Source organism: Syntrophotaleaceae bacterium (assembly GCA_041390365.1).
Classification (GTDB): domain Bacteria; phylum Desulfobacterota; class Desulfuromonadia; order Desulfuromonadales; family Syntrophotaleaceae; genus JAWKQB01.
This window is the reverse complement of record JAWKQB010000003.1, coordinates 1-57671: the sequence shown is the minus strand read 5'-3', so window position 1 is coordinate 57671 and position 57671 is coordinate 1. Positions and strand designations below refer to the sequence as shown.

Below are 57671 nucleotides of genomic sequence, written 5' to 3'. Positions count from 1 at the left end.
GCGCTCGGCAATTCCCTGGGACGGGAGCTGGCCGATATACTGGGTATTGTCGGGATTGGAGTCGTTGGGGTTGTTGGGGTAAAGCGGCATCGACCCGTCGAAGGGAATGGCATGTTCCATGATGTTGCCGTCGTTGGCGATCATATGGAAGGGGACCCGTTCATAGGAGACCCCGGAGCCCGCCGGGCCCGGCATGGAGCCGCTGTCACCCTGTATTTCCCGGACCAGCGCAATGGAAAAGAAGCGGGCCACCGCTCCGTTCAGGATGCGGAAGCGGTATTTGCGGGCCCGCACGTCGAAATAGGGGTGGTAGAGCCAGTTGGTCAGGATGTGGTCACCCAGGAAACCGTCACGCTGGATAATGTTGTACCAGAGCTGACCGTTGCTGTCCCAGGCCTTGTCGGCAATGACCAGGTTGACGTCATAGTCGCGGTTGCCCCAGTTGAGAGCCGTGCCGCTGGGGAAGCGCAGGTTGACGCCGTCCGCGATCGCTTCGTTGCCCCGGTCGATGGCGCTGTAGTAGTTCATCATGACGGCGTTGCCCTTGTAGACGTTCTGGGCGGTGAAATCGAGCATATGGTCGTGGAACCAGTGGGTACTCATGGTCTCCCGCCAGTCGCCGCGGATCTGGATGCGGCCGCTGGAGCAGAACTTCGGGGTCGGGATGCCGTCGTTGTTGTCGTCCACCATGATCGATTCCCCCGGTTCACAGGGGAAGGCCGCCCGCGGCTCTGAAGCGTTGATGTTGATGGTGTCGTGCCCGGCCAGCTGCAGGGGCCAGCGGTAGTCGTAATACTGACCGGGGAAGAAATAGGCGTTGGCAAAGCCGTCGCTCTCGGCCGGCTGGTGGCCGTTGTGTTCATGGGTGGAGATGGTATGCCTGCCGAAGCCGTTGTTGGCCGCCGGATCGATCGGCAGGGCATTGTAGTGGCGCATCAGGATCGTCTCGCCATAGCGGACTTGGAGCAGTTTCGGCGGAAGGGTTCCGTCGAAGGTCCAGAGGGATTTGGGGTCCTGAATCGGCATGTTGGGGTGCAGGCGTATGGCGATGCCGGCCGTCGTTCCTGCCGTGGCACTGACCCCGGCCGTGTTGTGATAGAGCCCGCTCGGGCCGAATTCCCCAAGGCGATAGTCGTGCCGCTGCCTTTCGTCCCGGAAGCCGTTGTTCACCCGGGCGCCGGCCTGGGCGGTCTTGAAATAGACCTGGGGATAGAACTGCTCCCACCGCTGATGGGAGTAACCTTCGCCGCCGGGGCGTCCTTCGGCCGGTCCGGCAACCCCCCCAACCTGGGGAGCAACAAGGGTGCGGCCGAGGAAAGCTTCGATGTCAGCTTTCCAGGGGTTGGTGACGGTGGTGTTGGACACCCGGGTCGGGAAAGGCGCAATACCGTCCTGAGCCAGGAAGTTTTCGAGGGCGGCGGGGTTGGGACCGCTCTGGAAATTGACCGGCCGGGGAAGCGGAGTGAAATTATTCGCTGGCGCTGCAGGGAACTCCTCGGTGCCGAACTCTTCGAAGCGGAGCATCTTCTGGGTAAAGGATTCGGCACTGTAAAGGGGGCTCGGCGGGATCGGAGGCCCTAACTCAGTGTTGGGGCTGGGGATCAGAAACACTCCGCGGTCGGGGGCCTGATCCGACAGATCCGGTATGCCATCACCGTCGCTGTCCTGGTCTCCCGGGAAGGTGGGGAAGGGGTCATCGGCGTCAGGAATACCGTCGTTATCGTCATCGGGGTCGGTGTTGTTGCCGATGCCGTCGCCGTCCGAATCCTGAGATTCATTGGGATTGGTGGGGAAGGCATCCTCGTTGTTGAAGACGCCGTCGCCGTCAATATCGGGATCGGCATTGTCGCCGACGCCGTCATCGTCGGTGTCGGTCGTCTCGTTAGGATCGGTGGGGAAAGCGTCGTCGCCGTCGACCGTCCCGTCATTATCGTCATCGGGGTCGGCGTTGTTGCCGATGCCGTCGCCGTCCGTATCCACCCACTCATCGGGATCGAAGGGGAAGGCATCGTCGCTGTCGACTACGCCGTCCAGATCCTCGTCATTGGAGTTGTCGCAGACGTCCGGAATGCCGTCCCCGTCGCCGTCGGCAAAATCGGAGGCCGCGAACGTGACCGTCACGGCGTTACGGGGGCGCACCTTGCCGGTTTTGTTGTCCAGATCGAGATCTCCAAAATTCAGGTTGATCGAACCGTTTGGCAGGGAGAGGGTGGTCCGGCCCGAAGCATCGGGGACCAGGATGCCCAAGGTCCTGCCGGTGACGCTTCCTTCGCGGAACACCATGACGTAATTATGTCCCAGGGGAACCTGCAGGGAGAATTGGCCGGCCGCAAGGGTGACGATCTGGCTGGCGGCTATGCCGCCGGTTTCGTCCACCATCAGAACCGCGATGTTGGCGTCCGGCGCTACCACGGCCTGGGTGACCTGGGCGGGGAGAGGGGCGGTCTGTCCTGCCAGGTTGCCTTGTACGGTTACCGAAGTCGGTGTGCTGCCCCCGCCTCCGGAAGAGCCATCGCTCCCACCGCCACCGCCTCCACAGGCGGATAAAGCCATGACTGTTCCTATGGCTAGAAAAATTTTGATACGGGTTGAGAATTTCATGACTGGACCTCCTTGGTTGACCGGTTGAAGCCTTTCCCCTGTCAGGAAAAAGACAGGGGGATAATTTGCGCCATTGCATATCAATTGAATTGGTTTTCAAGACACTGTTCAGGTTTTCTTGAAGGGGCGGACAAGGTCGCGGGGGGAAGGGACTTTGATCAAAACGAATCCGGTTGTTCTGTGGATCAGCCTGTTCCTCCTGAAACAAATTACCGTTTTCCTAATGATTCAAACGGCTTGTCCGTGCACCCTCCATCTTCCAATGCTCAATGAAAAAAGTAAAAATCCTCTTGTTTTTCAGTTAATTAGCCTTTTAATTAGTTTCTCAGATTTCCAATTCCCGTGCAATACTTAAAATCGAAAACGGCAACCTTTTACCATCCCATTGAGGGGGTTCAGTCTGGCTGCTGGGGATATTGATTACCGGTTTAATTAGATACTAGCATTAAATTTGCCAGTTTCAGGGGGAGCGGAGAAATTTTTTAATACTTAAAAGAAAATAATTTCTCCATGGCTGGGGAAGGGTTTTAAGAGGCTTGGGTGAATTTTTCGGTCAGTTGCGATGGGTTATTGATCTCTTTCTCTAATAGCAGTGCTTGGGGCTAATGCGCGGGAATTTTTTTTGGCCGATTGCCGACAGGGGTTTTTTCGGATATAATAAGAGCAACTCAAAAGAAAAAGAGAGTTACTCCAAAGGAGGAAGACGGTATGACAGTCTCTGATCCGCCGGGCTCAACGCGTGACATATCTCGAACCTTAAATAACGAGAGCAAATTTTTGGATCGGAGAAACAGCTGATCCGACATAGTCTTCCTCTCAGGGAAGATGCAAAGAATCGAATCATCGTCAAAACGCCCCGAGTTATCATTTGGGGCGTTTTGCTTTGTCCCGGTCATGTTCCACAAAAGGTCCGGTAGGGCATGGACGAAGGGGGCGGCGGCTGGCGGAAGGCGGCGTGCTCCGGCCGGTCCTCGAAGGGCCGGGACAGAACATCGAGCAGTATCCGCAGCGGAGCGTAGTCTCCCTGTCCCGCTGCGTCGAGGGCCTCCTCGACCCGGTGGTTGCGGGGGATGACCGCGGGGTTGTGGGCATTCATCAGCTCGCGGGCTGCTGCGGTTGATTCTTTCTGCCGGGCCCGACGGTTCTGCCACCGCTCCTGCCACTGCAGGAAGCCCGGGTCGTGGAATACAGGGGCTTCCGGCAAGGTTTCCAGGGCCAGATGGCGGAAGGTGTTGGTGTAGTCCGCCCCGGTCTTTTGCAGGATCTCCAGGAAGTCCCGGACCAGCGGTCCGTCTTCCTCTTCTTCGGTAAACAGGCCCAGCTTTTCCCTCATTCCCGACAGCCAGAATCTCCGGAACAGATCCGGGAAGGTGCTGAGGCAGCCGTTGGCCATTTCCACCGCCTTTTCTTCTTCCTCATGCAGGAACGGCAGCAGGGTCTCGGCGAAGCGAGTCAGGTTCCATTGGGCGATATAGGGCTGCCGCCCATAGGCGTAGCGGCCGCCGTGGTCGATGGAACTGAAGACCGTGGCGGGATCGTAGCGGTCCATGAAGGCACAGGGACCGTAATCGATGCTTTCCCCGCTCAAAGCGACATTGTCGGTGTTCATCACGCCGTGGATGAAGCCGACCAGCAGCCATCGGGCCACCAGTGATGTCTGCCGTTGCAGAACCTCCTGCAGCAGGGCGAAATAGGGATTGTCCGCCTGCATCAACTCGGGATAGTGGCGGCGGATGGTGTATTCCGCCAGGGTCCGGAGCCCCTCCAGATCCTGTTTCCACAACAGATACTCGAAAGTGCCGACACGGATGTGGCTGCTCGCCACCCGGGTGAGGATCGCACCCGGAAGAGTGGTTTCGCGGTAGACCGGCTCACCGGTGATCGCCACCGCCAGGCTGCGGGTGGTGGGGATGCCGAGGCCGTGCATCGCTTCGCTGATAAGGTACTCCCGCAGCATGGGCCCCAGGGCGGCTCGCCCGTCGCCGTTGCGGGAAAAAGGAGTTCTCCCCGATCCCTTGAGCTGGATGTCGAACCGCTCCCCGTCCGGTGTGACATGCTCTCCCAGCAGATGGGCCCGGCCGTCTCCGAGCATCGTGAAATGACCGAACTGGTGTCCGGCATAGGCCTGGGCAATCGGTTCGGCTCCTTCGGGAAGACGGTTCCCGGAAAAAATCCCCGCTCCTTCCTCCCCGGCCAGCACATTCGCATCCAGGCCCAGCGTTTCGGCCAGGGAGCGGTTGAAGATCGCCACCTTTGGAGAAGCCACTGGAACAGGTTTAAGGCGCACGTAGAGGGTATCGGGCAGACGAAGATAGCTGTTGTCGAACTTCCAGCCGGGGCGCTTGCCGTTGTCGGTCCGTGTCATATGCATCCACTTCTGTTAGTGATTGGATTAAGGGCAAGGTCGTAATCGAGGAGCATCAAAACCTTTTCGTTTCGATACCGACTTAAAGTTTATAGGAGAGGACAGGTCCAGGGCAAGGCCGGGAAGACTTGAAAACGCGGAACCGCTGCCAGGCAAAAGGCATGGTGGTTTCCTCCCCGAAATTACCGGCGCAGATCCATTCGCAGCCTCAGCTCTCTGCTGATTCGTACGGAAACGCACGCTGTTCCGCTCGGATCCTGCCGGAATCAGGATTTTCCCTTGCCCTCCGGAAGACCCATGCTATAAATTAATCCGATTCATTGAGCTGTTTTTTTGACAGTCAGCTTCAGAAAAATGACAGGTTCAAATCGATGGCCGATTCCAAAGACAAACAGAAAGCCGAACAGCTCGACCGCCTGGTCGCCGGGATGCGCAGGGAACAGCAGGATCGCCAGGCCGGATACCGGGAAAAGGCCTTGAAGCTTTTCTCTCCGGTCTGCGGCCGGTGCGGGCGGGAATTCGAGGGCAAGAAACTGCGGGAACTGACCGTTCACCATATCGATCACAACCACGACAACAATCCCCCGGACGGCAGCAATTGGGAACTGCTCTGCATCTACTGCCACGATCATGAGCATACGCGGGGCGTGCAGGAAGATCGTCGGGAGGAGTCTCCCGCAGCTGCCTCGACCCGGCCCTCCCTGGTTCATTCGCCTTTCGCGGCTCTTGAAGGTCGCCTCAAAGGCCCCAAGTAAGTCCGATTGGCCGGAGAATCGTTCTGCGAATCCTGATTTTGACACCGGAGCAACCCTTCGCAACAGGGAACTGGATTTCAGCCCGCCGTCAGGCAAAGGGCCTGGAAAACCTCGGGCACAGCGTCCTGATTGTCCCTGTCCTGCATGAGGAAAAAGGGCTGGCGGACAGGATCGGGGACTTCTCTCCGGATGTCGTCAATGTGCTGCACGCCTACCGCTGCGGCTACCCCTGGCTGGCCTGCCCCTATTCCCGCGCAAGACCCTGGACGGTGACCCTGACCGGCACCGACGTCAACCAGGGGCTCCACGATCCCGGGCAGAGTCCGGTCATTTTGCGAATCCTGGCCGAGGCTGGTGCCATTATCACCATCAACCCCCTGACCCGGGAGCAGTTGGCCCTTGATTTTCCCGAATGGCGGCCGAAGCTGCATCATGTACCGCCGGCAGTGGATTTCGGCCAGGGGCGTTGCGATCTGCGGAGGCGGCTGGACATCCCCTCGAGTACGGTTCTGTTTCTGCATCCCGCGGGTCTCCGTCCCGTGAAGGGGAACAGGGACCTTCTGGACATGTTCGACCGGGTCGCCCCCGGTCAGGATTGTCGCCTGGTTTTCTGTGGACCCGTTCTCGACAGGGACTACGCAGAAAGTTTTCTGCAGGCCGTGCGGGAGCGTCCCTGGGCGGTCTATGCCGGAGAGATTGAACCCGATAAGATGACCGATGTACTGCGGGCAGCCGATGTGGTTCTCGGCAATTCCAGCAGCGAAGGTTTTTCCAACAGCCTGCAGGAAGCCGCCTGTCTCGGAGTGCCGATCCTCGCCAGAAACATCCCCGGAAACCGCGTGGCTTTCCAAACGGGTCGGCAGGGTCTGTTGTACGATTCCGCCGAAGAGTTCACAAGGAAGGCGTTGGATCTTTTGCAGCAACCGGAACTGCGCCGGCGCTTGTCCCGGCCGATGGACCCGCCGCAGACCTTGATCCGGGAAGCCGTTATGCTGGATCGTATTTTTCGGCAGGTGAGCGGCGGAAAACGGCCCGATTTTATTGCGGGCGGCCATCATCTTTTGAGTTGAACAGCAGGTGAGGATGCAATGATTTCAAAAGACAGTCCGTACCATCCCCGTCAGATTCTGCGTAAAATCCGAGCGATTGTAACCCGCAGGTTCGGCTATCTTGCGAAAACTGAAATTCTGGCCGTGACCGGAAGCTGCGGCAAAACCAGCGCCACCCATTTTTTGGGAAAGATTCTCAGCGACTGCGGCTCCTGCTATGTGGGCGTCCATCGGAACGGGGCCAAGGCGATCCGCAAGAACATGCGCAAGATGCGGACTCCCTATCGATATTTGGTCCAGGAGGCCGGAATTGCCTCCCCCGGCGACATGAAGAAGATCGTATCGGTTCTCATGCCCCATGTCGGCATCGTGACCACCATCGGGCTGGATCATTACACCAGTTTCAGGACCCTGGAGGGGACGGCCGCTGAAAAAGGGTTGCTGATCGAGTCTTTGCCGAAAACCGGGGTTGCGGTCCTTAACGTCGACGATCCCCACGTCCTGGCCATGGGGCAGCGCACCCGGGCCAAAGTGATGACCTACGGGTTTTCCGAGCAGGCCGAGGTGCGGGGCAGCGACGTCCGGGCGATCTGGCCGGAGGGTCTTGCGATGACGGTAACTTATCAGGGCGAAAGTATTCGACTGGAAACCGCCCTGTTCGGCGATCTGTTGGCCACGTCCCTGCTGGCTGCCGTTGCGGGTGCCCTCGCCGTCGGCATACCCCTGGCCCAATGCGGGGTTTCCCTGAAGGGGGTTAAATCTTTCCCCAGCCGCCTGTCGATTCACCAGGGGCCCGGCGGGTCCTGGTTTCTCAAGGATACCGTCAAGGCGCCCTACTGGAGCGTTCCAAAGGTGGTTGCGCTGATGAAGGATGTCGCCGCTCCCCGCAAAACCATCGTCTTCGGCTCCTTTTCCGATACCGGGGGCGCGGACTCCAGAAGATATCGGGCCATGGCCCGGCAGGCGCTGGAGGTGGCGGACCGGGTTGTTTTCGTAGGAGACAAATCGGCATACGTCAGGAAGATGCTTACCCCCGAGCTGGAAAACCGGCTTTTCACCATCGACAGCATGGAATCCGCCTGCCGTTTTCTTGCGGAGAGTTGCGTTGAAAACGAGGTGGTGCTGCTCAAATCCAACTCGGATATTCATCTGGAGCGAACCTTTTGCGGTTTGAAGGACGGTTTTCGCTGCTGGAAGGAGACCTGTAAGCGAAAGATCGATTGTGAGACCTGTTCGGAGAGTGGACTGCTTGTCGCCGGGAATCTGTCCGATTCGCAAAGTGAAAAGCGGTAATCCAGCACATCATTCGACAGGAGCTTCCCTGAAGCTTTCTCCGGATTCCTTTTCAGCAAAGAGCGCACGGCACTTCAATCCTGAATTCGGCTCCTTTTTCGATCATCCGGACCTCCAGCTTTCCACCCATATTCTTTTCGATGATGTTCCTTGACATGTAGAGACCGACCCCTGTACCCCCGCTTTCTCCCTTGGTGGAAAAATAGGGGTCGAATATCCTCTCCATAATCCCTTCGGGGATTCCCCCGGCATTGTCGGCAATCAGCACGACTACCCGGTTATCCTCTGCAAACCCGCTGATTTTGATCCGGGGTTTTTCCGGATTTGTCTGTTTCAGCGCATCCCTGGCGTTGGAGAGGAGATTCAGGAGCACCTGGGTATATTCCTTGGGATATCCGGCGGCCATCAACCGGGGCTCCGCCTCCATTTCGACCTCGATCGAATCCAGCCTGAGGGCCGAAGCGATGAAGGAAAGTGCCAGGTCGATCGATTCCTTGATATTGAAGACGATTTTTCGCTTGTCCGGACTGTAAAAGTCCCTGAAGACCTCGATCGTCTGCGACATATGCTGCACCAGGTCCTCCATTTTCCCGGTGGCTTCCTCGACCAGTTCGTCCGTCAGTTCATGGTTGCGGTAACTGTCCTCCAGGAGCTGGGCTGTGATCGACAGTGAGGTCAGGGGCTGCTTCCATTGATGGGCGATGTGGTCCACCATCTCTCCCATGGCCGCCTGACGGTTCTGCTGGATCAGTACGTGGTCTTTTTCCCGGTTCTTGGCAACTTCATCCTGCACCCTCTGTTCGAGCGTGCTGTTCAAGGCCTCGAGCTGCTCCCCTTTTTCCCTGAGTATTTCCTCCACTCTCTTCCGCTCGGTGATATCGCGCAGGACCATGCACAAAACCTCTTTTTCCCCGGGAATGATGTTGGCTGATTGTTCGACCAGGACAAGCCCCCCATCCTTGCGACGAAAGGTCCTTTCGCCGAGAAACCGCTGTTTGCTGATTTTCACCCCCGCCACATCCTTATCCACGCCTGAAGAAGGCCCCGCAAAAATTTCATAGAGGGTCATGCCGCGAAGTTCGATTTTCGAATATCCAAGGATCTCGGCAAAGGCGGTATTGGCTTCAAGGATTCTTTTGTCTGCCGGATCGACCAGGACGATCCCTTCGGAGGCTTGCTGAACCACCGAACTGTACAGAGCCTGGGTTTCCAGCTCCTTTTGCCGGTATTTGATCATCCGGAAGTACAGGAGGGAGGCTGTGACCGCTGCCGCCAGGCCTATTCCCCCAACCCATGCGGTAAAGTAGCGAATGGCGATCACTCCCTGACGATAGGCGCTTCGTGGGATCTCGACTTCCAGAACCAGGGCCGGCTCTCCGAAAACATTCTCGATCATGGAATAACCGGCAATCCGATCCGGGCTTTTCCGGTAAACCTTGAGACTTTTGCCCGATGCTGGAGATTGCAGAAAGGCGCGGACATCGGCCGGCATTAAGCGATCTCCAACCGGGAAAATCCTGATGGGCAGAAGGGATATTTCGCGCAGATGGGCCAGTTCCGCGGCATCGAGAAACCGGGCCATGATCAGGGCACCCCGGACCGGCCCGGTGAACCGGCTGGTGAGGATCGGCCGGGAAGCGATGAGAAGTGGACCTTCGGGAAGCCGCAGAATCCCGGAAACCTCGCTTTTCGGCGTGTCGTGCTGAACCAGGGGGCTGTCTCGCGTGATGTAGGGGTGAAGACTCTCCAGAGAAATCGGCCTTGTGCTCAAGTGGTCGATCCCCTGCTCATAGACGATCCTGCCGCTGAGGTCGACATAAAGCAGCATGTCGATCCGCAGCATGGGAAAGATCTTGTCGTCCAGATTGGTCTTGATGAATTCCCTGTTGGCGTCCTGGATGAACCGATAGCTTTCATCCCAGCCCGAGTAGTCGCCGACCGATATGCTCAACTGGTCGACGGTATAGTCCAGTGTGGACAATGCCTGTTTTATATCCTGCTCAATTTCCCTGTCTTCCAGAGAAAGAAAACTTCCTATAAAAACCGGCCAGGACGTGATCAGAAGCACAACCAGGAAAATCGCGTAACAGGTTCCGATTATGATCAACGGCTTTTTCAGTTTCGACTCCCCTCATGAGCAGAAGTCAGGTCAGCCAAGCTTCTTTTTCTTACAAATATAACCTGGATGGAAGAAAAATAGCAGCCCCTTCGCTGACAAAAAACATCGCTAAATCGAGCCTTTCAGTCGCTATTCGAGGCCCTGTAACGATATGTAATCAATTAGATTTCGGCCGTTGAACGGCTCCCGCCTCTCTCAAGTTTTTATTTTTTCCCGCCGGTCTGCCCGTGCTATAAAGTAGCTGATGAAGTCGCGAGGCCAAGATGCCCGATGACATTTAATTTTTATTTATCTCGTTCGGAAGGCTGTCCCGATGAAATTCACTGCCCGTCACATTCTGTTGGCTTGCTGCTTCCTGCTTCCCGCCATGGGGATCACGGATCGGGCTCTTGCCCGGGATATAGCCGACCTGGAGTCCCGCATCGAGAGTTATGTACCCGACCCCCGGTATCATGACGATGCGGTCGGGCTGCTGGTGGTCAGGGAAGCACTTGTCAGTTTGAAGGAAGGTTCGGGGGGGATCGGTGCCTGTCTGGTGAACGGAGCCACGGGAGAAGTGGTGGAGCGGGGCCGCAACCGCCAGTATACCCCCTATTTCCGCAGCGACATGCACGCCGAAATGGATCTGCTGAACCGTTACGAGGACCGGGTGAAAAAAAAGGGTTTCGATAAAAGCGGCGTGAATCCTCGCGAATGCGGAAATCTGCTCCTGGTATCCTCCGTCGAGCCCTGCCCGATGTGCCTCACCCGGATCATTAATTCCGGCATTCGCCAGATGATCTACATTGCCCCGGATGACAGGGGCGGCATGGTGCAACATATGGACATGCTGCCCGAGTTCTGGAAAAAGTTCGCCGCCGGCCGGGATTTCCGGCAGGCTGACTGCTCTCCGGCCCTGCGCAAACTTGCCGAGGAACTGTTCAGTCATTCGATGCGGGATGTTCCGGGCAGAAGAACGGTGCAGAAGGAGCAGGAACACAACCACTGACAGTTTGTCGAAAAATGTCTCGTTGTCAGTGAAGCGGCAGCGGAGCGGTTTTCGTTATCGTAGTCGTTCTGTTGTGTTCGATTACGACAACGACAACGAAGACGGCAATCAGGAAAAGAAAAGCGGCTGCTCCATAAGGGGGCAGCCGCTTTTTTTCGAGCTTTTGTATGACAAGGGTCAGTTGCCTGCCGGCAGGGAGAGGGCATCCTGCCATTTGTCGGTGAAGTTGTTCTTGATCCAGTTCGGGTCCCACCATTCGATGGGGTCGACGGGCAGGCCGGAGAGAATGATGCCGAAGTGGAGGTGATCTCCTCCCGCCAGGCCGCTGGTGCCGGTGCGGCCGATGATCTGCCCCTTTTCGACCATGGTTCCGGCATCGACATCGATGCTGCTCAGATGGGCGTACAGGGATTGGAGGCCCAGACCGTGATCGATGATCACGACCTGACCGTAAATTCCGAGATAATCCGCAAAGACAACTTCGCCCGCATTGCCCGCAGGCACCGGTGATTGGGCCAGGGACGCCAGGTCATGGCCGAGGTGGGTCTGCTGGTCTATTTCGTTGCCGTTGTAAACATAGGTGCGTACCTCGTTGAACTGAGCCCGATTGGCGGCGTTGGGCAGACGCAGGAAGGTCCCCTGCCAGGTGGGGCTGCTTGCCGTCCGCGCTCCGATTTCCTTCAGCTTTGCCCGGTTCTGCGTGCGCAGTTCGCGGTTGACCCGCAGGAAGATATCGAGCATGTTTTCAGCATCGGGGAAAAGATCCTGAAATTCGGGCATCTTGCTGTCGAGAAAGCCGTCGGTGATGTTGATCCTGTCCTTGCGGGCAGGGCGGGCATTGGTGTGATAGTAGAAACCGGCCTTGCGCTCGTTGCCGGCACGGTCCACGGCGATGATCCGGGGCAAAAAAGTCTCCTTCCCCAGATCGAAGGGGTAGGCGAACAGGCAGGCGTAGTAGCCGCCCTCCTGCAGATAACCCGGAAAAAACCAGTTCCCGACCTGAACACCGTTACGCTCCACCTCTTCGGAGATTTTGTAAAGCACCAGAGCGGTCCCCCCCTCGTAGATATTGTGAGCGGTGGACAGAACCGATACGACAGGTGCGCGGGAATCGAAGTCGAACGTCACGTTCTGTTCCGCCGTGTTGGCGAAAAAGGCGTGGTCGGTCGCCTTGATCTGCAGGGACAGGGGGCCGTTGACCAGCTTGGCTTCGGCAAGGCTCAGGTTCACGGTTTCCGATGCCGTACCGCGATCGTAGGCGGTATTGAGCAGTTCGGTGGTCTGCCCGTTCTGGGTCACGCTGACTTGAACGCTTTTCAGACCCGCCCCCTCATCCTTCAGAGCGAGGGACAAGGGACGGGATGCGGAGACGGGACCGGCCGCGGGGGTCAACTCCAGGGTTGGGGCATCGGCGTCGCGGAACAGGAAAAAACCTCCGGCGGATGCCAGCAGTGCAAGAATCAGAATGATCAAAGCGTAATGTTTCACGAACCTTCTCCCTTGAGGTTTGATTTGACAGTATGTTGATTTGTTGAAGTGATGGCAGGAAACTGGTCAGCGGGATTGACGATACCAGCCGGCGGCGCAAATGCCCCACAGGGCGAATATGGAGCCGATCAGCACCGGGGTCAAGGCGCCATAGCCCAGCCCGGCACGGGAAAACAGCACCATCAGGGTGTAGGCGGCGGGCACCGCCGCCGCAACCAGCCCGCGCAGGATCACCCGGTTTTCCAGAATCGGCAGGGCCAGGGGGAGGCCGAAAATACCGCCCCAGAAGAGCCGGACCACCAGCCAGTCCCTGGACATGCGCGGATGCCAGGAAATACCCATCCAGGCCGTGACGCCTTCGCGCACGAGCAGCCAGAGAACCCCTGCGGCCACCAGAGCGCCGACCGTTCCGGCGGCGTATCCGCAACTGATTTTGCGCAGCATGAAACCCCTTCCTTTTTCACTGGATGAAAAATTAATTCAACCTGGATATGCACCAGGCCTCATCCAAAATAGTCCTGTTGAGGTAAAACTCGTTGTCGTTGTCGTTGTCGTTGTCGAAATCGCCGCCACAGGAATCGACTGCGATTACGACAACGACAACCGTTCCGCTACCGCTACACTGACAACGAAAAGAGTTCCCAACTCATTCCCAGCGACCGTTCCGCTTCCGCAGACTGATCACCTCCATGTGGCCCTTGTCATTGATCAGCGAGGTCAACAGCCAGCTGACCGCGCTGATGATCAGGGAACCGAGGACCGCCCACCAGAAACCGTGCACTTCCAAACCCTTGATGACGCCGGACGCCATCATCAGAATCAGGGCGTTGATGACGAAGGTGAACAATCCCAGGGTCAGAATGTTCAGCGGCAGGGTGATGAACAGCAGGATCGGCCGGAGCAGTGCGTTCAGGATGCCGAGTATGGCGGCCGCGAAAAAGGCCGAAAAGAAACCGGGCACCTCGATCCCCTTCAGGACATAGGCGGCGGCCATGATGGCCACCGTCAAGATCAACCAGCGAATGAGCAAACCTTTCATCGGCGATCCTCCCTCTCATTGGTCAATTCAGGCTGCGACAGGATAACGGATTTCGTGTTCCGAGGGAAGGGGAAGGAAAAAAAAAGCCGCGGCCTCAGCCGCGGCAAAAGGAGGAGGGTGGAGGCTTCCGGGAGTAATCAGCAGCAGGCGCAGTACCAGCCGGAAAACTGGGGAAGGAAAACATTGTCGATCACGTGAATGACGCCGTTGCTGCATTCGATGTCCGTGGTGATGAACTTGGCGTTGTCGATATGCAGCTCGCCCAATTCTGTCGCGACCGTGAGATGTTTGCCGAAAAAGGTGTAGACGTCTTCGGTCTTTTTCAAGTCGTCGCGGTGATAAATTCCCCGTGCGATATGGTAGGTGAGGACCGAATTCAACTTGTCCGGATCTCCCTGGATCGAATTCATATTGACCCGGGTACAGGCCTGGTCGTTCGGAGCAAAAAGGGTCATCGGCCCGGGCTCTTCGAGCTTTTTCTCAAGGCCGGCCTTTTTCAAGGCTCCCAGGAATGTCTGAAAGGAGCCATCCTTCTTCAAAGTGGTCAGAATGTCTTGCATGTCCTGTCCTCCTGCCGGTAAAACTCTGTCAAATAAGACCTCTTTTGTAATAATTCTAGCCGAAAAGTTTTTCGGGCACAAGGGCTATCCGTCATTTTTTCAGTTGCCTCACTCCCCCAGTATTTCACGAATGCCGGCAAAGAAATCAGCCGCCCGTTGTTCCTGCTCGGCTTCGCTTCTTTCGACCGGGGTGTCACTGGTGATTCTGTTCACCAGTTCAGCCGGAATTTCCTCGAGAAAACGGCTTGGGATGCGGGGCTGCATCTTGCCGAACTTTTTGCGCCGGGAGGCGCCGAGCAGAGTCAGGGTTCTGCGGGCCCGGGTGATGCCCACATAGCACAGGCGCCGTTCCTCCTCGATATCGAAGCCTTCTCCGACCGACTTTTTGTGCGGCAGCAGATCCTCCTCCATGCCCACCAGGAAAACGTGAGGAAACTCCAGACCCTTGCTGGAATGGAGACTCATCAGGACCACGGCATCCCGCTTCAGCTTGCTCTCCTTGTCGTTGCGATTCGGTTCATCCCGATCCAGCAGGGAGACCTTTTCCAGAAAGCCGGCCAGGGTCGGGTTCTGCTCCCGTTCCTGGTAGGAGGCCATGGCATTGAGCACCTCGGCCATGTTGTCCATCCGACGCCGCGCCTTGGCCGGATCTTCGGCCGTGCGGAAGAGCTCGTCCTCAAGCCCCAATTCGTCGATCAGTTCCCGGGCGGTATCGACCAGACGGTGCCCCTGACGAAACCTGCGCCGGTACTTTTCAAGGAGATGTACGAAACTCAGCACCGCCTCTCCGACCTTTTCCCCCAGTTCCTCGAGGTCGGCAATTCCGTGCAGCACGGCCCAGAGGGAACACTCCTGTTCGACGGACCGGCGGATCAGGCGGTCGGCACTGGTCGACCCGATGCCCCGCCGGGGAAAATTGAGAATGCGCAGCAAATTGACCTCGTCCAGAGGATTCTGCAGGACTTTGAAATAGGCGAGCAGGTCCTTGACCTCCTTGCGGTCGAAGAACTGCTGCCCCCCGATCAGCACGTAGGGGATGTTTTCGTAGCGCAGCTGTTCCTCGAAGGCCCGGGACTGGGCGTTGGTGCGGAACAGCACGGCGAAATCGCCGTACCGGCAGTCTCCGCGAAAACATTCCCCATGGATCCGCTCGACCACCATGCGCGCCTCATCCTCTCCGTCCTGACACTGGATGTAGTCGAGTATGGCGCCGGGGCCGTCAGCCGTCCAAAGCTGCTTGGCCTTGCGGTTCCGGTTCCTGTGGATGACGGCATTGGCCGCTCCCAGAATATTGCCTGTGGACCGGTAGTTCTGCTCCAGCTTGATGACCTGCGTTGCCGGGAAATCCTTTTCAAAGCCGAGGATATTGCCCAGGTCGGCGCCGCGCCAGCCGTAAATCGACTGGTCGTCGTCCCCGACTACGCAGAGGTTGCCGTGCACGGCCGCCAGCTGACGCAGGAGCAGGTATTGAGCCGCGTTGGTATCCTGATACTCGTCCACCATGATGTAGCGGAAGCGTTGCTGATATTTGGCAAGAATGTCGGGATGATCCCGGAACAGCCGTACGGTCAACATGATGAGGTCGTCGAAGTCGACAGCGTTGAACGCTTTGAGGGCTTTCTGGTAGCGGGGATAGATGTCGGCAGCGGCCCGGCCGTGGTCGTCCGGGAAACGGGGGGAAAAATCCTCCGGCGGGACCAGGCGGTTCTTGGCGTCTGAAATCAGCCACAGGATGCGGTCGGCATCGAGCTTCTGTCCCGAAGAGGAGTTGCTCTGCACCAAATCGCGAATCAGGCGGATCTGATCGGCGGCGCCGTAGATGGAAAAGTTGCCTTTGTAACCGAGCCTTTCGATGTCTTCCTTGAGAATGCGTACGCAGAGCGCGTGAAAGGTGCAGACCGTCATGCCCTGACTGTTTTTTCGTCCCGCCATCGCCTCGGCCCGCTGTTTCATTTCCCGGGCGGCTTTGTTGGTGAAGGTCACGGCCAGGATCTGACCGGGAGCCGCGCCCATCTCCCTGACCAGGTAGGCGATGCGGGAGGTGATGACCCGGGTCTTGCCGGAACCGGCACCGGCCAGGAGAAGCAGAGGGCCGTCGGTCTGGCGGACAGCGGCCTGCTGTTGGGGATTGAGACCGTCGAAAAGCATGCCGTTCAAGGAAGAGGCCTGGGCATATTCCACCCTTGTGTCCGAATGAATCTCACGGGCAGCTAAAAGGATTTAAACGAAACTTTCGCGTAATAGACGTTGTCGTAATTCTGTTGCGTGAGTCGGCGCGGGCAGGGAAGATAACATGTCGCGAGGACGAGGGCAAGAGGCCAAAGAAGTGTGCTTTTGCACAGTTTTATTCCGTGTGTCGACGAATTAATCCTGGCGTGATATTACGCTTGCTTTTAATCGTCGGTTTATGTATGTTTCGCGCCATGTTCAAGACCTCTGTCATCATTCTAAGCATAGTCTGGGCTTCCCTGCTCCTTATTTCATGGAGCGGAGCCGAAAGCCATCCCTTGCAGGGCAACGAGGCCGTTCAGGTAGAACCCTGACCGGAGCACTCCACTGAAACCGCTGCAACGCGCCCCGGGGCGGCTTGCGCCATCCGGTTCAACGCTTTTTTCCCTTCTCTGCACGGTTGTCTTAAACTCCCTAACATATTGATCGGATTCGAATTTTTATTTTTGTTGGTGGCAGACCTGGTTTCTGCCTTGGCGAACACGCGGCTCCGCCCCTATAGATGTTAGGAACAGCGGATTCCCTGCCGCGTTCCGCGACGTGCCAGTTCGGCGTCGATGGCGTTCAGGACCTCCCACTTGTTGATCGACCAGAGAGGAGCCAGCAGCCGATCCCTGGGACCGTCTCCCGTCAGCCTGTGAATCAGGGTCTGTTCCGGCAGGCGTTCGATGAAGTCGGCGACGAGCGTGACATAGTCCTCCTGGGACAGCACCTCGATCCCTCCCTGACGGTAGAGATCCCCCAGCGGTGTCTGCTCGAGAACGTGCAGCAGGTGCAGCTTGATGCCATCCACCCGGAGACGGGCCATCTCGTCGGCGGTGGCCAGGATCTGCGCCCGGCTTTCCCCGGGGAGCCCGAGGATGACGTGCACGCAGACCCTCAGCCCTCGTTGCCGGGCGCCCTGCCAGGCGTCGAGAAAGGTCCGGTAGTCATGTCCCCGGCGCAGCAGATCGAGAGTTCTGTCGTGAATGCTCTGCAGGCCGATTTCCAGCCAGAAATAGGTTCTGCGGTGATACTCGCCGAGCAGGTCGAGAACCGGGTCGGGAAGACAGTCCGGCCGTGTACCGACCGCCAATCCCACCACCCCTGCCACTCCCAGGGCTTCATCGTACAGGGTCCGGAGCCTGTCCGGCGAAGCATAGGTGTTGGAAAAGGGTTGAAAATAGGCCAGGAATTGCCGCGCCTTGTATTTGCGCACCATGACATCCTTGCCGCGCTCAAGCTGTTCGGCGATCGGCAGCTGCCCTTCGATGCCGACGGCACCGGAGCCGGCAGGGTCGCAGAACAGGCATCCCGTACGGGTGCGGGTATCCTGACGGTTGGGACAGGAGAAGCCGGCATCGACCGATATTTTATGAACCCGGCCTCCGAAGAGCTCCTTCAGATGACGGGAAAAGAGGTTGTAGCGTTTCGATTCCATGGGCTGAAAATACAGGCTCAGGTCGTCAAAAAGCAAGTCCGGAAATCCCCCTTACTCCTTTCTCATGACCCTGCACTTGTCCACATTGCATTGGCCCTCATGATTGGTATACTTTGGCCGGATTTTTGTGGAAACAGTCGTCGTGGGTCGATCGGGAGGCTCGCGAGTCGAAGGTAAGGAGGAGAGATCAATGACGCGTTTGCTGGTGGTGGATGACGAAAACAACATTCGCTATCTCTATGCCTGCGACCTCAGGGATGCGGGATACGACGTGGAGACTGCCGGATCCGGCGCAGAGGCGATCGAACTGATTAAACAGCACGATTTCGATCTGGTTGTCCTCGACATTCAGATGGAAAACGAAAGCGGTCTGGAAGTGCTGCAGGATATCATCCGGCAGAAAAAAGGTCTGCCGGTCATCCTCTGCACGGCTTTCAGCTGCTACAAAGAGGATTTTTCCTCCTGGCTGGCCGATGGTTATGTGGTCAAAAGTTCCGATACCACCGAGCTCAAGGAGGAAATCGAACGGGTGATGCGCAAAAAGGGAAAAATCAATTGACGAGGAGACGTGACCTGATGAAAGCAGTTATCATGGCGGGGGGGTTTGGCACCCGCATTCAGCCGTTGACCATCAATCTTCCCAAACCGATGATCCCCCTGGTCAACAGGCCGATCATGCTGCACATTGTCGAACTTCTGAAAAAGCACCATATCAGTGATCTGGTCATGCTTCTCTATCATCAGCCGGAAATCATCAAGAATTTTTTCGGCGACGGCAGCGAGTACGGAGTCCGCATCACCTATGTCACTCCGCAGATGGATCTGGGGACGGCGGGCGCGGTCAAGGCAGCGGCCCCTTATCTGGATGAACGGTTTCTTGTCATCAGCGGTGATCTGCTCACCGATTTCGATCTCTCGGAGATCATCAATTTTCACGAGAAGCGCCGGGCAGCGGCAACCATCACCCTGACCCCGGTCAAGGACCCCCTGCAGTTCGGAGTGGTGATTACCGACAAGGAGAAGCGGATCACGAAGTTCCTCGAAAAGCCGGGCTGGGGAGAGGTTTTTTCCGACACCATCAATACCGGTATCTACGTCCTGGAGCCGGAAGTGCTTGACCTGATCCCCGACGGGGAGAACCGGGACTGGTCCAAGGATATCTTCCCCCGGATGCTCGAGGAGAAGGCCCCTCTCTATGGCTACAGCCAGAAAGGCTACTGGGCCGACATCGGCAACACCGATGCCTATCTCGAAGCCTGCCGGGACATTCTCAAAGGCAAGGTGTCCGTTGAGATCGAAGAGCTGGCGTCTCCCCACAACAGTCGGGTCTTTCTCGGGACCGACACCCAGTTGGCGGCCGCCGATCTGCCGCTGCTGGAAGGGATGGTGGTGGTGGGCGACAACTCCCAGGTGCAGGGGAAGCCTCAGCTGAAAAACTGCATCATCGGGCGCAACTGCGTCATCGAGGACGATGTGGAACTGGAGAACGCCATCATCTGGGACAATGTCTTCATCAAGCGGGGCTGCCGGGTCAAGGGGGCGACCCTTTGCCACAAGGTGCGGCTGGGTGCCGGGGTCGTCGTGGAGGAAGGCGCGATCATCGGCGATGAGACCACCGTCGGCGAAGAGGTCTTCATCAAAAAGGATGTCAAAATCTGGCCGAGCAAGGCCATCGAGGACGGGTCTATCGTCACCGCCAACCTGATCTGGGGGGACAAGTGGCGCAAGAGCCTCTTCGAGGGGGCTCTGGTCAGAGGGCTCTCCAACGTGGAACTGACCCCGGAATTCTGCGCCAAACTGGGAGCCGCCTACGGCTCGGTCTTGCCGCGGGACTCCTATGTCATCGCCGGCCGGGATGTGTTTCGAGCGTCCCGCATGCTCAAACGATCCTTCGTCGGCGGGCTCCTTTCAGCCGGCATCAACGTCCGCGACACCAAGCGGATTCCCCTGCCGGTGCTGCGCTATAAACTGACCACCTTCGGCGAGGTCGGGGGGGTGCATTTCCGGCAGTCGGGCGAAGAGCCGGCCGCCACCGAGATCGTCTTTCATGATGCAGAAGGGATGGAAATCTCCTCCTCGATGGCAAAAAATATCGAAAGGGTTTTCTTCAAGGAAAATTTTCGCCGGGTGCATTATAATCAGCCGGGTGCCATCAAAGAGCATCCCCATGTCTTCGACTTCTATCAGGAAGGATTTCAGCGGGCGCTGAACGGCGATCTGCTGCGAAGTTTCGCACCCATGGTGGTGCTCGACCTGAATCATTCACCGGCCGGGGAACTGCTCCCCCGCATGCTCAACCTGCTCGGCTGCGAAGTGATCGAGCTGAACTCCAATATCGATGAAGGCCGGTCCTGCAGTACTCCGGAGCAGGTGGAGCGGGCCATGACGCAGCTGTCGCGGATCGTCCCCACCCTGGGGGCCACGGCCGGTTTCTGGCTCGGCCCATCGGGGGAAAGGTTGCGCATCGTGGACGAGTCGGGAGATATTCTGCCCGATGTCGAGGCTCTGAGCGTCCTGGCAGCGCTGGTCTGCCGTGCCGAGCGGAGCGGTACGCTGGTGGTGCCGGTTTCGGCACCTGAAACCACGGAACAGATGGCTCTGGAATACGGTTTGACCGTGAAGAGGACAAAAAACAGCGCCCGGTCCCTGGTGGAGTCGGGGAGCGACCGCCAGGTCAGACTGGCCGCAGCCATGGATGGACGGTTCGCCTTCACCTCCTTCCAGCCGCATTTCGATGCCCTGTTCACCACCGCCAAGCTGCTGGAACTGCTGGCCCGTACCGGGCAGACCATCGGCGGCATTCGCCGGACCCTGCCCCGGCGCGCCTATCGGCAGCTGCAGGTGCCCTGTTCATGGGAGCTCAAGGGAGGGCTGATGCGGCGCATGAGCGAGCACTCGGTCGATCTTCAGGCCACCTTCACCGACGGCGTCAAGGTGCAGATCGACGGAGACTGGGTGCTGGTGCTGCCGGACCAGCATCGCCCGGTCGTGCATATCGTAGCCGATTCGCTGGTCGAAAGGAGGGCTGACGATCTGCTGAACTCCTATCGCCGACTGGTCGACAAATGGAAGAAGGAACTGCTTGAAACGGCTTAAAGGTTTATGAAGACAATTGCAGCAGAAGCGGCTCACCCGGGTCCCGGTAAATGTATGAGGGAGAACCGGATTGCCGGACAGGATGTCCCATGCAACCGTTGAATGTCGTCCTGGTCTGGCACATGCATCAGCCCGACTATCGGGATCCCCTGTCGGGCAGAAGCCTTATGCCCTGGACCTATCTGCATGCGCTCAAGGATTACGGCGAGATGCTGCAGACCGCCAGGGAAGTCCCCGGGACGCGGCTGACCTTCAATCTGACCCCCACCCTGATTGAACGGCTCGAGGATTTTTCAGCGGGCAGGTTCGAAGATGACTGGCTGGATCTGGCGCGCAGAGACCCCCTCCATCTGTCGCGGGAGGAACGGAAATCTCTGCTGTCCCTGTTCTTTTCCGTCTATCCCGAGCGGCACATTCGACCCTATCCCCGCTTTCATCAGCTGTCGATGATGCGCAACGAGCAGAACGGCCCGCCCGATCCCGACCGGTTTTCGATTCAGGAACTGCGGGACCTGCAGGTCTGGTTTCTGCTGGCCTGGAGCGGGCATTGCCTGCGTCGGGATTCCGCCGAAATCGACGGTTTGCTGACCAAGGGCGGGCTTTTCAGCGAGTCCGACCGGGAGCGGCTGCTCGCCATCTACGATCGAACGGTGGCGGGAATCCTGGAGCGGTACCGGGAAGCGGAACGGGACGGGGCCACAGAGATTTCCCTGACCCCCTACGCTCACCCGATTCTGCCCCTGCTGTGCGATTCTTCCATTGCCCGTCAGGCCCGAAGCGTTGTGGTCCTGCCGCAGGTCGCCTTCAGAAATCCCGAGGATGCGCGGCTGCAAGTCCGGTTTGGTCAAAAAGTGGCTTGGCGCAGTCTCGGCGAGCGGCCGCGGGGGATGTGGCCCGCGGAAGGCGCGGTCAGCGAAGAGGCGCTCGGTATTTTCAACCGGGAAGGCGTCAGCTGGGTCGCTTCCGACGAAGAGATTCTCGCCAGAAGCCTGTCAGGAGGTTTGGCTGATCGCCGACACCTTTACCGGCTCTACAGCTTTTCCGGTCTGCCGATACTGTTCCGCGATCGGGACCTTTCGGACCGGATCGGTTTTCTCTATGCCGACTGGGAGCCGCGGGCGGCGGCGGCGGATCTGCTGCAGCGTTTGAGGCAGATCGCCCAGGCCTGCCCGGGGGGCGTTGTCGCCCTGATCCTGGATGGGGAAAACTGCTGGGAGCGCTATGCCGACAATGGATACCCCTTTCTGGCCGCCCTCTATCGCGGCCTGGTTGAGGAGCCGTTTCTGTGCACGGCCACCGTCGGGGATGTTGTGGCCAAGCTCTCCCCGGTGGCGCTGCCCCGTCTGGCCCCCGGGTCCTGGATCAACGGCGACTTCGATGTCTGGATCGGCAACCGCGAGGAGAATACGGCCTGGGAGCGGCTCGCCCGCACCCGCCGGGACATCGGGCCGCCCCCCTCCGCCGCCGAGGAGCCGTCTGCGGCCTGGATCTCACTGCTCAAGGCGCAAGGGAGCGACTGGTTCTGGTGGTTCGGGGACCATCATCGCACCGAGCAGGGCGAGATTTTCGACCGTCTTTTCCGTCACCATCTGCAGGCCGTGTATCGGCATTCCAACAGCCCTGTGCCGGAAGATCTGTTTCAGACGATCAAGCAAACGCGGCCGCACAACCTGGTGCTGGAGCCCGGCGCCCTGTTCACCCCGCAGATCGATGGCCGGGTGACCGATTACTTCGAATGGCTGGCCGCGGGAAGCATCGAGCTCTCGGCGGGTGGTGCCATGCATCACGGGCACAATCAGGTCACCGGCTTTTACTACGGCTACGATACGTTATGGTTTTATCTGCGGATCGATTTCGATCAACCGCTGATTGAACTGACCGGCCCCAACGGCTTTCTTGAATTGCGTTTTCTCGGAAGCAAGCAGCGGCAGGTCCGGTTCGATCCCGGGCAGGGCCTGTTGACCATGCAGGGGCCCGAGGGACCGGTCGTCGATGCCGGCCGGGCGAGCAGCGGCAGGATTTTCGAAGCGGCCCTGTCGCTGCAAGGTCTCGGACTGATGGAAGAGGGCTGTTTCGAGCTGTCCTGTCATCTGCGAAACGGTGACCGGGACATTGTGCGCTGGCCCGTGGATGGGGTTCTGCAACTCTGTTACCGCGGGCAGGCTCTCGAGGCGAGCCAATGGCCCATCCCCTGATCTGTTCAGCCATATTATTGCTGTAACCAGCCGGCATTTCCGTGTGGTTACGATTCTTTGGAATTTTTTCGCCCGGTAGGGGGCTGCTCCGGCCCCGGAGAAAGGAGGAGCATCGTGTCTCAACTGCGCTGGGATCCTTTGAAAAACATCTGGGTCCTGATCTCCGACCGGCAGAGCCGGCGGCCCCGGGATTTCATTTTCGAAAGACAGGAGCTTTTGACCAGCGCCTGCCCCTTCTGCTATGGCCAGGAAGAAAAGACTCCCCCGGAAATTTTTGCCATCCGCCCCGACGGCAGCCGTCCGAACCGGTCCGGTTGGCGGGTTCGCGTGATCCCCAACAAGTATCCTCTGCTGCGCATCGAGGGGGAGCTGCAGAAGCGGGCAGAGGGGATCTACGACGTCATGAACGGGATTGGCGCCCACGAGGTCATTATCGAGACGCCGGACCATCTGCGCAGCCAGTCCGCCTTCAGCATTCCGGAAATGACCGATGTGCTCAAGGCCTACCGCGCCCGGCTGCTCGATCTGCGCCGGGACCAGCGCTTTCGCCATCTGATCATTTTCAAGAATGAGGGGCTGGCGGCCGGAGCCACCATCCCTCACGCCCATTCCCAGCTGCTGGCTCTGCCGGTGCTGCCTCCCCAACTGAGACTGGTGCTGGCCTCCTGCAGGGACTATTACCAGCGCAAGGAACTCTGTTTGATGTGTGAAATGATTGCCCAGGAGGTGGCAGACGGTCGCAGGATCGTGCGTGATGACGGCGAATATGTCGTTTTCGCACCCTACGCCAGTCGTTTCCCCTTCGAGGTCCTGATCGTGCCCCGGCGCCACAGGCACGACTTCGCTCTGCTCGAAGACAAGGAACTGGTTCATCTGGCCGAGGCCATGAGCGATGTGCTCCGCCGGCAGCGGGGGGTGCTGCGGGATCCGCCCTACAACTATATTCTGCACACGGCGCCGCCGGTGCATCACCGGCCCGGAAAACCCGATCAGTGGTCGTCCCTGCCCTACGATTTCCACTGGCATATCGAACTGGTCCCGCGGCTGGCCAAACCGAGCGGGTTCGAATGGGGCACGGGATTTCACATCAATCCCACAGCCCCGGAGGAAGCGGCTCATTTTCTGCGGGATATCGAACTGACCTCCGGGGTTTGATCATGACAGAATCCGGTTATGCACCTGCCTGGTAAGGGACAATCGTTGTCGTTGTCGTAATCATAATCGTAATCGCCGCCATGGGGTATCGACTACGATTACGACAACGACAACCGTTCCGCTAATGCTACACTGACAACGAAAATACTCAGTAAAATGCATAACCAAATGACAGGATATTCCAATGGCTTCTTACGATCAGGACCGCGACCGCTATTTTCCCCTCTCGGTGCAGCTTTCCGCGCGGGCCCGGGCGGAACGGGCCCTGCCCCTGGAGCCTCAGGATATTGCCGGGGCGGGGGCTCTCTATCATCTGCGGCAGATGAGCGCCCGCCTGCCGGAAGGGGCGCGCAGTGCCGGCAAGCTCAACCTGCTCGCGCGATTGAATGCCGCCATGCGCATCCTGGCCGGACGCTACCTGGAGGCCCGCCGCTGCGACTTTTCGACAGAAGGGGTCATCGTCGACGGCCGAACTCTGCGGCTGGCCGCTCAGGCGCCGACCCTCGAGGCTCTTGTCAGCCTTTTCCCTCCCGCCGCCGTTCTCAGGGGGCAGACCTTCGAGGAGTATTTGAAAGGGTCCAAAGGAGGCGACGGCCGGCGCCGGGCCGTAGTCGAACTGTTCCTGCTCGGGTTGCAGAATGCCAATCCCGCGGCTGCCCCCTTCCGCTGCCTGTTTGCCGACGATGATTTGACCCGGCGGATCCCCTACCGCAAGCTGCTGGGGGAGCTCGATCAGATATTCTCCGGCGTTTCCGCCCTCCGCGGTCTCGGCGGCTCCCTGCGCGACCTGCTCGAGGCTCCGGTCAAGGCTGCCCCGGATTCCCTGTCCGGTCAGCTGGCCTATATCCGGGAAAATTGGGCGGAATTTCTGCCGGAGGAGCTGCTCAACGAAATTGCTGCCGCCTTCGATGTGCTCTCTTCGGAGGAGATGCAGCGGGGCTGGGGCCCGGTGCAGACCATGGTGCCGAGCTTCGGTTACGATACCGATTACGAGCGGTTTTCCCCGGATACCGACTGGATGCCCCAGGTGGTGCTGATCGCCAAGTCGGTCTATGTCTGGCTGGATCAGCTGTCTCGGCAGTACGGCAGGCCGATCGGCCGTCTTGACGAGATTCCCGATGCCGAACTCGATCGGCTGGCCCGGCGCGGCTTCAACGCCCTGTGGCTGATCGGCCTGTGGGAACGTTCGCCCGCCTCGCGTCAGATCAAGCGGATGATGGGCAATCCCGAGGCCGAAGCTTCGGCCTACTCCCTGTACGATTACGTGGTTGCCGACGATCTGGGGGGCGAGGAGGCCGTGGCGGGGCTCAATCATCGTTGCCGGCAGCGCGGCATCCGCCTGGCCTGCGACGTGGTGCCCAACCATACCGGAATCTATTCCCGCTGGACCCGCGAGCATCCCGACTGGTTCGTCCAGCTCGACTATGCGCCCTATCCCAACTACCGGTTTACCGGGCCCGACCTCTCCCTGAGCGACGACTGCGGCATTCAGATCGAGGACGGCTACTGGGATCACAGCGATGCCGGGGTGGTGTTCCGCTACTGGGAAAAATCGACCGGCCGGGTGCGCTATATCTACCACGGCAACGACGGCACCCATATGCCCTGGAACGATACCGCCCAGCTCAATTTCCTGCTGGCCGAAGTCCGCGAGGCGGTCATCCGCACCATTCTCCATGTGGCCCGAACCTTCAAGGTGATCCGCTTCGATGCCGCCATGACCCTGGCCAAGAAGCATTACCAGCGCCTCTGGTTCCCTTTGCCGGGCGGCGGGGCCGGGGTACCCTCCCGGGCCGAGCACTGGATGGACCGGGAGGAATTCGAGCGGGTCTTCCCCGTCGAGTTCTGGCGGGAGGTGGTTGACCGGGTGGCGGCCGAAGTGCCGGACACCCTGCTGCTGGCCGAAGCCTTCTGGCTGATGGAGGAATTCTTCGTCCGCACTCTGGGCATGCACCGGGTCTACAACAGCGCCTTTATGAACATGCTGAAAATGGAGGAGAACGCCAAGTACCAGCAGGTGCTGCGGGGCACCCTCGAGTTCAATCCGGAGATCCTCAAACGTTTCGTCAACTTCATGAACAACCCCGACGAAGCCACCGCCGTCGAACAGTTCGGAAAGCACGACAAGTATTTCGGAGTCGCGGTCCTGCTCGCCACCCTTCCGGGATTGCCGATGTTCGGCCACGGCCAGATCGAAGGATTCGCCGAGAAGTACGGCATGGAATACCGGCGCGCCTACTGGGAAGAAACCATCGACGAGGGGTTCGTCCAGTATCACGAATCCCAGATTTTCCCGCTGCTGCGCAAACGCTATCTGTTCAGCGAGGCTGCCGATTTCGAACTCTTCTTCTTCGAACAGGACGGCCAGGTTAACGAGAATGTCTTCGCCTATTCCAATCGCCGGGGCGGCGAGCGGGCCCTGGTGGTCTATCACAACCGCTTTGGCGAGGCCGCGGGCTGGGTCAGACGCACGGCCACCAAGGCCCACCGCAACGCCGAGGGGATCATGGTCCCGCACCAGACGGTGCTCGGCGAAGCCCTGCAGTTGTCATCGGAAGAGGGTGTCCTCTATCGCTTCCGCGATCAGAGAACCGGGCAGGAGTACCTGCGCAGCGGCCGCGGATTGTGCGAACAGGGCCTGTTTTTCCAGTTGGGGGCCTATGAGTATCACGTCTTTCTCGATTTCCAGGAACTGCGGGACCAGGACGGGAGCTGGAGTGAATTGTGCGGGAGGCTTGAAGGTCGACCGGTGGCTGATCTGGATCGTGAAAGGAAGCTCCTGCAGCTGGCCCCGCTGCTGGACCTCTGGCGCCGGGTCCTGGATCCGGAACTCCTCGGCCCGCTGACCGGGGAATTGACGGGACGGGTCGAGCCGGAGACAACGGTCTGTCAGCTGGCTATCAAGGAGATGGCCGAGCGGCTGGGCGCTTTTCTGCTGAAATTGGGTGAGGCGGCCGAAGCCCCCGAACCGACGGCTACCCTGGTCGAGCGGGTTGTGCTTGAGCTGGAGACCCTGGGGGATCTGTTCCAGGGGGTCAAAGAGACCCCAAAGGACGAGTCGGACGCGGACCCGGCTGCGGAGGAGGACCTCGAGTTTTGGGTCCGCCGTTTCAGGGCACCGGTCGGGGGGAAGGACACGCCACCCTTCGCCCTGGCTCTGCTGGTCTACCTGCTGCTGCACCGAATCGGTGAACTGGCTGCCGATCTCGGCAGTGCCGCCCGCTCGGCCGACTGGCTCGACGATTATCTGCTGTCGGAACCTCTCGCCAAGCTGCTGCCAAAGGAAACAATGGACCTGATCACGGTCATGATCCGCCACCAGGATTTTCTCGCCCCGGCCGCCGCGTTCCGGCCACTGCCGGAACTGCTGGAGAGCGGGGCGGTTTGCAGCTACCTGGGGGTCCACCACCATGCCGGTGCGGAATGGTTCAGCCGGGAACGCCTGGAAAGTCTGCTGTTCGGACTGTCCGCCGCGGCCCTGCCCGATGCTGCCGTCCGGCTGCATGACAAAAAAGAAAGGCTCGACGCTCATCTGGAGCAGGTTCGGAAGGAAATTTCCGCCTGGTTGAGTGCTGCCGAGGAGGCCGGTTATCGGGTGGATAAATGGAGGGAGTTGCTTTAGAATCCCGACATTGTTCGCTTAGAATCGGAATCGGAATCGGAATCGGGTCTTTGCCTTTTTTCAGGTTAAAGGTTTTGCCTTTCCAACAGCAGCCTCTGAACGCCCGGTTGGAAAGAGGATCACGGATAGCGCAGAAGAAATACCCCGCAGGAGCGAAAAAGCCGGCAGAAATCTCCGCAGAGGGCGTTTTCCAGCACCGCGAATTGCTCGCAGCCCGCTGCTGCCCACTGCAAGTGCAAGGCCGTTTCTTTGGTTACTTTCTTTTCGGCCTTAAAAAGAAAGTAACCCGGCTGCCGGCCGGGACCGGCGAAGTTGTTTTCGCTTTTAACTTTTTTTAGTCAAAACCAATACCGCCGGGACTCGCCCAAACTTATCCAGTCCCTCTCGTAAAAGGTTCAAGCCCATGAAAATTCTCCTTGTTTCTTCCGAAGTCGCCCCCTTTGCCAAGACCGGCGGCCTGGCCGATGTGGCCGGGGCCTTGCCGCTGGCGTTGCGGCGGTTGGGGCATGATGTGCGGATCTTCATGCCCTGGTACCGGGATGTGGAACAGAAAGGCTTGAAGACGGAAGTGTTGCCGGCACAAGTCGAGGTGTCCATCGACGGGAGCGTTCAGGTTGGCCGGTTGCGTCAGGGTCAGCTGGAGGAGATTCCCGTCTATTTTCTCGATCATCCCGGATACTTTCAGCGGGACGGGCTCTACGGCTCTGCCGAGGGGGATCATCCTGACAACGATCTGCGCTTCGGCTTCTTCTGCCGGGCTCTGCTGGAAGCCCTGCCGGCCGTCGACTTTCGCCCCGACGTCCTGCATCTGAACGATTGGCAGGCCGGACTGATCCCCGTCCTGCTGCAGAGCGAAAAAAAGGCCGATCCGTTTTTTGCTTCCATGGCCACCGTCTTCACCATTCACAACCTCGGCTACCAAGGGCTTTTTCCGGCGACTGCCCTCGGCCGGCTCGGTCTCGATCCCGCCCTCTTTCACATGGAAGGACTGGAGTATTACGGGAGCATGTCGTTTCTCAAGGGCGGAATCTTTTTCTCCGACCTGATCACCACCGTTTCGCCCACCTACTGCCGGGAGATCCAGACCAGCGAATACGGCCACGGCTTCGAGGGGATTCTGACCAAGCGGCGGAAAGACCTGCACGGCATTCTCAACGGGATCGATACGGGAATTTGGAATCCCGCCGCCGATGAGGCCCTGGCGGCGCCCTTCAGTGCCGAAACTCTGGCCGGAAAGGCCGCAAACAAAAAGGCTCTGCAGAAGGAACTCGGGCTGTCCGTCGATCCCCGTGTGCCGGTGATGGCCATGATCGGCCGCCTGGCCACGCAGAAGGGTCTGGATATTCTTGAAGCGGCCTGGCCCAAACTCGTATCGAGGCCGCTGCAGTTCGTGCTGCTCGGTTCCGGGGAAGAGCGCCACGTAGAGTTTTTCCGCACGGTCAAGGACCTGCATCCGGCAAAAATTTCGATTCATATCGGGTTCGACGATGCCCTCGCCCGGCGCATCTACGCCGGCAGTGATCTGTTCCTGATGCCGAGTCATTACGAGCCCTGCGGCCTCGGGCAGTTGATTGCTTTGCGATACGGTTCCCTGCCACTGGTCCGCAGCACCGGCGGGCTGGCCGATACGGTGCATGATGTGGACAGGGAGCGCGATCGCGGCAACGGATTCGTTTTCCGGAAAGCCTCGGCCGGGGCCCTGATGCGGGCCCTCGATCGCGCCCTCGATCTTTATGGTGACCAACGGCTTTGGAAACAGGTGGTGCGGCGGGGCATGTCCCTCGATCTCTCCTGGGACGAATCCGCCCGGCGGTATCTTGAGATCTACCGACAGGCCGCGGACAGGAAAGGGAACTGATGATGGAAGAGGACTTCGAAAAGGAAAAAGCAGTGGAGGGGTCCGAAGCGGGACGCTTTGCCGAACTCGAGGAACTCCATCGGGAGATCGGACGCCGGATTCGGGACAATCAGCGATTTCTGGAACGGTTTATGGAGGAGGAATTCATCGACGAGGATGAAAACTGGGAGGACCCCTCCCCGGAAGAGGAACAGTAATGGCTTTCGGCATTCGGGCTGTAAACTTCAAACTTGTCCCATGCCTGTTAGCCTTGTGCCTGGCAATGGCGCCATCCGCAGGCCTGGCAAAACCGGTCGAGGGGCAGGTCTTTCCGGCGGAGCAGAGGGTGACTTATGTCGACCCTGCCGGAAAAAGCCGGATCTATCTTGTCCAGGAGTCGGAAAAACGGCTTATTTCCCCAACCATTCTCGTCTACATGCACGGCTCGGCGGGGGGAGAGGAGCAGGGGATGGATCCCCGCTGGGCGAACGGGGCTTTCAGCCGCCTGCGACAGCTAATGAACAGATGGGGATGGGTCTATGTCTGCCCCAGGGACGGGGAATTCGAGGGGTTGCTGAGGCACCTCGGGGAAAAGTACAAATCCCGTAGAGTATTTCTCTGCGGAGCCTCCTACGGAGGAACTCTGGTGCTGCGGGAAGCGGCAAAAAACCCCGACCGCTATGCGGGACTGCTGCTGCTGGGGCCAGCCGTCGGCAACGGCAGCCAGAGTGATCCGAGCCGGCTGAGCATGCCGACCTGGATCCTGAGCGGTGAAAGGGACTATGAAGTCTCCCGGCAGGCACGGATTTTGGCCGGCCACCTGAAGGAACTGAAGCGATCCTGTTTCTATCGGGAGATTGCCGGGGGCAGGCATTCAAGCCCGGTGGAAAAGGTGGATTGGCTGGAGGCTCTGGGATATCTGCAATTTCCCCGCGTCCGGGAAGGGCGGTTGACCTGCCTCTGACCGGGAATCATTCAGGTTTTTCCCGGCTGAGATGTTCGAGATAGGACTGCCACTCAACGGGCAGGAGGTGCTTTTTCCGGTTGTTGCATTCCTTGCAGGCCGGCACGCAGTTGCCACGGGTACTGCGCCCGCCGCGAACCAGTGGCACGACATGGTCCAGGGTCAGTTCCTTCGGGTCCACCTTTTCCCCGCAATAGTGGCATATCCCGGTGGCGATGCGGTTTTTCCACCACTGGCTGCGGCGCAGTTCGCGGGCTTTTTCACGCTCTTGGCGGATCTGCTGTTCGGAGATGTCGCTGAAAAAATCCAATGGAAATTTACCTTTACAGGCAGGGTTATCATAAGACCTATAGGACCCATGGGACCTATAGGTCCGATTGATCCTGCCGATCACTTCAACAGCATGAAACCCATCTGCCGCCCGGTCACCCCCTTGTCCCGGCGATAGGAAAAAAACATCTCCCGATGACAGCAGGTGCACTCCTCGGCGACGTCGATGCGGGATTCCGTCAAGCCCGCGTCCTGCAACTGCAGCAGGCAACTGCGCCGGAGATCCAGGCGCCACTTGCCCAGCTCCAGCTCCTCGGTGATCTGCTGCCAGTGCCCCGAGCCCTGACGGAAGGCATCGCGAACCGGCCGGTCGACGATGTAGCTGTGGGCACCGATGCCCGGCCCGACGGCCGCGCAGATCCGCTCCGGGTGGCAATCGAAGACCGATTTCATCGAGTCCACCGCTTTTTTCAGGATGCCGGATGCAGCGCCCCGCCAACCGACATGGACCGCTGCCGCCGCCCGTCGGTCTGTATCGAAGAGCAGCACCGGGAAGCAATCGGCCACCAGCACGCCGATCATGATCCCGGTCTGGTTGGTCACGATGGCGTCGCATTCGACGGTCAGGAAATGGGACAGGTCGTAGTTGGGCTGGTCGACGACCAGAATGTCGTTGCCGTGGACCTGATTGACAGTCAGCAGCAGGTGGGGCTGCAGATCGAAAGACCGGGTCAGGGTGGACCGGTTCCCCTCGACATTGTAGCGGGCATCCTCGGTGTGGTAGGCCAGGTTCAGGGAATTGTACGGGGGCCTGCTGATGCCGCCGTTGCGGGTGGTGAACCCGGCTTCGATGTTTTCCGTCGCCCAGGTCGGTTGCAGGTAGCTGATCTTGCCTTTTCTGACCAGTTTCATTGCCGGTATTGCTCCCGGTGCCGGACATTGTCCGCCACGAAAAGACCCGCCGCCCTTCACAGGTTTTCAGCGGCTTGTTTGGATTCCAGATAGTCGATAATGGTCTGCATGTCCGCGGGCAGCGGCGACTCGAACTCGAGATAGGCGCCACTTTCGGGATGGATGAAGCCGAGCAGACGGGCATGCAGGGCCTGACGGCCGAGATCGGCGACCATGCGGCGGAGTTCGGGATCCTGCAGGGAACGGCTGCGGGCGGAGCCGCCGTAGACCGGATCGCCGACCAGCGGTCGCTGCAGTTCCGAAAGATGGACCCTGATCTGGTGGGTCCTTCCGGTCTCCAGGGTCAGCTCGACCAGGGTCAGGCGGTCCGCAGGATAGCGCTGCAGAACCCGCCAATGGGTCACCGCCCGGCGACCGGTGCGGCTGCCCCCGCTCATTTTCTTTCGCTGAGTGGGGTGGCGGCCGATCGGTTGATCCACCGTTCCCCGGTTTTCCGGCCAGAGGCCGTGCACCAGCGCCAGGTAACAGCGCCTGATGCTGTGATCCTTGAACTGTCGGGCCAGGTGCTGGTGCGAGGCATCGTTCTTGGTGGCGACCATCACTCCCGACGTATCCTTGTCGAGGCGGTGAACGATCCCGGGTCTCAATTCACCCCCGATCCCCGAAAGATCGCCACAGTGATGCAGCAGGGCGTTGACCAGGGTGCCCTGCTGATGGCCGGCTGCCGGATGCACCACCATGCCGGCCGGTTTGTCGATCACGACCAGCTCGTGATCTTCGTAGAGAATGTTCAGCGGGATCTCTTCGGAGACGGCTGTGGCGGGGGTGGGTTCGGGGAGGCTGACGACCAGCTCTTCTCCGCCTCTGAGCCTGCTTCCAGCCTTGGCCGGTCGGCCGTCGAGCAGGGCCCGCCCTTCGTCAATGAGCTTTTTCAGCTGGGAACGGGTCAGTTCCGGCAGGTTTTCGGCAAGAAACCGGTCCAGACGCTCGGCGGGGCGTCCCCGGTCGAAACGGAAATGGAAAACGTCCCCCATTTACCAGATGGTGCTTTTGATTTTGCCGGCCTGCTTGATCATGACGTCGACGATAGCGCGGTTGAAGAATTGCTCGCGATCCATCATCTCGGGCGATACCCGGCTCAGGAAATGCTCGCGTCCTTCCTGCAGCTCTTCCTCGAGAAGCTCGAACAGGCTGTCGTTTTCGATCCCCTCTTTAACCTTCCCCTGATGGTACAGGGCGATATCCGAGACGATGGCGCGTGCCAGACGAAAAGCGATCTGTGGATTATCGATAACCCTGGCCATTGTTCCTCCAGTGCGATGGGCCGGGCCCCCGGCAGTGACCCCGGCAAGTGTTCCCTTGCCCCGGTCCTTCGCCATCTGCTGCAAGCTTCCAGGGATCAAGCGGTTCAAAGGGAAAATAGACGGTCAGATTAGCGAAAAAAAAGGCCTCTGTCAACGGTTGCGGCGTTTCCGGACAATATCCTCGACCAGCATGAGCAGGTCCGCGTGGCCGCCCTGAAAATCGGGTCGATGCGGTCTGCCGGTAAGGCCGAGGTTGCAACGGTCCTCGAGCAGAAAGGTGGGAATGCCCGCCTGGCAGGCGGGCAGGTCGAATTCGGAATCGTTTCCCACCATCAGACTTTCTTCCGGCTCCAAACCCTGCGAGAGGAGAATGTCCTGAAAATACCGGGGATGAGGTTTGCAGAACCGGCAATTTTCATAGCTGGTGATTAGATGGAAGGGAAAATCGTTCAGCCGTCCCCAGTGCATCCTTGCGTCGACGACAGGACGGGGAAACACCGGGTTGGTGGCGATGATCACCTTGAGGTTGTTTTCAAAACACAGGCGAAGGATGCGACGGGCCAGTGGAAAGGGCCGGACCAGGGGAGCCAGTGCCTGCAAGCCGCTGCGAAAATAGACCTCGAGCCGGTCGCGAAACAGCAGGGGAGGGATGCCGAGGCGCCGGAACATCCGGTCGAGGAAAAATTCCTCGTTGGTCATGGCCTCATCGTCGGATCGAAGCATTTCAAAAGCGGAATCGAGGACCGCCCGGGAAAAATCGCGGTGACTGGCCAGATCATCAAAGCAATGGGACAGGCCCTCCACGTAGTTGAAAACAAAGGCATTCATTTCGACATTCAGAAGAGTTCCGTCCAGATCGAACAGAATCCCCCGGATGCCGGACAGGGCATCGATGGTCATGAAATTTCCGGTCGCCAAAAGAGGGTCGGGTAGGGCATGCGCTCTTATTCCTCCATAAATACCTTGACTTGCCCCGACATGCAAGGTAAGAAATTCAATGAATACAATGAGGTAAAAGAGGCACATGGAAAACATACGAGATGAGGTAAAGGGTCTGCTGATCGGCCTGAAAATTCGCCGTCTGCGGCAGGAAAGACGCATGACCCTGCAGGATCTGGCTGATTCCACCGGTCTGTCGAAACCGCTTCTGTCCCAGATCGAAAACGAGCAGGTGATACCCCCTCTGGCCACCCTGCTGCGCATATCCAAGGCACTCAAAGTCGAACTTCACACCTTTTTCCAGGAAGCGGACAGCGCCGAAAAGTGCGTGCTGGTACGGGCGGGCGACAGCCGCAAGTCGGACTGGAGGGCCAGCCGGAACAAAAGCCGCTCGCCCTACACCTTTTACTCCCTGGCCTACGGCAAAAAAAACCGCAATCTCGAACCCTTTGTCGTTGAATTCGAGGCCCAGCCCTGGACTGAAGATCTGCTGGTGAGCCATCAGGGGGAAGAGTTCATCTTCATGCTCGAGGGCCAGGTGGAGTTCCATTACGGCGGCAGGATCATGTTTCTCGAAACCGGTGATTCGGTCTACTACGATTCCCGGGAGCCTCACGGATTCGCAGCTATTGGCGATCTGCCGGCACGGGCCGTGGCGGTGGTCTATTCCAGGGAATGAAATGCAGGGCGGGATGACTTGACATTTTCATCCCCTTGCTTACCCTGAATCAGGTGACGTCGGGAACAGGTTTGCCTTCAAAGGAGGAAAAATCATGCTCAAGATAGGGGTCGTGTTGTCCGGCTGTGGTGTCTATGACGGCAGCGAAATCCATGAGTCGGTTCTTGTTCTGCTCGCCATCGACAGGGCCGGAGCTGAAGCTGTCTGTATGGCGCCGGATCAGGAACAGATGCATGTCGTCAACCATTTCAGCGGCCAGACAATGGAAGGGGACGTGCGCAACGTGCTGGTGGAATCCGCCCGCATTGCCCGGGGGAAGATCCTCGATGTGGCCAAGGTGACGGTTGAAGATATCGATGCACTGGTTTTCCCCGGCGGATACGGCGCCGCCAAAAATCTTTGCGATTTCGCCGTGCAGGGTCCCAAGTGCACGGTCAACCCGGCTGTCGAGCGACTGGTGCGGTCGATGCATCTTGCCAACAAGCCTATCGCCGGCATCTGCATCGCCCCGGCACTGCTGGCCAAGGTTCTAGGCACGGAAAACCCTTCTCCCAGGCTGACCATTGGCTCCGACGGGGAGACCTCCCAGGCCTTGAGGGACTTGGGAGCCGACCACGTGGATTGTTCGGCCGAGAACATCGTGGTCGATGAAAAGCGGAAACTGGTCACGACTCCGGCCTATATGCTCGCCGACGGCATCGCCGAGGCGGCTGTCGGCATCGAAAAGGCGATCAGGAAGATGCTGGAGATGGTTTGATGGCGCAGTGAGGAGTGAGGTGTGAGGAGTAAGGTGTAAGGGCGGAGAACGAAATGTTCTCCGCCCTTTGCCGTTGGTGGCCGGTAAGGGAGTGATCGGTTATAATGAAACATACCGCGGACTTAGCCGCATCAAGGGGTTCAATCGGAGCTGGAAAGGATTTTTCATGAAGCAGGATCTCCATCCATCGATGGTCGTCCAGGACCCGGCCGAACGGGATGCCTGTGCGATCATAAGCTATATCAAGAAACAGGGCCGTCCCACCCATGGCAACCTCGAGCGAACCATCGACGCACTGATAAAGATGGGCCACCGGGCGGGGGAAATCCGCGGAGAGGGGGACGGCTGCGGAGTTCTGACCGACATACCCCGGCTGTTGTGGCGGGAACTGCTGGAAGCTTCCGGGCTCAATCCGTCAATGGCAGAAGCTGATGCTTTTGCGGTGGCCCATCTCCTTCTGCCGGGCGACCAGGGTGCGGAAGGATCGGACCTGCGCCGCCGGCTGCTGAAATTTTTTTCCAGCGCCGGGTTTCAGGTGGTGCTGGAGCGGGCCTGTCCGGTGCGAAGCGAAGTTCTGTCCAGCGGGGCCCGCAGGGTGGAGCCCTTCTTCTGGCAGCTGGCCCTGTGGAGGGATGACGGCGACCCTCTGGCGGCCCGGCTGTATGAAGCCTCCGTCGCTTTGGAAACCGATTTTCCCGTTCATGTTGCCTCCCTGAGCCACCGGGTGGCTTCCTACAAGGTTCTCGGGTCCCCCGAGCTGCTGCCCCGCTACTATCCCGATCTGAAGCGACGGGATTTCCTGTCCGCCGTCACCATAGGCCACAGCCGCTTTTCCACCAATACCCTGCCCAACGTTCTGCGGGCCCAGCCCTTCAGCCTGCTGGGACATAACGGAGAGATCAACACCATTGACCGGCTCCGGGAAGAGGCGCGGATGCTCGGCATCTTTCTGCCCGTGGGAGGCAGCGATTCCCAGGATGTCAACCGGATCCTCGAGGGGCTGATCCATCGCCGCGGCCTGAATCTTTTCGAGGCCATGGAAACGGTGTTCCCGCCGGTGTTCAACACGATCGACAGCATGCCTGCCGAACAGCGCCAGCTCTATACCTTTCTTCGCCGGTTTTTTCCGGCCAGCGCCCAGGGCCCGGCGGCGGTGATCGCCAGGCATGAAGATCAGTGCGTCTTCAGCGTGGACGCCATGGGGCTGCGGCCCCTCTGGTTCGGCGAGACGGAAGGGGATTACTTCATCTCCTCGGAGGTCGGGGTGGTGCCCCAGGAGGAGATCGTAGCCGATCCCAAACCGTTGGCTCCGGGAGAGAAGATCGGTCTTTACGGCCCTGCGGGAAAACCGGTACGGGTCTTCGGTCACGAGGAGCTGCGGGAAGAGATCCTGCGGCGGCTTCGCCGCAAGATTCATCCCGAAGATCAGGGACGATGGCTGGAAAAGGGGCGGGAGCTGCCGGAAAAAGAACTGCAGGCAGCTTTTCCTGTCGACAGCAGCCGGCAACTGCTGCGGGACAATCTGCTCTCGGCGCTGGGCTGGAAGAGCAGCGACCTGCGCAACCTTAAGGAAATTGCCGGCAAAGGCCAGGATCCTATCGCCTCTCTCGGGTATGACGGGCCGCTGGCGGCCCTGGCCGTCACCAGGCAGAACCTGGCGGATTATTTCAAGGAGCAGGTGGCTGTGGTCACCAACCCCGCCATCGACCGGGAGCGGGAGGCGGAACATTTTTCCACCCGGGTATTCCTCGGTCCGCGGCCCCGTTTCGGCGGGCGCGGTCGGCGGGCGCTGGAGCTCGAGCTGCCGCTGCTGGCCGGCGGCCGGAGGCTGGGGCCGAAGCAGGAAGATGGGGCTGTGGCCGCCGAATTCGGCACCGTGACCCTGGAGCGGCTGCTGGCCCACTTTTCGGCCGGGCGGTTTCGCTACCGGATTCTGACCTGTGCCGTTCGCCGCAACGAAACTCAGGAGGCGGCCCTGAAGCGACTGGAGGAGGAGGCCCTGACCGCCGCCCGTCTGGGAGCCTCCCTGCTGTTGCTCGACGACAGCCGGGCTTTCGGTCCGGGCTGCGGCTGGATCGACCCGATGCTGGCCACCGTCCGGGTGAATCGGGCCCTGCGGGAATGTCGGGACGATGAGGGGGAGAGCCTGCGCCGCGGCTGTTCCCTCGTGCTCCGCTCCGGCGCCCTGCGCAATCTGCACGACCTTGTTTTCGCTCTGGCCATGGGCGCCGACGCCCTCTGCCCCTACCTGATGTGGGAGCTGGCCGACGAACACCCCGACGGCTTGCGCCATCTGGTGACCGTCCAGGCCAAGGGGCTGGAGAAGGTCATGTCGACCATGGGCACCCACGAACTGGACGGTTACGGCCGCTTTTTTGCTTCCATCGGCCTGGCGCCGGAACTGGCGGAGATTTTCGAGGTGGTCAATTTCTGCGGTTCGGAAAAGGGCGGGCTGACCCTGGCTGCCTTGGAGCGGGACGGCCGGGAGCGGAACCGGGTCGGCCGCAGCCGGCGCAAGGAACCGGTGGTCAATCAGTTCCGTCTCTACCCCCGGATCTGGAAGATGGTCGGCGAAGTGGCCAAGATGGAGGCCAACTACAACGATCTGTCCCGGCTGATCAGTCAGCTGAAAAGAGAGAACCCGCTGGCCCTGCGCCACCTGCTCGACTTCGTTTTCACCGAAGAACTGACCATCGATCCGAAGGAGGTGGACGCCTCCGTCGGCACCCACGATCTGCCGATTCTGTTCTCCGCCATGAGTTTCGGCAGCCAGGGGGAGACGCCTTTCCGCATCTACGCCGAGGCGGCCAAGCGGCTCAACATCGTCTGCATGAACGGGGAGGGGGGAGAAATCCCCGATATGCTCGGCCAATACCGGCACAATCGCGGCCAGCAGGTCGCTTCGGGCCGCTTCGGCGTCCATATGAACCTGCTGAATTCGGCGGATATCCTGGAGATCAAGGTCGGCCAGGGCGCCAAACCGGGCGAGGGAGGCCATCTGCCCGGCTTCAAGGTCACGGAAAAGATCGCCGAGGCGCGTCATTCCGCCGTCGGTGTGACCCTCATTTCTCCTTCCAACAACCACGACATCTACTCCATCGAGGATCTGGCCCAGATTGTCGAGGAGCTGAAAACCGCCAATCCCCGGGCCCGCATCTCGGTCAAGGTGCCGGCGGTGGCGGGCATCGGCACCATCGCCCTGGGGATCGCCAAGGCCGGCGCCGACATCATCACCATCAGCGGCTACGACGGGGGCACCGGAGCGGCCCGCCGCCACGCCATCAAGTTCGTCGGCCTTCCGGCGGAGATCGGAGTCCGCCTCGCCCACCGGTCCCTGGCCGAGGCGGGTCTGCGGCACCAGGTGGAAATCTGGGCCGACGGCGGCATGCACACCGGCCGCGACGTGGTCAAGATGATGCTGCTGGGCGCCGACCGGGTCGGCTTCGGCACTCTGCCGATGGTGGTGGTCGGCTGCACCGCCTGCCGCGGATGCCATCTGGGCACCTGCCATGTCGGCATCGCCACCCAGGTGGAGACCCTTGAGGAGGCGGAAAAAACCGGCCTGAAGCGTTTCGTGCCCCGCGTGCTGGAAAACGGCATCATTTACGAAACGACCTTCTTCCGCGCCCTGGGCGAAGAGATCCGCACCCTGACCGCCCGCCTCGGCTTCCGTCGCACCCGCGATCTGGTCGGCAAGGCCGAACTGCTGCGGCAGGGCCGCGGGCTCGACCGGCTCGACCTTGAGGAACTGCTGGCCCCGGTTTCGGCCGGCCTGCCGCGCCGTTCGGTCACCGACGTGAGGATCATCCGCAAGCCCCTCAACTATCTGACCTCACTGATATCGAGTCTGGTGACCGAGGCCTTCGACGGACCCGAAGACCGGATCCGCTACGAGGATGACAACGCCTCCAGCAGCGACCGCGCCATCGGCACCTACCTGGCCGGCGCCATGACCCGGGGATTGCAGGAAGGTTACCTCGACGATCGCAAGAGGGTGCTGCTTCATTTCCGTCGCAGCGCCATTCCGGGCAACGGCCTGGCGGCCTTCAACATCCCACGGATCAATTACCGGGTTGAGGGGGCGGCTCAGGACGGAGTCGGCAAGGGGGCGACGGGAGGTAAGATCGTCATTCTCAAGGGGATCAGCCGGGAAGGCCGCCGTATCGGCGGCTCGGTGGGCAAGGGCTTGGCCTATGGCGCCACCGGCGGACTGTTCCTGGTCCAGGGGGATGCTGACAGCCGCGCCTGCATCCGCCTCTCGGGAGCCGAAGTGGTCCTCGGCGGACGCATCCGCCGGCCCCTGGACGATGGCGCCGGGAATCTGGCCGGCCGGGCCAACCTCAAGGGCTTCGCCTGTGAATACATGACCGCCGGCCGGGTGGTGGTGCTGGGCGATCCCGGCCCCTGGCTCTGCTCCGGAATGACCGGCGGAACGGTCTACTGCCATCTTGACGAAGCCATGGGCATGAATTGCCAGGCACTGCAGCGACGCCTGGCCGAGGGAGCCCAGGTGGCCGTTCGCGAGCTCGAAGACGCTGACCTGCCCGAGCTGGACCGGCTGCTGCGGGAGTACGAAAGGGCTTTGCTCTACTCCCATCAGGCCGAGGAGGCCCGATGGGTCGAACAGGTCCGCACGGACGTCAAAAATCGCTTTGTCAAGATCGTCGCCCTCGGTACTCCGGAGCCGCCGACAGCAACCGAGTAGTTAAGCTTGAACGGCATGGGTCCCATAAGTCTCATCAGACTTATAGGTCCCATCTCACTACAAAGGAGCCCTTGCATGCCGGAAAGCGACAAAATATACGACCAGATCATCCTCGGCTCTGGCCCTGCCGGCTATACCGCCGCCATCTATACGGCCCGCAGCAACTGCTGCCCCCTGCTCATTTCCGGCAGCCAGCCGGGCGGGCAGCTGACCGGCACTACCCTGGTGGAAAATTTCCCAGGATTTCCCGAGGGGATCGACGGGCCCGAGCTGATGGACCGGATGCGCAAGCAGGCGGAGCATTTCGGCACGATCATGATCGAGGCCACCGTCACCCGGGTCGATCTGGATTCGACTCCCTTCCGCCTCTGGACCGACGAGAGGCTCTATCAATGCCGATCCCTGATCATCTGCACCGGCGCCTCTCCCCGCATGCTGGGGTTGCCGATGGAAAAGGAACTCTACGGCCGCGGGGTCTCGGTCTGCGCCACCTGCGACGCCTACTTCTACCGGGGCAAGGAGGTTCTGGTCGTCGGCGGCGGGGATACGGCCTTGGAGGATGCCCAGTTCCTCAGCCGATTCGCCAGGCGGGTGACGGTCGTGCATCGCCGCGACCAGCTGCGCGCCGGTCCCCTTCTCCAGGAGCGGGCCATGGCCAACAGCCGCATCGGCTTTCGCTGGGATACGGTCGTGACCGCACTGCATGGGGACACCTCGAAGGGCCTGACCGGAGTGAGGGTTAAACACCTGAAAACCGGCGTCGAGGAGGATCTGACCTGCGACGGCATTTTCATCGCCATCGGTCATATTCCCAATACTCAGCTGTTCAGGGGGCAGCTGGAGATGGACGACTGGGGCTATCTGGTGACCCGCAACGGCACCGAAACCAGCGTCTGCGGTGTCTTCGCCGCAGGGGATGTGCAGGATCCGTTTTTCCGCCAGGCGGTCACGGCGGCAGGGACGGGTTGCATGGCGGCCATCCAGTCCCAGCGCTATCTGGAATGCCTGGAGGATGCCGATTGCCGTCAGTGTGGAGGCGATCGGGCCTTGATCCGCTAAGAAAAGGCTGGCAAAAGCCCGTTCCTGCCGGTATTCTGTGCCTTCTGAATTTTAACCATAGGGAGGTAATTATGGATATCAACAAGGCGATCGCCGAACTGAAGAGCGATCCGGAGTTCAGCAGGAACGTCGGCATGATGCTGATTCATAACGGGGTGGTGCGGGGCTGGTCGCGGGGGGACGGCAAAGAGGTGACGGCGGTCGAGGTCAAGGCCGACCATGATAAAATTGCCGCCCTGTGCCGGGAATACGAACAGCGGCCGGGGATTTACCGGGTGATGGCCGAGGCCTGCGAAGGCAAACTCACCCCCGGCGACGACCTGCTGTTCATTATTGTGGCCGGCGCAGTGCGGGAAGATGTCAAACCGGTCCTTTCCGAAATGCTGGAGCGGATCAAGGCTGAGGCGGTGACTAAGAGCGAGGTAAAAGCATAGTAGGGGCGGACCTGCGTGTCCGCCCTTGTATCGACCCCTAACACCGCGGGGTTTCATCCCCTAACACCGCGGGGTTTCGTCCCCTAACACCGCGGGGTTTCGCCCCCGCACGACGACTTACTCTCTTTGCTTGCCCAAAGAGAGTAAGCAGAGAAAGGGCCCCCCGGCTCCTTGCCCGCCTGCGGCGGGTTCCCTGCGCGGAGCAGACGTCGGGCGGGCGGAAAAAAACTCGGTCGCTTTCGCGCCCTCAGACAGTTTTTCCGCCTTTTTCGCCCGCCGCCCGCTCCTCTCCGGCTGCGTCACAGGGGAGTTGACGGCAAAGGCAAGGCAAAGTCAAAATCAGCCACGAGCCACCCCTCACCCCTCACCCCTCACTCCTCTCCTCACTCCTCACTCCTCACGCTTCACGCTTCACGCTTCAAGCAACATCTCCTCCGGCTCCTCCACCAGTTCCTTGATCCGCTTCAGGAACTGTACCGCCTGGCGGCCGTCAATGAGGCGGTGGTCGTAGCTCAGGGCCAGGTTCATCATCGGTCGGATCACCACCTGACCGTTGCGGGCCACCGGGCGGTCCTGGATGGCGTGCATGCCGAGTACCGCGCACTGGGGCGGGTTCAGCAGGGGGGTGCTGAGGAGGGAACCGAAGACGCCGCCGTTGCTGATGGTGAAGGTGCCCCCTTTGAGGTCGGCCAGGTCGAGGCGGTTGCTGTCGATTTTGTCGACGAAGTCGAGAATCCCCCGTTCGATTTCGGCAAAGTGCAGTTTGTCGGCGTCCCGCAGCACCGGGACCACCAGCCCTTTCTCCGAATTGACGGCGATGCCGATGTCGTAGAAATGCTGGTAGACGACGGCATCTTCCTCCAGCCGGGCGTTGACTTCCGGAAATTCCTTCAGAGCCTCCACCGACGCCTTGACGAAAAAGGACATCAGCCCCAGCTTGACCTGGTGCCGCTCCTGGAAGGAGCGCTGATATTTCCTGCGCAGTTCCTGCACCCGGCTCATGTCCGCCTCATTGAAGGTGGTGAGCATGGCGGTCTGCTGCCGGGCCGCAAGCAGCCTTTCGGCGATCCTTTTGCGGATCGGGGTCAGGGGACGGCGGGTGATCCGGCCCTCCTCGGATGGTTCCGGCGTGGGTGCTTCGGCGGCGTCCGGTTCTTCCCTGGCCGGCTGCGCCGGTTCCGCTTCCGGTCTGGCCTGCGTCTTTTCCGGTGCCGGCTCCGGCTCCTTTTTCTTCCCGGTTTTCTCCGCGGGTTCCTTTTGCCCCTCGGGCTCTTTCGTTACCGCCGGCTTCTTCTGCGGTTCGGGTTTTTTCTCCGGCTCCGGCTTTTTCCCGTCCCCTTTCTCCTCCAGTACGGCGATCACCTGGCCGACTTCCACCGTTTCCCCCTCTGCGGCCTTGTGGAAGACCAGGCCGTCTTCCTCGGCGTGGAGTTCCAGGGTAATCTTGTCCGTTTCGAGTTCGCACAGCAGGTCGTCCCGGGCCACTTCGACACCGTCCTGCTTGTGCCATTTGGCCAGGACCGCCTCGAAGACAGATTCACCGATTTCGGGGACTTTTATTTCCATGACAGGTTCCTTTGTCGGCTCAGTTGCCGGATGAATTCAGGTTCAGGGCCCTTCGGAGGATCTCCTCCTGTTCCTGTTTGAACCAGCGGTGGCTGCCTCCGGCGGGTGCGGCGGCCTCGTCCCGGCCGATATAGGTGGGACAGGTGCCGAGAATCTCCGCCAGCCGGGGGGCGAGAAAACGCCAGGGCCCCATGTTCTTCGGTTCTTCCTGGACCCAGGCAAGCCGGGCCTTTTTGCCAAAGGGAGCCACGGCCTGCTTGAGCAGATCGGCCCTCAGGGGATAGAGCTGTTCGATGCGGATCAGCGCTGCATGATTGCAGCCCTCCTGCTCCTTTTTGTCGAGCAGATCGAAATAGATTTTTCCGGAGCAGAGGAGAATGTCGGTGACCTGCTCCGGCGCCTGATCGGCGGGCAGGATCTCCCGGAACCGCCCGTCGGTCAAATCCTTTCGCCGGGAACGGCACAGCGGGTTGCGCAGCAGGCTCTTGGGGGTGAAGACCACCAGGGGGCGCCGGAAAGGAAGCTTCACCTGCCGCCGCAGCAGATGGAAAAACTGGGCGGGGGTGGACGGGTTGACGACCAGCAGGTTGTTTTCGGCGCAGCTCTGCAGAAAGCGTTCGATGCGGGCGCTGGAATGTTCGGGGCCCTGGCCTTCGTAGCCGTGGGGCAGCAGCAGGACCAGGCCGCTGGCACGGCTCCATTTGCGCAGGCTGCTGGTTACAAACTGGTCGATGATCACTTGGGCCCCGTTGGCGAAGTCGCCGAACTGGGCCTCCCACAGGACGAGGGCGTCGGGGGTTTCCAGGGAGTAGCCGTATTCGAAACCGAGCACCGAGGCTTCCGACAGTGGGCTGTCGAAGGCGGAAAACGGTGCCTGTTGGGGAAAATTGGTCAGCGGGGTGTATTCGGAGCCGGTTTCGGTATCGAACAGGACCGCGTGACGCTGGCTGAATGTGCCCCGTCGGCTGTCCTGCCCGGAGAGCCGGACGGTATGGCCTTCGGTCACCAACGAGGCGAAAGCCAGGCTTTCGGCCGTGGCCCAGTCGATGCCGCTGTCCTCTCGAACCGCCTCGAGCCGGTTCCGCAACAGTTTCTCGACCCGCGGGTGAATGTTGAACCCCTTGGGAACTCGAGCCAGACCATCCGCGAGCTCCAGGAGGTTTTCTTCGGCAACGGCAGTGCTTTCGTCCCAGGGTGCGAAGTCCCGTTCGATGCGGCCCCACTTCCCCTCGAAACCGGCTTGCGGCCTGCGGCGCTCGCCGCCCAAAGCCTGGTCGAGCCGCTTGCGGATCGCCGCGGCCTGCTTTTCGACGAGATCCTCCCCGACCCCTTCCTCCATCAACTGCCGGGCGTAAATCTCGCTCATCGACGGCCGCTGCCTGATTTTTTCGTACATCAGGGGTTGGGTGAAGTAGGGCTCGTCCCCCTCGTTGTGCCCCTGTCGACGATAGCAGATGATTTCCATCACCACGTCCCGGCCGAACCGCTGCCGGTAGTCGAGGGCCATCTCCACGGCGCGGATGGCCGCCTCCGGATTTTCACCATGGATATGGAAAATCGGCACCATCAGCATCTTGGCCACATCGGTGGCGTAATGGGTCGAACGGGCATCTTCCGGGACGGTGGTGAAGCCGATCTGGTTGTTGATGACGATATGCAGGGTCCCCCCCGTCCGGTAGCCTTCGAGCTGGCTCAGATTGAGCACCTCCGCCACAATCCCCTGGCCGGCGAAAGCGGCGTCGCCGTGCAGCAGCAGCGGCAGCACCTTTTTATCCCCCTCCTCGCTGAAAGCGTCCTGGCGTGCCCGCACCTTGCCTTCGACCACCGGATCGACGGCTTCCAGATGACTGGGATTGGAGGTCATGGTCAGGTGCAGGGGCCCTTCCTCCAGGTCCAGATCGGTGGAAAAGCCGAGGTGGTACTTGACGTCACCTTCGCCGACGAACTCCAACTCCAGGTTGTCCTCGAACTCGGCGAAAATGGCTTCCAGCGGTTTGCTGAAGATGTTGGCGAGGGTGTTGAGCCGTCCCCGATGGGGCATGCCGAGAACGACGTCGCGGATGCCGAGCCCGGCCGCCCGGTGCAGAATCCGGTCGAGGACCGGAATCATCACCTCGCTCCCCTCCAGGGAAAAACGTTTCTGGCCGAGAAAGTGCCGGTGCAGGAAAGACTCGAACAGGGTCGCCTCCTGCAGTTTACGCAGGATCGTCAGCTTGTCTTCGCGATCCAGACAGATCCCCTGTTCCGTCGTCTCCATTCGCTCGCGGAGCCATTCCTTCTCGGCCGGATCCTGGATGTGCATGTATTCAATGCCTATGGAACCGCAGTAGATCTGCCGAAGAAGGGCGATGATATTCCGCAGGGGGGCCGCGGGGACCGGGAAACTCCGCAGGTGAAAGGTGGTATCCAGGTCCTTTCGCTCCAAACCGAAAAGGTCCAGGGCCAGAAGCGGGTGTTCCGTCGGGCAGGGGGAGAGGGGATCGGTGCAGGCGAGCAGATGACCCATCTCCCGGTAACGGTAGATTAGTGCGTCCACCGACGACTGTTTGGCGGCCATCTCGGGCGTCAGGCAGACGGCGGGAGCTGTTTCCGCCGGGGTTTCCCGGCCCATTTCATAGCCGCTGAAAAAGGCCTGCCAGTCCGGCGGCAGTTTGTCCGGTGATTTGCGCCAGAGCAGGTACTGGGCTTCTATCCATTGGGGACTTATATTGTTTTTCAGGGCCATGGCGCTGTCGTGGGGAAGCGGAAAAAGATAGCGGCAAATATCCTGCCGCAAGATTTCAGTAATTATAGCAATTTACCAAAGACGCGCAAAGAAAAAGGCTTTCCGGGGATGAGGGGCAGGGATGGTATAAGAGTTTGTTTATGATAGATTTTTCAAGAAGACGACAACCATTTTTTTCAAGGACAGAACGCATGGCTCTCGGCTTTGTTCGCCGTCATCCGGTCCTGATCGGTTCGCTGGCAGGTTTGCTGCTCCTCGTCGCCCTGGGACTGATCTTTCTTCCCAGGGGCATCCATTTCGCTCTCGAGCGCTGGCTGGAGCGTCAGGGGCGCATTTCGGCGGAGATCGAGAATGTCGATTTCAATCCTTTGACCGGCAAGCTCGTGGTGCACACCCTGATCGCCCAGAGGGAGGAAGCCCCCGGGCGCATCCGGTGGGAGCGGGCGAGTTTCGAGATCGGCTGGTGGCCCCTGCTGGAGCAGAATCTGAAACTCACCAGCATCAATCTTCGCGACGCCGTGGTCACCGTACGACGGACCCCTGAGGCACTCTATATCGGCGGACTCAGAATCCGCACCGACGATGCGGCAGGAAAACAGAAGAAGGATGGGAAAGGCTGGGCCTTCGGTTTCGAGGATGTAGACCTGTATAACGTCAGGGTGCGTTACCTGGATGAAAGCTTCACCAAAGAGATTCTGGTGGAGGAGGCGCACATTGGTGCCATGGCCCAATGGAAACCCGAAGAAGCCGGGGCGTTTAGGGCCCGGCTGAAGGTCGCCGAAGGCACTCTCTTCCTCCAGGGGCAGGCCAGCCCTTTCGCCGACCAGCCGTCCTTCGACCTTCAGGTGAAGGTCGACGCTGTTCATCCTTCCTGGATGCAGCCGTGGTTCCGGGAAGCCGGCCTGATTGTGGAAAAAGGGGTGTTGTTCGCCGATATCAAGGCCGATGGAAGCTATCTGCCGGAGAAGGCCGGGATAAAGATGGAGGTCGCCGGCAGCGTCCGGCTGGAACAGGCCAGGGGCCGGACGCCGAAAGTGGCCGTCAAGAACACCCAATTGTCCTGGAGCGGCCGCATGGAGGTCTCTCTGCAAAATCAGGAGGCGCCCCTCTTTGCTGCGGAAGGGACCCTTGAGAGTTCCGGATTCGACCTGCTGCTTGTCGAGCGGGACCTTGCGGTCTATGCGGAAAAAGCGAACGCGGATCTGTCTTTTCAAAAGGGAACCCCCGAGGTTCCCACCGATGCCGGTTTTCTGCTCGATCTCACCGGCACCACCGGCCGCATCTCCCTGTCCGACAGGGCCAGGAACCTGATCATGGCCTCCTGGGATCGCCTGGAGCTGGATCGACTGCAGACGCGGGGGCTCAAGTCCTTCTCCCTGGAACAGGGGCTCGCATCCAACCTTCGGCTGCTCGAGCGGCCGGAAATGAAACCCCTTCCGTTCTATCTGCAGGCCGCCCATGTCGAGTCGGGAGGTCTGAAATACGGCGGCGCCGGGCCCCTGATCCTGGAGAGTCTGCAGGCGCAAAATCTTGGCGCGCTGCTGATACGGAACGAACAGGGGGTCGTGCTGTCCCCCTGGAGGATGCCCGCTGAAAAAAAGCCGAAAGAGAAATTCGAATGGCCGGCCATTCGTCTCGGATTCGTCAATATCGGCACGGGCAGCCGCCTTTTGATCCGGGACCGAAGTCTGGAACCGGCTCTGCGCCTGGATATCGATCCGCTCCAGATCCATGTCAGGAACTTTGATACCCTCGCCAAAACCGAGCAGCCGGCGCTGCTGGATATCGCCCTGGAGGCCAACGGCCACCCCCTGTCCCTCAAGGGCGAGGCGCAGGTTTCCAACCAGAAGATCGCCTTCGAGGGCCGGGCCACCCTTTTTCAATGGCCCGTTTCCCTGGTCCAGCCCTATCTTCTTGAAAAGGCCTACGTTGAAAACGGCCTCCTCAGCCTCAATGCAACAATCGAAGGTGCCTACCAGCGGCCCGAGGGGAGCCTGGATCTGAGGATGAAGGGATCGATCCTGGCCACCCAGGTTTATGGCGAAGTCGGAGGGATGCGTTTTCGGGATGTTGCTCTGAACTGGACCGGAAACACTTTCTTCACAACAACTATCGGGGGTGGACCAACGGCCGGAAAGCCGACCTTCACTGCGGATGGGGAGGTGGAGGTTCCTCAGTTCTCCATGGTGCTGCCCGAGGCCCGAATGGGGCTGCGGGGAGAAAAGGCACGAATCCGCGCGGATTTTGCCCTGGGAACAGACGCCGTGCCCCAGGGAGCCCCCTTCCTTTTGCAGGGGGGCGGGAGGCTGGCTTCTCTGCAGTTGCGGGAGCGGGACAAGGAGCTTGACGTTGCAGTTCTCCGGAACATGGAGATAGACGGGATGCGCCTGACCGGCGCGGACAACCTATCCGCCGAGCGGCTGCGAATCGCCGGGATGCAGCTGCTGGAGCGTCCCGGAGAAACCGAGGTGGGAAATCTCTTCTTTTTAAACGGCGAGCGGGCCGAGCTGGAAAATCTGCAGATAGCAGGACCCCGCGATCTGGCTGTGGCCGAATGCAGTGTTCAGAAACTTCAGGGAATTCTGGTCCGGGATGCCAATGGGGATTTCCCCTTCGGCAAATGGCTGCCGAAAGAAAAAGAGGAGGACAAAAAGCCGCTGAGCCTGCGCATGGGGCGCTTCGACATCAACGGCGGGGACAGCCGCCTCCGCTATCTCGACCGCAGCGTGGATCCTTTCGTCAAACTGGAGCTGCAGCCGTTCAACATCGGCATACAGGATCTGAACCTGGCGGAGGGCCGGCCGAGTCCCCTGCAGATGGACGGAAAATTCGGCCGCTACAGCAATCTGCGCCTTAACGGCCGGCTTCTCTCGCTGCAGGACAAGCCGTCCATGGATCTGCTGCTGGAGATCGAGGGGCTCGACATGACCAAGCTCACGGGCTATACGGAAAAGCTTTTCGGCTATGCGGCCAAGAGCGGCAATCTGGACGTAATGGCGGACATCCAGGTGCGGGAAGGCAGCCTCGAGGCCCAGACGGACTGGAAAATGACCAAGCTGAATCTGGATGCCGTCGATCCGGCAACCCGTCAGGAGATCAATGTCTTGCTCGGCTTCAGCCTGCACACCGGGGTTGCCCTGCTGCGCGATGGCGACGGGGTCATCAAGCTGAATATCCCGGTCAGCGGGACCATTACCGATCCCGATTTCGATTATTCAGACGTGATTCAAAGGGCGATTCTCAAGGGGATCCGGACGGCGGCGCTCGGTTATCTGTCCCCCCTGGGACTGGCAGCCAAGCTGGGCAAGGAGCTGCTTCTGGAACCGGTCTTCGAGCTGCGCTTCCAGCCGGTGTCCTTTGACCCGGGCCAAACGCAACTCTCCGAACAAAACCGTCAACACCTCCGGGATGTGGCAGGCAGGCTACAGAAACGGCCGCAGGTGACCATAATCGTCTGTGGCGTTGCCGTGCCCGCGGACAAAGAGGGTGATCCCTCCGAAGAAGAGTTGTTGCAGGTGGCACGAAGGCGGGGTGAAAACGTAAGGGACTATCTCACAGCACAGGGGATAGGACCCGAGCGGCTGGTCCAGTGCGCTCCCGACGTGGACCGCTCCGAGGGTGCCGAACCGCGGGCGGAGATTGGGATCTGAGTCATCTGAGAGGCCGGGGCAGGGGCGGGGGAAAGGGTTGGTTGCCGCTGAAAAAACCCTTGACATACTAAGCAGCGTCAGTATAATCCAGCCCATCGCTTGAGCTGGAGCGATATAAATTCCCCGGTAGCTCAGTCGGTAGAGCAGGCGGCTGTTAACCGCCTTGTCGCAGGTTCGAGTCCTGCCCGGGGAGCCAAAAATCCATCCGCTGATTTCAGCGGTTCTTATTTAACGCAAGGCCCCGTGGGGTGATCCCCTCGGGGTCTCGTCGTTTCCGGCGTGCCCACGCCGACTTACGCCCGCCCGCACATTTATCCTGATTCTCCATTTCGAAGCCCGCAGTCCGGGGACTGGGTGCAACCCTGGGGGTTGCGGGCGCTCACCGCAAATGTCCTCTCCGAATTCTCCCGTTCTCCGTTTTTCGACCCGCCTTGTTTAACAGCCCGGCTGCATCCGGACACCCGTTTCGACATTTCGAACTCCCCTCCGGTAGGTATCTGCCGAAAGCCGGACCAGTGGGTCCGGCGCAAGCGGATTACCAGACAGCGGAAACAGCCGTGAGATCGGAGACCGTTGTGGGTGCCGGCGACATCGCCCTCGGGCGGTGTCGAACGGGCTCCAACGGCCTTCTCAATGACCGGCCTATCCAGTCCCGCGGCATCCATGACGGAACCCTTCCTCGGCCTCCCGCAAAAGGAGGACCGGATGCCGGACAACGAACACGTCCCCACCTCACTTGAAGAGGTGATATCGGAGATCGCCACGATCCTGGCCAGAGGCTACATGCGCCATCGAAACGGACGCCGAATCGCCCCAGATTCCGGCAGTGGGGCAGAGCATGTAGCGCAAGTTGAAGAATCTGAGGCGTTTACGGAGAAACGCCTTGATATTCCGGGCCACCGAAGCCTTCATTCATTCACGAGTTAACGCCCTGAGATTGCGGTGCGGACGGGCCGCCCGCAGGGCGAAGCCCATGAAGCAAAGGAGGTTTCGGATGGAAGCAACAACGTATCAAGAGGTCCAGGGGCTCTCCCGGATGACCGTCGGAGAACTCCGGGACAAGTACCTCGAGGTCTTTGGGGAGGAGACCCGCTCCTACCATAAGGAGTTTCTTCGCAAGCGAATCGCCTGGCGCATTCAGGCTCTGGCGGAGGGTGACCTTTCGGAGCGGGCCCGGCGCAGGGCTGAGGAACTGGCCAATGACGCCGACCTGAGAACGCGGTCTCCGCGTGATCCGGTCGCCTCGGGTTCCGCCGAGGTCAAAGCGAGAACGGCGACCAGCCGCATATCCCCGTCGCACGACCCGAGGCTGCCGCTGCCCGGAACTCTGCTCGCCCGCGAGTTCCAAGGCCGCGACATTGTGGTCAAGGTACTCGACAACGGCTTCGAGTTCGACGGCCGACGGTACAAGTCCCTCTCAGCCATCGCCAAGGAGGTCACCGGGAGCAAGTGGAACGGGTTCCTCTTCTTCGGTATCGCCGATGCCGCGACCAAGGGCGGGAGCCGCAAACCCGAGAGGAGGAACGAATGAGCAGAAACAATAACCACGGCCGGGGAGAAGCCCTGGAGTCGGCATCAAGAACCAACGGGACGATCCGCTGCGCCATCTACACCCGCAAGTCCACAGACGAGGGGCTGGAGCAGGAGTTTAACAGCCTCGACGCCCAGCGGGAATCCGCGGAAGCCTATATCGCGAGCCAAAGACACGAGGGATGGGTGTGCATCCCGGATCGGTTCGACGACGGCGGCTTCACCGGCGGCAACATGGAGCGGCCCGCCCTCAAGCGGCTCTTCGCCGGCATCGAGTCGGGCGGCATCGACTGCGTGGTGGTCTACAAGGTGGACCGTCTGAGCCGGTCCCTTCTGGACTTCGCCCGCATGATGGAGCTCTTCGACAAGCACTCCGTGAGCTTCGTCTCGGTCACCCAGCAGTTCAACACGACCAGTTCCATGGGGCGGCTCACGTTGAACATCCTTTTATCTTTTGCCCAGTTCGAGCGGGAGATCATCTCGGAGCGCACCCGCGACAAGATGTCCGCCGCACGGCGCAAGGGCAAGTGGGTCGGCGGGATGCCGGTTCTCGGGTATGACGTCGACCCGAAAGGCGGCAGGTTGATCGTCAACGAGGACGAAGCCGTACAGGTCCGGGGGATGTACCAGCTCTACCTGGAGCACAAAGCCTTGATCCCTGTCGTTCAGGAAATCGAACGACGCGGCTGGAAAAACAAGCAGTGGATCACCAAGAGGGGTCAGGAGCGCGGCGGAAAGCCTTTCACCAAGAACAGCCTCTTCCGGCTTCTGACCAACGTGATTTACACCGGCAAGGTCGATTACAAGGGAACCATATACAACGGCGAACACGACGGAATTGTCGACGTCGATCTTTGGCAGCGGGTGCAGGATGCTCTCCGGCGGAACGGCAGCACCGGCGGCAAGGAGGTGCGCAACAAGTACGGAGCCCTCCTGAAGGGGATTCTCTACTGCGCTCCCTGCGGCACGGGGATGGTGCATACATACACGGCCAAGGACAACGGCAAACGGTATCGCTACTACGTCTGCCTGAACGCGCAACAACGAGGCTGGGCGTCCTGTCCGACCAAGTCGCTCAACGCGCACGAGATCGAGACCGCGGTGGTCGAGCACATCCGAGGCATAGGCAGGAATGAGGAAATCATCGCAGCGACGGCTGCAAAGGTTCGGGAAGAGAGCGGCAAGCGCATGGTGGAACTGGAAACCGAACAACGCGGCCACGAACGTGAACTCAAACGGCTGCACACCAGAGTGCAGAAGCTGGTGAGCGAGTCCTTCACCGCCGCCTCGAACGGAGGGGCGGCCATGGACCAACTCGCCGACCTTCAGGATCAGATTCGAACCATAGAACAGCGGATGACCACCATACGCGAAGAGGTCATCGCCATCCAGAGAGAAACCGTTGACGAAGGGGATATGGCCCGGGCGCTGGCGGTCTTCTCCCCGGTTTGGGAGGCACTGTCCCCCCGAGAACAATCACGGATCGTCCGACTCCTCGTCGAGCGCGTCGGTTATGACGGGCGGGACGGTAGAGTGACCGTGACTTTCCGCTCAGCGGGATTCAAGGCGCTGTGCAGCGAGGCCGACATCCGCAGTCGGGAGGTGTCCGCATGAAAAATACCGCATCCGACGGAACGGGACTGAGCCGGCTGGAGATCTCCTTCAGTTTCAAACCCAAGAACCGCAGGAAAAGCGACAACCATCCACACGAGGTAGACCGAACCATCGAGCCGGGGAATCTGCCCCGCATCTCGAAGCTGATGGCATTGGCAATCCGCTTCGACGGACTGGTCCGGCGCGGCGAAGTGCGGGACTATGCCGATTTGGCCAGGCTCGGCTATGTGACGCGCGCACGCATCACCCAGATCATGAACCTGCTCAACCTGGCCCCGGACATCCAAGAGGCGATTCTCTTCCTGCCCCGGACGGTCAAGGGGCGTGACCGGCTTCGGGAGAAAGAGGTCCGTCCCATTGCCGCAGTTCCCCACTGGTCGCGTCAACGAAAGATGTGGGCGAAGCTGACCGCCGAGCGGATGAGCTGACGCCCCCGCTCAAGGCAACCGGCCGCCTCTCTATCCACCCGTCCGATCACCGATCTCTCTTTTCATCCCCGCCGGCAATCCCCAAACCTCCTGATTCATGTACATTTTTTCTATTGACCTGATGCCTATCAGGTCGTATAATATCAGCCTGTAATGTGGCCGTAGTTTGCCCTGACCGGGCCCTGCGGCCATTGGCGTTCATAAATAAGCCATTTGGATGGTTGAGGATACACATGAGTCAAAGACCGCGAGGCAGACGCCCCGTTCAGGAAATAACCGAGCCGCAACGCCGTACATTGAAGGAGATCCGCCTCTTCACGAACCGGCGGGGGTTCCCCCCGACCATGAAGGAACTCGCGGACATCCTCGGCATATCGCACGCCAGCGCCCACGGCCAGGTGAGCCAGCTTGTCCGCAAGGGCTATCTGAAGCGCGAACCCCGGAAGGCTCGTGGAATTGCGATTGTCCGCGAACCCGAGGACGACATCCCCGATCTTGTGGCCGTCCCCATCGTCGGCCGGGTGGCGGCCGGCCAGCCCATCTTGGCCGAGGAGAACATCGTCGGAGAGGTGCTGGTCGAAGGCGGGATCGCCAGGGCAGGCCGGTGCTTCGCTCTGGAAGTGACCGGAGACAGCATGGTGGACGCCGGAATCCGGGAGCGCGACCTGGTGGTGGTGCGACAACAGCCCGTGGCGGAGAACGGTGACATCGTGGTCGCGTTGTTGGAGGACGAGGCCACGGTGAAGCGGCTTTATATCCGCGGCGAGAGAATTGAATTGAGACCGGAAAACCCGAAGCATCGACCGATCCCCGTGGGGCCCGACGACGGGCTGCGCATCATCGGCAAGGTCGTCGCAGTCAGGCGGCCCGGCTCGGAAACGCAAACGCCGGGAAGGGCCTGGCTATAAAGAACAAGGAGGAAAGAACGAATGGCGACGTACAATCTCAGGCGTTTTGCCCATGCCGACGGCCTCAAGGCCATCGCGCGTGAACATCTGTTGGCTCTGCTGAACCCTCACAAGCCCTACTTCGACGGCAGAGGATTGACGTTGCCGCCGCCGTCCGCCTCCGACGGCATCGACTACGACCAACTCGTCAATGTGCTCATGAACCCGGATACGGACACGCCGAAGGGCCTGCTCGACGCACTCTACTTCGTGCATGAGATGGCCACGCCCGAAGCCATGGACGTCCTCTTACAGGAGGCGGAGAACAACGGCATCTCTCTCGACGGGAACCCGGACCCCACCGCGGCCGACGTGGCCGTTCAGGTCTACCTGCAGAACAAGGACCTTCTCGAGCGCAAGCACGCCGAGCAGTACCTCTTGAAGCCCCGGTCCTTCGAGTATTTTCAGACCGATACGCATCCGATCCCCAAGTTCAAACCGCCGACAGCGAAAGCGCTCGTGGCTCTGGAAAAGGACCTCGACGATTGGTTCGAGAAGAAGAAGCGCGGACGGGGATCGAAGGTCTTCGTTTACCCCAAGAAGGATTCCGTGTGGTTTCTGGTGCGTCACGGTGATCCGTTGCGGCGTGAGGGCAGCCTCGACGGCGGTCAGGCTTCGAGCGTCTTCTACCGTCCAGAGAAATACGACGTGCTGGTTTACGAACCGACCATCGGTGAGATCCGAATGCATGCTTGCGGAAAAGGGGAAAAGGACCTCTTCCGCCGGCAGTTCGGCCGCCATGTGTTCAACAAGGAGGATTTCTTCCCTGAGACCGGCAAATACACGCTCGAGCCGCTCCGGACCGACGGAGATGCCTCCGTCGTCTGCACGGACGTGGACGGTATGGAGTGGGTGCGGCTCAAGGAGATACAGTTTTTCTGGGGCGGCGCGGAGAAGGAGACCGAGATACGCAAGGCCAACGACGTGTTCGCCGCCTACGCCGGGCGCGGCCGCACCATGCCCCAGAAGGCACGGATCATCCGGGCGAGCTTTCAGGTGAAATTCACCGACTCCAAGACGGCCCGGACCGTGACCATCCGCCCATCGAACATCGCCCAGTACACCAGGGACAGCGACGCCGCCGTGGTCGAAGACTGGCTCACCAAGCGCGGATTCATCCTCGCCGAGCAGGAAGACGGTGAGGAATAGACCGACCGGATTCTGGCAGGCACTTGAAACCGTCCCCGGCGTGGCCGCGGTGGATGCCGAGTGGAAAGCCCGGTTCGGGAACGACTATGGGGCGGCGAAGGCCTTCCTTCGTCCGAACGGCAAACTGGCGTCTTCACATCCCTGCATGGTTCAACGCGGCTGTGGCTGTGAGCACGAAGTGGTCGTGCACGGTCCGGAGGACATTGTCGCCGTCTGCAGGTGCGAACGTGGATGCGAGACTTTTGTCCTGCAGCGATCCGACATCGTGGTCTATGAGCTGGATCGTCCGACTCTCGACACGGCGCTCGCCAAGGTCTTCGACCTGATCGCAGAAACCGACGCGGGAACCGATCTTCCCGGAACGACGCGCATCGGCGTTTACTCTCCATATGCCGGATACCGTTTCCCAGTCTACCTGACCATCCAGATCGAACCCGACGATTTCAGCGAGGCAGTGGATGGTCTCCTGGGGAGGAATAGCACGCCGTTCATTCTCTTGTCTCCCACACGGGAACTCTGCTCCGCGAAGGCGGAGAAGCGGCTGACCGACAAGCGGTCTGGCTTCGTGTCCCTGTCGGAAAGCGTTGCCATCGGTGACAAGCGACAACTTCGGCTTCTTCGTCCACTCGATGAAGTCCTGGCCCAATTCCGCAGTTCCAATCTTCCATCGCCGAAGGAAGGAGACTCCATGGTCTTCTTCCCCACACCACCGGATGCAACCTGGAGAGACGTATCGATCCGCTTCAAGGACGGGCATACCGTCTCGGTCAAAGCGAAAACGGCCGGAGGCGTGTTCAATTACACGCAGATGGGCATGGCCAACAAGAAGAACGGCGATCCCACCGTTCAATGGGATCTGCTCAAGACCTTCGCCGAGGAGCGAGGGGTTCTTGACTGGACCAGCAATAAGGCAGACCGGAAAAACCAGAAACGCCGCGAACTCCTCGCCGCCAACCTGCAGGACTTCTTCCGCATCGAAGGCGATCCCTTCCGCCTGACGGATGACGGAAAGGGCTGGCAGGCACTCTTCCTCATCTCCCCCGACGAATAGTCTGTTCTCCGAGTCAGCGAAATTTCGCTGGGCCTCCGGAAAAAAAATCAAAAAAAGTTTCCTCTCTGTAGCTCAGGCATCCGCCTGAAATCTCAGCATTTTCCTGCCCATCGCCATCGACGTGCCGGGCCGTTCCGCCCCTCTGATCGAAATTTCGCCAAAGAGGGGTGACGGTCCGGCGAGACCCTCACCCTGGAAGAAACGCCCGGATGATCCGGGTGAACGCCCCCTGGGAGGTCCATTCGCCGGACCCGCCTCCCAGGGGGCTTTTCGTTGATGCGCCCAAGTGCGCGAAAGGAGGTCCGGTATGACGGATGTCGTGACAAAGGCGGCCCTGACTCCTGCCAGGAAACGCCTGGTCGAGCTGATGCAGGAGATCAACTACGGGCGGATCGAGGGACTGCGCGTCCAAAACGGCGAGCCGGTCTTCGATCCCCCGCCCACCGTGCTGCGGCTGTTTCTGTTCGGCAAGGACAACGGACCGAACGAATCCCGCGGCAACGACGGCTTCGCTCTGAAAAAGAAGGTGGCGGAGCTGTTCGAGGTCTTCGACCGGGAGCGTTCGCTCTCGATCCAGGAACTCATGATCGACAACGGATTGCCCGTCCGCATGACCGTGGCGGACGCGGTCCGGGTCTGATTCAGACCCGGCCATAGAGCACGGTCCATCACCAGACAACAGACTGGCCGCAGAGCGGAGGTCGTTGTGGGTGTCGCCGATACCGGCGTACTCGCAACACCTCCGCTCGCTTCATTTAGAGCGGTCGTCCCGGCATAGGTCGACACCCACACGAGCTCCTCCTCGGCCCCGAGGAGGCTCAGATGGGTTTCGACAAACGCTACGAAGGAATCGACGAGTATGCCGTTCAGATCATCAAGTACAAGGCGAGACAACTGGTCGGACGGGTGGGCTTCACCGAGTCTGACCGCGAGGACCTGGAGCAGGAGATGCTGATGGACCTGCTCCAACGCCTGCCCAAGTACAACGCCGACCGCGCCCAACGCAACACCTTTATCGCCCGCGTGGTGGAACACAAGATCGCCACCATCATCGAGGCGCGGAAGGCCGGCCTGCGGGATTACCGGCTCTGCAATTGTTCGCTCAACGACCGCTTGGAAGACGAGGAAGGCGGCTCCGTCGAGCGCATGGAGACCATCGATCAGGAGGATTACCTGC

General features: G+C 60.1%; 44 protein-coding genes and 1 tRNA gene (1 of these 45 running past the window's edge). 28 read left to right on the top strand and 17 right to left on the bottom strand.

Annotated features, from left to right (window positions below; genetic code table 11):
• On the bottom strand, positions 1-2601 hold the 5' portion of the coding sequence (locus R2940_12790) for a multicopper oxidase domain-containing protein (GenBank protein MEZ4600657.1). Its footprint begins 816 nt before the window's first position; 2601 of the gene's 3417 nt are visible here — the first part of the coding sequence; it begins with the start codon at positions 2599-2601; the stop codon falls past the left edge of the window.
• An 892-nt stretch (positions 2602-3493) separates the two neighbouring features.
• On the bottom strand, positions 3494-4966 hold the full coding sequence (locus tag R2940_12785; GenBank protein MEZ4600656.1) for a YdiU family protein: 1473 nt from the start codon (positions 4964-4966) through the stop codon (positions 3494-3496).
• 371 nt (positions 4967-5337) lie between these two features.
• Between R2940_12785 and R2940_12780 the strand changes: the two genes are divergently transcribed.
• The 3 genes from R2940_12780 to R2940_12770 are packed head-to-tail and all read left to right on the top strand — an operon-like array spanning position 5338 to position 8063.
• Positions 5338-5721, top strand: a complete 384-nt coding sequence (locus R2940_12780) for a YajD family HNH nuclease (GenBank protein MEZ4600655.1) — start codon at positions 5338-5340, stop codon at positions 5719-5721.
• Positions 5722-5759: 38 nt separating this feature from the next.
• Positions 5760-6791, top strand: coding sequence for a glycosyltransferase (locus R2940_12775; GenBank protein MEZ4600654.1), 1032 nt, complete (start codon positions 5760-5762; stop codon positions 6789-6791).
• Between the two features lie 18 nt (positions 6792-6809).
• Positions 6810-8063 carry a Mur ligase family protein gene (locus R2940_12770; GenBank protein MEZ4600653.1) on the top strand — a complete coding sequence of 418 codons (1254 nt, stop codon included), beginning with the start codon at positions 6810-6812 and terminating at the stop codon, positions 8061-8063.
• A gap of 52 nt (positions 8064-8115) precedes the next feature.
• Here R2940_12770 and R2940_12765 read toward each other — a convergent pair whose 3' ends face one another.
• The gene (locus R2940_12765) at positions 8116-10170 is read right to left on the bottom strand and encodes a CHASE4 domain-containing protein (protein ID MEZ4600652.1); all 2055 of its coding nucleotides are present in this window, start codon (positions 10168-10170) and stop codon (positions 8116-8118) included.
• 325 nt (positions 10171-10495) lie between these two features.
• On the opposite strand from R2940_12765, the gene R2940_12760 reads away from it, so the two are divergent.
• Positions 10496-11170 (top strand): nucleoside deaminase, encoded by a 675-nt coding sequence (locus R2940_12760; GenBank protein MEZ4600651.1) that lies wholly within the window; start codon positions 10496-10498, stop codon positions 11168-11170.
• Between the two features lie 177 nt (positions 11171-11347).
• On the opposite strand, the gene R2940_12755 is transcribed toward R2940_12760, so the two are convergent.
• The 6 genes from R2940_12755 to R2940_12730 all read right to left on the bottom strand — a co-directional run bounded on the left by R2940_12755 (position 11348) and on the right by R2940_12730 (position 17942).
• The gene (locus tag R2940_12755; protein ID MEZ4600650.1) at positions 11348-12658 is read right to left on the bottom strand and encodes a M23 family metallopeptidase; all 1311 of its coding nucleotides are present in this window, start codon (positions 12656-12658) and stop codon (positions 11348-11350) included.
• Between the two features lie 66 nt (positions 12659-12724).
• Positions 12725-13102 carry a hypothetical protein gene (locus R2940_12750; protein MEZ4600649.1) on the bottom strand — a complete coding sequence of 126 codons (378 nt, stop codon included), beginning with the start codon at positions 13100-13102 and terminating at the stop codon, positions 12725-12727.
• A gap of 202 nt (positions 13103-13304) precedes the next feature.
• Positions 13305-13697, bottom strand: a complete 393-nt coding sequence (locus R2940_12745; GenBank protein ID MEZ4600648.1) for a phage holin family protein — start codon at positions 13695-13697, stop codon at positions 13305-13307.
• Between the two features lie 137 nt (positions 13698-13834).
• On the bottom strand, positions 13835-14257 hold the full coding sequence (locus R2940_12740; GenBank protein ID MEZ4600647.1) for a fasciclin domain-containing protein: 423 nt from the start codon (positions 14255-14257) through the stop codon (positions 13835-13837).
• A 108-nt stretch (positions 14258-14365) separates the two neighbouring features.
• A complete protein-coding gene (locus R2940_12735) occupies positions 14366-16438 on the bottom strand; it encodes a UvrD-helicase domain-containing protein (GenBank protein ID MEZ4600646.1) in 2073 nt (690 codons plus the stop codon).
• Positions 16439-16991: 553 nt separating this feature from the next.
• The gene (locus R2940_12730) at positions 16992-17942 is read right to left on the bottom strand and encodes a TIGR01212 family radical SAM protein (GenBank protein ID MEZ4600645.1); all 951 of its coding nucleotides are present in this window, start codon (positions 17940-17942) and stop codon (positions 16992-16994) included.
• 154 nt (positions 17943-18096) lie between these two features.
• Here R2940_12730 and R2940_12725 point away from each other — a divergent pair, with 154 nt between their 5' ends.
• The 8 genes from R2940_12725 (at position 18097) to R2940_12690 (ending at position 30775) form a co-directional block, all read left to right on the top strand.
• Entirely contained in the window at positions 18097-18465 is a 369-nt protein-coding gene (locus R2940_12725) for a response regulator (GenBank protein ID MEZ4600644.1), read from the top strand.
• A 17-nt stretch (positions 18466-18482) separates the two neighbouring features.
• Entirely contained in the window at positions 18483-21002 is a 2520-nt protein-coding gene (locus tag R2940_12720; protein ID MEZ4600643.1) for a mannose-1-phosphate guanyltransferase, read from the top strand.
• Between the two features lie 89 nt (positions 21003-21091).
• Positions 21092-23197 carry a glycoside hydrolase family 57 protein gene (locus tag R2940_12715; protein ID MEZ4600642.1) on the top strand — a complete coding sequence of 702 codons (2106 nt, stop codon included), beginning with the start codon at positions 21092-21094 and terminating at the stop codon, positions 23195-23197.
• Between the two features lie 114 nt (positions 23198-23311).
• Complete coding sequence (locus R2940_12710; protein ID MEZ4600641.1) at positions 23312-24352, top strand: galactose-1-phosphate uridylyltransferase; 1041 nt, start codon at positions 23312-23314, stop codon at positions 24350-24352.
• A 184-nt stretch (positions 24353-24536) separates the two neighbouring features.
• Positions 24537-27974 (top strand): alpha-amylase family glycosyl hydrolase, encoded by a 3438-nt coding sequence (locus R2940_12705; GenBank protein ID MEZ4600640.1) that lies wholly within the window; start codon positions 24537-24539, stop codon positions 27972-27974.
• A 403-nt stretch (positions 27975-28377) separates the two neighbouring features.
• Complete coding sequence (gene glgA / locus R2940_12700) at positions 28378-29832, top strand: glycogen synthase GlgA (GenBank protein ID MEZ4600639.1); 1455 nt, start codon at positions 28378-28380, stop codon at positions 29830-29832.
• Positions 29832-30029, top strand: coding sequence for a hypothetical protein (locus R2940_12695; protein ID MEZ4600638.1), 198 nt, complete (start codon positions 29832-29834; stop codon positions 30027-30029). Before glgA ends, R2940_12695 begins: the two co-directional genes overlap by 1 nt.
• On the top strand, positions 30029-30775 hold the full coding sequence (locus R2940_12690; GenBank protein ID MEZ4600637.1) for an alpha/beta hydrolase: 747 nt from the start codon (positions 30029-30031) through the stop codon (positions 30773-30775). The genes R2940_12695 and R2940_12690 overlap by 1 nt, the downstream gene beginning before the upstream one ends.
• Before the next feature lie 7 nt (positions 30776-30782).
• Here the strand turns inward: R2940_12690 and R2940_12685 are convergent, their stop codons facing one another.
• The 5 genes from R2940_12685 to R2940_12665 form a co-directional block, all read right to left on the bottom strand.
• Positions 30783-31085 (bottom strand): HNH endonuclease, encoded by a 303-nt coding sequence (locus R2940_12685; protein ID MEZ4600636.1) that lies wholly within the window; start codon positions 31083-31085, stop codon positions 30783-30785.
• Positions 31086-31165: 80 nt separating this feature from the next.
• Positions 31166-31957, bottom strand: a complete 792-nt coding sequence (gene pgeF, locus R2940_12680) for a peptidoglycan editing factor PgeF (GenBank protein MEZ4600635.1) — start codon at positions 31955-31957, stop codon at positions 31166-31168.
• Positions 31958-32013: 56 nt separating this feature from the next.
• Positions 32014-32991 (bottom strand): RluA family pseudouridine synthase, encoded by a 978-nt coding sequence (locus tag R2940_12675; GenBank protein ID MEZ4600634.1) that lies wholly within the window; start codon positions 32989-32991, stop codon positions 32014-32016.
• Positions 32992-33336, bottom strand: a complete 345-nt coding sequence (locus tag R2940_12670) for a hypothetical protein (protein ID MEZ4600633.1) — start codon at positions 33334-33336, stop codon at positions 32992-32994.
• 75 nt (positions 33337-33411) lie between these two features.
• The gene (locus R2940_12665; GenBank protein MEZ4600632.1) at positions 33412-34161 is read right to left on the bottom strand and encodes an HAD family hydrolase; all 750 of its coding nucleotides are present in this window, start codon (positions 34159-34161) and stop codon (positions 33412-33414) included.
• A gap of 124 nt (positions 34162-34285) precedes the next feature.
• Between R2940_12665 and R2940_12660 the strand changes: the two genes are divergently transcribed.
• From R2940_12660 to R2940_12640, 5 genes are all read left to right on the top strand, one after another.
• Positions 34286-34879, top strand: coding sequence for a cupin domain-containing protein (locus tag R2940_12660; GenBank protein ID MEZ4600631.1), 594 nt, complete (start codon positions 34286-34288; stop codon positions 34877-34879).
• Between the two features lie 94 nt (positions 34880-34973).
• Entirely contained in the window at positions 34974-35636 is a 663-nt protein-coding gene (gene elbB / locus R2940_12655; protein MEZ4600630.1) for an isoprenoid biosynthesis glyoxalase ElbB, read from the top strand.
• A gap of 166 nt (positions 35637-35802) precedes the next feature.
• On the top strand, positions 35803-40341 hold the full coding sequence (locus R2940_12650; protein MEZ4600629.1) for a glutamate synthase-related protein: 4539 nt from the start codon (positions 35803-35805) through the stop codon (positions 40339-40341).
• 75 nt (positions 40342-40416) lie between these two features.
• The gene (gene trxB, locus R2940_12645; protein ID MEZ4600628.1) at positions 40417-41400 is read left to right on the top strand and encodes a thioredoxin-disulfide reductase; all 984 of its coding nucleotides are present in this window, start codon (positions 40417-40419) and stop codon (positions 41398-41400) included.
• A 71-nt stretch (positions 41401-41471) separates the two neighbouring features.
• Entirely contained in the window at positions 41472-41834 is a 363-nt protein-coding gene (locus tag R2940_12640; protein MEZ4600627.1) for a molybdenum cofactor biosynthesis protein MoaE, read from the top strand.
• A gap of 411 nt (positions 41835-42245) precedes the next feature.
• On the opposite strand, the gene sucB is transcribed toward R2940_12640, so the two are convergent.
• Positions 42246-43400, bottom strand: a complete 1155-nt coding sequence (gene sucB, locus R2940_12635) for a dihydrolipoyllysine-residue succinyltransferase (protein MEZ4600626.1) — start codon at positions 43398-43400, stop codon at positions 42246-42248.
• A 19-nt stretch (positions 43401-43419) separates the two neighbouring features.
• Entirely contained in the window at positions 43420-46125 is a 2706-nt protein-coding gene (locus R2940_12630) for a 2-oxoglutarate dehydrogenase E1 component (GenBank protein MEZ4600625.1), read from the bottom strand.
• 191 nt (positions 46126-46316) lie between these two features.
• Between R2940_12630 and R2940_12625 the strand changes: the two genes are divergently transcribed.
• Positions 46317-49775 carry a DUF748 domain-containing protein gene (locus R2940_12625; protein MEZ4600624.1) on the top strand — a complete coding sequence of 1153 codons (3459 nt, stop codon included), beginning with the start codon at positions 46317-46319 and terminating at the stop codon, positions 49773-49775.
• Between the two features lie 120 nt (positions 49776-49895).
• Positions 49896-49971 (top strand) — tRNA-Asn (locus R2940_12620).
• Positions 49972-50086: 115 nt separating this feature from the next.
• Here the strand turns inward: R2940_12620 and R2940_12615 are convergent.
• Positions 50087-50440 (bottom strand): hypothetical protein, encoded by a 354-nt coding sequence (locus R2940_12615; protein MEZ4600623.1) that lies wholly within the window; start codon positions 50438-50440, stop codon positions 50087-50089.
• A gap of 40 nt (positions 50441-50480) precedes the next feature.
• Here R2940_12615 and R2940_12610 point away from each other — a divergent pair, with 40 nt between their 5' ends.
• From R2940_12610 to R2940_12570, 9 genes are all read left to right on the top strand, one after another.
• Positions 50481-50702: a hypothetical protein gene (locus tag R2940_12610; GenBank protein ID MEZ4600622.1), complete on the top strand. Its 222-nt coding sequence runs from the start codon at positions 50481-50483 to the stop codon at positions 50700-50702.
• 67 nt (positions 50703-50769) lie between these two features.
• The gene (locus R2940_12605) at positions 50770-51306 is read left to right on the top strand and encodes a DUF2924 domain-containing protein (GenBank protein MEZ4600621.1); all 537 of its coding nucleotides are present in this window, start codon (positions 50770-50772) and stop codon (positions 51304-51306) included.
• On the top strand, positions 51303-52919 hold the full coding sequence (locus R2940_12600; protein MEZ4600620.1) for a recombinase family protein: 1617 nt from the start codon (positions 51303-51305) through the stop codon (positions 52917-52919). Before R2940_12605 ends, R2940_12600 begins: the two co-directional genes overlap by 4 nt.
• Complete coding sequence (locus tag R2940_12595) at positions 52916-53347, top strand: hypothetical protein (protein ID MEZ4600619.1); 432 nt, start codon at positions 52916-52918, stop codon at positions 53345-53347. The genes R2940_12600 and R2940_12595 overlap by 4 nt, the downstream gene beginning before the upstream one ends.
• A 233-nt stretch (positions 53348-53580) precedes the next feature.
• Positions 53581-54255 carry a transcriptional repressor LexA gene (gene lexA, locus R2940_12590; protein MEZ4600618.1) on the top strand — a complete coding sequence of 225 codons (675 nt, stop codon included), beginning with the start codon at positions 53581-53583 and terminating at the stop codon, positions 54253-54255.
• A 21-nt stretch (positions 54256-54276) separates the two neighbouring features.
• Positions 54277-55443, top strand: coding sequence for a hypothetical protein (locus tag R2940_12585; GenBank protein ID MEZ4600617.1), 1167 nt, complete (start codon positions 54277-54279; stop codon positions 55441-55443).
• A complete protein-coding gene (locus R2940_12580; protein ID MEZ4600616.1) occupies positions 55433-56494 on the top strand; it encodes a hypothetical protein in 1062 nt (353 codons plus the stop codon). The genes R2940_12585 and R2940_12580 overlap by 11 nt, the downstream gene beginning before the upstream one ends.
• Before the next feature lie 307 nt (positions 56495-56801).
• The gene (locus R2940_12575) at positions 56802-57134 is read left to right on the top strand and encodes a hypothetical protein (GenBank protein ID MEZ4600615.1); all 333 of its coding nucleotides are present in this window, start codon (positions 56802-56804) and stop codon (positions 57132-57134) included.
• 182 nt (positions 57135-57316) lie between these two features.
• On the top strand, positions 57317-57671 hold a 355-nt coding region (locus tag R2940_12570), incomplete at its 3' end, for a sigma-70 family RNA polymerase sigma factor (protein ID MEZ4600614.1).

Coding starts and splice junctions, on each gene's coding strand:
- R2940_12785 (MEZ4600656.1), bottom strand. CDS start 4,966: ATGACACGGACCGACAACGGCAAGCGCCCCGGCTGGAAGTTCGACAAC.
- R2940_12780 (MEZ4600655.1), top strand. CDS start 5,338: ATGGCCGATTCCAAAGACAAACAGAAAGCCGAACAGCTCGACCGCCTG.
- R2940_12770 (MEZ4600653.1), top strand. CDS start 6,810: ATGATTTCAAAAGACAGTCCGTACCATCCCCGTCAGATTCTGCGTAAA.
- R2940_12760 (MEZ4600651.1), top strand. CDS start 10,496: ATGAAATTCACTGCCCGTCACATTCTGTTGGCTTGCTGCTTCCTGCTT.
- R2940_12750 (MEZ4600649.1), bottom strand. CDS start 13,102: ATGCTGCGCAAAATCAGTTGCGGATACGCCGCCGGAACGGTCGGCGCT.
- R2940_12745 (MEZ4600648.1), bottom strand. CDS start 13,697: ATGAAAGGTTTGCTCATTCGCTGGTTGATCTTGACGGTGGCCATCATG.
- R2940_12740 (MEZ4600647.1), bottom strand. CDS start 14,257: ATGCAAGACATTCTGACCACTTTGAAGAAGGATGGCTCCTTTCAGACA.
- R2940_12725 (MEZ4600644.1), top strand. CDS start 18,097: ATGACGCGTTTGCTGGTGGTGGATGACGAAAACAACATTCGCTATCTC.
- R2940_12720 (MEZ4600643.1), top strand. CDS start 18,483: ATGAAAGCAGTTATCATGGCGGGGGGGTTTGGCACCCGCATTCAGCCG.
- R2940_12715 (MEZ4600642.1), top strand. CDS start 21,092: ATGCAACCGTTGAATGTCGTCCTGGTCTGGCACATGCATCAGCCCGAC.
- R2940_12705 (MEZ4600640.1), top strand. CDS start 24,537: ATGGCTTCTTACGATCAGGACCGCGACCGCTATTTTCCCCTCTCGGTG.
- glgA (MEZ4600639.1), top strand. CDS start 28,378: ATGAAAATTCTCCTTGTTTCTTCCGAAGTCGCCCCCTTTGCCAAGACC.
- R2940_12695 (MEZ4600638.1), top strand. CDS start 29,832: ATGATGGAAGAGGACTTCGAAAAGGAAAAAGCAGTGGAGGGGTCCGAA.
- R2940_12690 (MEZ4600637.1), top strand. CDS start 30,029: ATGGCTTTCGGCATTCGGGCTGTAAACTTCAAACTTGTCCCATGCCTG.
- pgeF (MEZ4600635.1), bottom strand. CDS start 31,957: ATGAAACTGGTCAGAAAAGGCAAGATCAGCTACCTGCAACCGACCTGG.
- R2940_12675 (MEZ4600634.1), bottom strand. CDS start 32,991: ATGGGGGACGTTTTCCATTTCCGTTTCGACCGGGGACGCCCCGCCGAG.
- R2940_12670 (MEZ4600633.1), bottom strand. CDS start 33,336: ATGGCGAAGGACCGGGGCAAGGGAACACTTGCCGGGGTCACTGCCGGG.
- R2940_12665 (MEZ4600632.1), bottom strand. CDS start 34,161: ATGACCATCGATGCCCTGTCCGGCATCCGGGGGATTCTGTTCGATCTG.
- R2940_12660 (MEZ4600631.1), top strand. CDS start 34,286: ATGGAAAACATACGAGATGAGGTAAAGGGTCTGCTGATCGGCCTGAAA.
- elbB (MEZ4600630.1), top strand. CDS start 34,974: ATGCTCAAGATAGGGGTCGTGTTGTCCGGCTGTGGTGTCTATGACGGC.
- R2940_12650 (MEZ4600629.1), top strand. CDS start 35,803: ATGAAGCAGGATCTCCATCCATCGATGGTCGTCCAGGACCCGGCCGAA.
- trxB (MEZ4600628.1), top strand. CDS start 40,417: ATGCCGGAAAGCGACAAAATATACGACCAGATCATCCTCGGCTCTGGC.
- R2940_12640 (MEZ4600627.1), top strand. CDS start 41,472: ATGGATATCAACAAGGCGATCGCCGAACTGAAGAGCGATCCGGAGTTC.
- sucB (MEZ4600626.1), bottom strand. CDS start 43,400: ATGGAAATAAAAGTCCCCGAAATCGGTGAATCTGTCTTCGAGGCGGTC.
- R2940_12630 (MEZ4600625.1), bottom strand. CDS start 46,125: ATGGCCCTGAAAAACAATATAAGTCCCCAATGGATAGAAGCCCAGTAC.
- R2940_12625 (MEZ4600624.1), top strand. CDS start 46,317: ATGGCTCTCGGCTTTGTTCGCCGTCATCCGGTCCTGATCGGTTCGCTG.
- R2940_12615 (MEZ4600623.1), bottom strand. CDS start 50,440: ATGGATGCCGCGGGACTGGATAGGCCGGTCATTGAGAAGGCCGTTGGA.
- R2940_12610 (MEZ4600622.1), top strand. CDS start 50,481: ATGCCGGACAACGAACACGTCCCCACCTCACTTGAAGAGGTGATATCG.
- R2940_12605 (MEZ4600621.1), top strand. CDS start 50,770: ATGGAAGCAACAACGTATCAAGAGGTCCAGGGGCTCTCCCGGATGACC.
- R2940_12600 (MEZ4600620.1), top strand. CDS start 51,303: ATGAGCAGAAACAATAACCACGGCCGGGGAGAAGCCCTGGAGTCGGCA.
- R2940_12595 (MEZ4600619.1), top strand. CDS start 52,916: ATGAAAAATACCGCATCCGACGGAACGGGACTGAGCCGGCTGGAGATC.
- lexA (MEZ4600618.1), top strand. CDS start 53,581: ATGAGTCAAAGACCGCGAGGCAGACGCCCCGTTCAGGAAATAACCGAG.
- R2940_12585 (MEZ4600617.1), top strand. CDS start 54,277: ATGGCGACGTACAATCTCAGGCGTTTTGCCCATGCCGACGGCCTCAAG.
- R2940_12575 (MEZ4600615.1), top strand. CDS start 56,802: ATGACGGATGTCGTGACAAAGGCGGCCCTGACTCCTGCCAGGAAACGC.